The organism is Rahnella sp. CFA14(1/10), assembly GCF_004195095.1.
In the GTDB taxonomy this organism is placed as follows: domain Bacteria; phylum Pseudomonadota; class Gammaproteobacteria; order Enterobacterales; family Enterobacteriaceae; genus Rahnella; species Rahnella perminowiae.
On record NZ_SEWS01000006.1, the window covers coordinates 172,874 to 230,544 of the forward strand.

General features: G+C 53.2%; 44 protein-coding genes and 1 tRNA gene (2 of these 45 running past the window's edge). 20 read left to right on the forward strand and 25 right to left on the reverse strand.

The window, feature by feature from the left end; translation table 11 throughout:
* On the reverse strand, nt 1–785 hold the 5' portion of the coding sequence (locus EVX52_RS13760) for a hypothetical protein (RefSeq protein ID WP_129991499.1). Its footprint begins 148 nt before the window's first position; the window shows 785 of its 933 coding nt (coding positions 1–785); the start codon lies at nt 783–785; the stop codon falls past the left edge of the window.
* Nucleotides 786–978: 193 nt separating this feature from the next.
* On the opposite strand from EVX52_RS13760, the gene EVX52_RS13765 reads away from it, so the two are divergent.
* On the forward strand, nt 979–1,635 hold the full coding sequence (locus tag EVX52_RS13765; RefSeq protein ID WP_129991500.1) for a Qnr family pentapeptide repeat protein: 657 nt from the start codon (nt 979–981) through the stop codon (nt 1,633–1,635).
* A gap of 213 nt (nt 1,636–1,848) precedes the next feature.
* Entirely contained in the window at nt 1,849–3,102 is a 1,254-nt protein-coding gene (gene cytX / locus EVX52_RS13770; protein WP_129991501.1) for a putative hydroxymethylpyrimidine transporter CytX, read from the forward strand.
* A 71-nt stretch (nt 3,103–3,173) separates the two neighbouring features.
* On the opposite strand, the gene mqo is transcribed toward cytX, so the two are convergent.
* The 6 genes from mqo to EVX52_RS13800 all read right to left on the reverse strand — a co-directional run bounded on the left by mqo (nt 3,174) and on the right by EVX52_RS13800 (nt 9,602).
* Nucleotides 3,174–4,826 (reverse strand): malate dehydrogenase (quinone), encoded by a 1,653-nt coding sequence (gene mqo / locus EVX52_RS13775; protein WP_129991502.1) that lies wholly within the window; start codon nt 4,824–4,826, stop codon nt 3,174–3,176.
* A gap of 370 nt (nt 4,827–5,196) precedes the next feature.
* Nucleotides 5,197–6,837: a malate:quinone oxidoreductase gene (locus tag EVX52_RS13780; RefSeq protein ID WP_129953903.1), complete on the reverse strand. Its 1,641-nt coding sequence runs from the start codon at nt 6,835–6,837 to the stop codon at nt 5,197–5,199.
* Between the two features lie 303 nt (nt 6,838–7,140).
* Nucleotides 7,141–7,917 carry an anti-sigma factor gene (locus EVX52_RS13785; RefSeq protein ID WP_129953905.1) on the reverse strand — a complete coding sequence of 259 codons (777 nt, stop codon included), beginning with the start codon at nt 7,915–7,917 and terminating at the stop codon, nt 7,141–7,143.
* The gene (locus tag EVX52_RS13790; RefSeq protein WP_235173521.1) at nt 7,914–8,369 is read right to left on the reverse strand and encodes a sigma-70 family RNA polymerase sigma factor; all 456 of its coding nucleotides are present in this window, start codon (nt 8,367–8,369) and stop codon (nt 7,914–7,916) included. Before EVX52_RS13790 ends, EVX52_RS13785 begins: the two co-directional genes overlap by 4 nt.
* 80 nt (nt 8,370–8,449) lie before the next feature.
* Nucleotides 8,450–8,992: a M48 family metallopeptidase gene (locus tag EVX52_RS13795; RefSeq protein ID WP_129991503.1), complete on the reverse strand. Its 543-nt coding sequence runs from the start codon at nt 8,990–8,992 to the stop codon at nt 8,450–8,452.
* Between the two features lie 31 nt (nt 8,993–9,023).
* Entirely contained in the window at nt 9,024–9,602 is a 579-nt protein-coding gene (locus EVX52_RS13800; protein ID WP_129953910.1) for a cytochrome b, read from the reverse strand.
* Between the two features lie 331 nt (nt 9,603–9,933).
* Here EVX52_RS13800 and EVX52_RS13805 point away from each other — a divergent pair, with 331 nt between their 5' ends.
* Nucleotides 9,934–10,680: a flagellar brake protein gene (locus EVX52_RS13805; RefSeq protein ID WP_129953911.1), complete on the forward strand. Its 747-nt coding sequence runs from the start codon at nt 9,934–9,936 to the stop codon at nt 10,678–10,680.
* A 3-nt stretch (nt 10,681–10,683) separates the two neighbouring features.
* Here EVX52_RS13805 and EVX52_RS13810 read toward each other — a convergent pair whose 3' ends face one another.
* Nucleotides 10,684–11,442, reverse strand: coding sequence for an SDR family NAD(P)-dependent oxidoreductase (locus EVX52_RS13810; RefSeq protein ID WP_129953913.1), 759 nt, complete (start codon nt 11,440–11,442; stop codon nt 10,684–10,686).
* Between the two features lie 125 nt (nt 11,443–11,567).
* On the opposite strand from EVX52_RS13810, the gene EVX52_RS13815 reads away from it, so the two are divergent.
* The 4 genes from EVX52_RS13815 to EVX52_RS13830 all read left to right on the forward strand — a co-directional run bounded on the left by EVX52_RS13815 (nt 11,568) and on the right by EVX52_RS13830 (nt 16,131).
* Nucleotides 11,568–12,467 (forward strand): LysR family transcriptional regulator, encoded by a 900-nt coding sequence (locus EVX52_RS13815; RefSeq protein ID WP_205952661.1) that lies wholly within the window; start codon nt 11,568–11,570, stop codon nt 12,465–12,467.
* A gap of 84 nt (nt 12,468–12,551) precedes the next feature.
* Nucleotides 12,552–13,691, forward strand: coding sequence for an inner membrane protein YhjD (yhjD, locus tag EVX52_RS13820; RefSeq protein ID WP_129953917.1), 1,140 nt, complete (start codon nt 12,552–12,554; stop codon nt 13,689–13,691).
* Between the two features lie 287 nt (nt 13,692–13,978).
* On the forward strand, nt 13,979–15,301 hold the full coding sequence (locus EVX52_RS13825; RefSeq protein ID WP_129953919.1) for an MFS transporter: 1,323 nt from the start codon (nt 13,979–13,981) through the stop codon (nt 15,299–15,301).
* Between the two features lie 59 nt (nt 15,302–15,360).
* A complete protein-coding gene (locus EVX52_RS13830) occupies nt 15,361–16,131 on the forward strand; it encodes a CDP-diacylglycerol diphosphatase (RefSeq protein ID WP_129991505.1) in 771 nt (256 codons plus the stop codon).
* A gap of 50 nt (nt 16,132–16,181) precedes the next feature.
* Here EVX52_RS13830 and EVX52_RS13835 read toward each other — a convergent pair whose 3' ends face one another.
* Entirely contained in the window at nt 16,182–18,236 is a 2,055-nt protein-coding gene (locus EVX52_RS13835; protein ID WP_129991506.1) for an AsmA family protein, read from the reverse strand.
* Nucleotides 18,237–18,447: 211 nt separating this feature from the next.
* On the reverse strand, nt 18,448–19,224 hold the full coding sequence (pdeH, locus tag EVX52_RS13840; protein WP_129991507.1) for a cyclic-guanylate-specific phosphodiesterase: 777 nt from the start codon (nt 19,222–19,224) through the stop codon (nt 18,448–18,450).
* Nucleotides 19,225–19,542: 318 nt separating this feature from the next.
* On the opposite strand from pdeH, the gene EVX52_RS13845 reads away from it, so the two are divergent.
* Entirely contained in the window at nt 19,543–19,746 is a 204-nt protein-coding gene (locus EVX52_RS13845) for a 2-hydroxymuconate tautomerase family protein (RefSeq protein WP_129991508.1), read from the forward strand.
* A 193-nt stretch (nt 19,747–19,939) separates the two neighbouring features.
* The gene (locus tag EVX52_RS13850) at nt 19,940–20,878 is read left to right on the forward strand and encodes a sugar kinase (RefSeq protein WP_129953928.1); all 939 of its coding nucleotides are present in this window, start codon (nt 19,940–19,942) and stop codon (nt 20,876–20,878) included.
* Nucleotides 20,879–21,495: 617 nt separating this feature from the next.
* Here the strand turns inward: EVX52_RS13850 and EVX52_RS13855 are convergent.
* The 3 genes from EVX52_RS13855 to hmsP all read right to left on the reverse strand — a co-directional run bounded on the left by EVX52_RS13855 (nt 21,496) and on the right by hmsP (nt 26,835).
* Nucleotides 21,496–23,007: a pitrilysin family protein gene (locus EVX52_RS13855; protein ID WP_129953930.1), complete on the reverse strand. Its 1,512-nt coding sequence runs from the start codon at nt 23,005–23,007 to the stop codon at nt 21,496–21,498.
* Between the two features lie 326 nt (nt 23,008–23,333).
* Nucleotides 23,334–24,617: a dicarboxylate/amino acid:cation symporter gene (locus tag EVX52_RS13860; protein WP_129953932.1), complete on the reverse strand. Its 1,284-nt coding sequence runs from the start codon at nt 24,615–24,617 to the stop codon at nt 23,334–23,336.
* 235 nt (nt 24,618–24,852) lie between these two features.
* Nucleotides 24,853–26,835: a biofilm formation regulator HmsP gene (hmsP, locus tag EVX52_RS13865; protein WP_129953934.1), complete on the reverse strand. Its 1,983-nt coding sequence runs from the start codon at nt 26,833–26,835 to the stop codon at nt 24,853–24,855.
* 556 nt (nt 26,836–27,391) lie between these two features.
* Here hmsP and EVX52_RS13870 point away from each other — a divergent pair.
* The 7 genes from EVX52_RS13870 (at nt 27,392) to EVX52_RS13900 (ending at nt 39,150) form a co-directional block, all read left to right on the forward strand.
* Complete coding sequence (locus tag EVX52_RS13870; RefSeq protein WP_129953936.1) at nt 27,392–28,195, forward strand: cellulose biosynthesis protein BcsO; 804 nt, start codon at nt 27,392–27,394, stop codon at nt 28,193–28,195.
* Nucleotides 28,186–28,989 (forward strand): cellulose biosynthesis protein BcsQ, encoded by an 804-nt coding sequence (gene bcsQ, locus EVX52_RS13875; RefSeq protein WP_129953937.1) that lies wholly within the window; start codon nt 28,186–28,188, stop codon nt 28,987–28,989. Before EVX52_RS13870 ends, bcsQ begins: the two co-directional genes overlap by 10 nt.
* A gap of 30 nt (nt 28,990–29,019) precedes the next feature.
* On the forward strand, nt 29,020–31,119 hold the full coding sequence (gene bcsA / locus EVX52_RS13880) for a UDP-forming cellulose synthase catalytic subunit (RefSeq protein WP_129991509.1): 2,100 nt from the start codon (nt 29,020–29,022) through the stop codon (nt 31,117–31,119).
* Nucleotides 31,116–33,590 carry a cellulose biosynthesis cyclic di-GMP-binding regulatory protein BcsB gene (gene bcsB / locus EVX52_RS13885; RefSeq protein WP_129991510.1) on the forward strand — a complete coding sequence of 825 codons (2,475 nt, stop codon included), beginning with the start codon at nt 31,116–31,118 and terminating at the stop codon, nt 33,588–33,590. Before bcsA ends, bcsB begins: the two co-directional genes overlap by 4 nt.
* A gap of 82 nt (nt 33,591–33,672) precedes the next feature.
* Nucleotides 33,673–37,629: a cellulose biosynthesis protein BcsC gene (locus EVX52_RS13890; RefSeq protein ID WP_129991511.1), complete on the forward strand. Its 3,957-nt coding sequence runs from the start codon at nt 33,673–33,675 to the stop codon at nt 37,627–37,629.
* An 18-nt stretch (nt 37,630–37,647) separates the two neighbouring features.
* Nucleotides 37,648–38,127: a cellulose biosynthesis protein BcsD gene (gene bcsD / locus EVX52_RS13895; protein ID WP_129953944.1), complete on the forward strand. Its 480-nt coding sequence runs from the start codon at nt 37,648–37,650 to the stop codon at nt 38,125–38,127.
* 9 nt (nt 38,128–38,136) lie between these two features.
* Entirely contained in the window at nt 38,137–39,150 is a 1,014-nt protein-coding gene (locus tag EVX52_RS13900; protein ID WP_129953946.1) for a glycosyl hydrolase family 8, read from the forward strand.
* 69 nt (nt 39,151–39,219) lie between these two features.
* Here the strand turns inward: EVX52_RS13900 and EVX52_RS25760 are convergent, their stop codons facing one another.
* The 12 genes from EVX52_RS25760 to EVX52_RS13960 form a co-directional block, all read right to left on the reverse strand.
* On the reverse strand, nt 39,220–39,489 hold the full coding sequence (locus EVX52_RS25760; protein WP_129954178.1) for a DUF943 family protein: 270 nt from the start codon (nt 39,487–39,489) through the stop codon (nt 39,220–39,222).
* Between the two features lie 261 nt (nt 39,490–39,750).
* Nucleotides 39,751–40,773 (reverse strand): dipeptide ABC transporter ATP-binding subunit DppF, encoded by a 1,023-nt coding sequence (dppF, locus tag EVX52_RS13910; protein WP_129953948.1) that lies wholly within the window; start codon nt 40,771–40,773, stop codon nt 39,751–39,753.
* The gene (gene dppD, locus EVX52_RS13915; RefSeq protein ID WP_129953950.1) at nt 40,763–41,788 is read right to left on the reverse strand and encodes a dipeptide ABC transporter ATP-binding protein; all 1,026 of its coding nucleotides are present in this window, start codon (nt 41,786–41,788) and stop codon (nt 40,763–40,765) included. The genes dppF and dppD overlap by 11 nt, the downstream gene beginning before the upstream one ends.
* A 10-nt stretch (nt 41,789–41,798) precedes the next feature.
* Nucleotides 41,799–42,713, reverse strand: coding sequence for a dipeptide ABC transporter permease DppC (gene dppC / locus EVX52_RS13920; protein ID WP_129953952.1), 915 nt, complete (start codon nt 42,711–42,713; stop codon nt 41,799–41,801).
* Nucleotides 42,714–42,723: 10 nt separating this feature from the next.
* The gene (dppB, locus tag EVX52_RS13925; protein WP_129953953.1) at nt 42,724–43,743 is read right to left on the reverse strand and encodes a dipeptide ABC transporter permease DppB; all 1,020 of its coding nucleotides are present in this window, start codon (nt 43,741–43,743) and stop codon (nt 42,724–42,726) included.
* Between the two features lie 205 nt (nt 43,744–43,948).
* On the reverse strand, nt 43,949–45,556 hold the full coding sequence (gene dppA, locus EVX52_RS13930; RefSeq protein WP_129953955.1) for a dipeptide ABC transporter periplasmic-binding protein DppA: 1,608 nt from the start codon (nt 45,554–45,556) through the stop codon (nt 43,949–43,951).
* Between the two features lie 404 nt (nt 45,557–45,960).
* Complete coding sequence (locus EVX52_RS13935) at nt 45,961–46,293, reverse strand: hypothetical protein (RefSeq protein ID WP_129991512.1); 333 nt, start codon at nt 46,291–46,293, stop codon at nt 45,961–45,963.
* A gap of 59 nt (nt 46,294–46,352) precedes the next feature.
* Nucleotides 46,353–46,429, reverse strand: a tRNA-Pro gene (locus EVX52_RS13940).
* A 100-nt stretch (nt 46,430–46,529) separates the two neighbouring features.
* Nucleotides 46,530–48,209, reverse strand: a complete 1,680-nt coding sequence (eptB, locus tag EVX52_RS13945; RefSeq protein WP_129991513.1) for a kdo(2)-lipid A phosphoethanolamine 7''-transferase — start codon at nt 48,207–48,209, stop codon at nt 46,530–46,532.
* Nucleotides 48,210–48,480: 271 nt separating this feature from the next.
* Complete coding sequence (locus tag EVX52_RS13950; RefSeq protein WP_013573432.1) at nt 48,481–48,903, reverse strand: organic hydroperoxide resistance protein; 423 nt, start codon at nt 48,901–48,903, stop codon at nt 48,481–48,483.
* A 128-nt stretch (nt 48,904–49,031) separates the two neighbouring features.
* Nucleotides 49,032–49,490 (reverse strand): MarR family winged helix-turn-helix transcriptional regulator, encoded by a 459-nt coding sequence (locus EVX52_RS13955; RefSeq protein WP_129991514.1) that lies wholly within the window; start codon nt 49,488–49,490, stop codon nt 49,032–49,034.
* A gap of 73 nt (nt 49,491–49,563) precedes the next feature.
* The gene (locus EVX52_RS13960; RefSeq protein ID WP_129991515.1) at nt 49,564–51,009 is read right to left on the reverse strand and encodes a carboxylesterase; all 1,446 of its coding nucleotides are present in this window, start codon (nt 51,007–51,009) and stop codon (nt 49,564–49,566) included.
* 283 nt (nt 51,010–51,292) lie between these two features.
* Between EVX52_RS13960 and atzF the strand changes: the two genes are divergently transcribed.
* From atzF to urtA, 4 genes are all read left to right on the forward strand, one after another.
* The gene (gene atzF, locus EVX52_RS13965) at nt 51,293–53,143 is read left to right on the forward strand and encodes an allophanate hydrolase (protein WP_129991516.1); all 1,851 of its coding nucleotides are present in this window, start codon (nt 51,293–51,295) and stop codon (nt 53,141–53,143) included.
* A 9-nt stretch (nt 53,144–53,152) separates the two neighbouring features.
* Entirely contained in the window at nt 53,153–56,785 is a 3,633-nt protein-coding gene (gene uca, locus EVX52_RS13970; protein WP_129991517.1) for an urea carboxylase, read from the forward strand.
* Nucleotides 56,786–56,825: 40 nt separating this feature from the next.
* The gene (locus EVX52_RS13975) at nt 56,826–57,548 is read left to right on the forward strand and encodes a GntR family transcriptional regulator (protein WP_129991518.1); all 723 of its coding nucleotides are present in this window, start codon (nt 56,826–56,828) and stop codon (nt 57,546–57,548) included.
* A gap of 84 nt (nt 57,549–57,632) precedes the next feature.
* Nucleotides 57,633–57,671: the beginning of an urea ABC transporter substrate-binding protein gene (gene urtA / locus EVX52_RS13980; protein WP_129953968.1), read on the forward strand. The gene runs 1,230 nt beyond the window's last position; 39 of the gene's 1,269 nt are visible here — the first part of the coding sequence; the start codon lies at nt 57,633–57,635; its stop codon lies off the right edge, out of view.

The following is a 57,671-nucleotide window of genomic DNA, read 5'->3' on the forward strand; positions in this document are numbered from 1 at the left end:
TTCGGAACGCGAATTTCCGGCCGGTAAAAACTGTTAACGACGTTAGAAAGCTGGGCATCACTTCTGGCAGAAAGGATAATTTCCTGGTCAGCTGGCGGCAAAGTTCTGTTAGTGAGAATAATAGAATAAGCCAGCCCTAAAACAGAGAACATTTTCCCGTTAAAAATTATCGAAAGGCGGTTAAACTCACGGGCTTCTAATAATCTGATCGCTTCCCTGCTCAGAGCCGGAATATGACACCTCGGCTTCACCAGAGCCACCTGGTCAGTTAAAACCAGCGACGAATTCCGAAAAACAGGATGAGAATAGGCTATTTTATAAAAAATACTGCCAAAGCGGCTTGAAGATTTCAGTAAGGGTAATCCAACTTCTAAAGAAAAAAACACATAGCCATCATTTCCCAACATGGAAATATCGATAGGCTGAGTGTTGCTGTTATTAAACCTGATCCCCTTGCCCGTTAGTTCCTTCCTGGAATATAAAATCAGATCACCCGCCTTATTAACCACATCGGGGGAATTTGTACAGTGAACGGCATAGAAAGAGGACTGTGTAAGTACATTGAAAAAAATCTGCTCCTGAACGGTCAGTTTCCCCAGAGCAATACGTAATTCGTGGTAATTATGCAAGGAATAGCCATCGAGTGTTTTGTTACCTGACTTCCATAAAATGCCATTGCGCATCATGCTCTCACTCGTCTGAGAAGACCATCGGTTGCGTATATTATGTAAGAGCTTTTTGCCTGCGGCATTCTGAGTGAGAATTTTATTATCCGGCGTAAGCATATATTAACACTCCATGTTAAACAGAAAATAATAAACACTTTAAAATAAAAAAATATAATTAACCACTTATATAATCATTAACCACGCCGAAAATTCTATAGTAAACCTGAGCACAGCCGGAAAAATTATTATACGGAACTGAGTATTTCTGATAAATTATTCATAAACGAAATAAGAACTATAGGGATTGATAATGTTCACCAATCAACTATTTACTGACCAGCGTTTTAGCATGAAGCAATTTACCGGCGAAACGCTGGAGAACTGCCGTTTTTATCGCTGCCGTTTTGACAGCACCGATCTGTCGGAAACAGCGTTTGTCGATTGTCTGTTTTACGATGATGAAGAGCAAAAAGGCTGCTCTTTCCAGCATGCCAAATTGCAGGATGCCAGCTTCAAACGCTGTGATCTGACGATGGCTGATTTCAAAAACATTCAGGCTTTAGGCTGTGAAATCCGCGAATGCAAAGCTACCGGCGCAGATTTCAGCGGCGCGAGTTTTATGAATATGATCACTTCACGTACCTGGTTTTGCAGCGCGTTCATGACCAAAAATAACTTCAGCTACGCCAACTTCAGCAAAGTCATCCTGGAGAAATGCGAACTGTGGGAAAACCGCTGGACGGGCGCAAATGTGCAGGGCGCAAACTTCAGTGGCTCCGACCTTTCCGGTGGCGAATTCACCGAATTCGACTGGAACAATGTCAACATCACCCATTGCGACCTGACGAACTCCGATCTGGGCGAGCTGAACATCCGTAAGGTCGATCTGGATGGCGTGAAAATCGATGACTGGCAGCAGAGTCATCTGCTGGAGAAGTTGGGGATGATTGTGGTCTTTTCAAAGTGAGAGTATTCGAAATAAATATTGTTGACCGCGTTACGCCCGTTAATCTTTTTTCTTCTGTAAACGCTTTTCGAGTTGATCCGGTTGTTCCCGTTCAATCCGCTCGTTTTAAAATCGGCTGATCGTTGAAACTGATGCGCCTCTCCCCCGCCCTTCATCAGAATTTCACCGTAATATGCTATAACAGACATTCGCTTTAGCCACTAAATTAACCTCATGAAAAATAATGGCATTTATTCTCCTCAGGCGGCTGTCCCTGAGAAATCACGGGTGCTGGGCTGGTCAGATTTATTCTCGCTGTGGTTCTCACTCGGCATGGGCCTGATGGTGTTGCAGGCCGGTGCTATTCTGGCGCCGGGCCTCGGGCTGGCGGGCTCGCTGGCAGCTGTTGTGCTGGGGTCCGCCGTCGGCGTTGCCCTGCTGGCGCTGGCCGGGGTGATCGGCGGGCAGACAGGTATGTCATCAATGGCATCGCTGAAGCTAAGTCTGGGCAAGCGCGGTGTGGCGCTGCCGGTGCTGTTTAATCTGATCCAGCTGATCGGCTGGGGCGCATTCGAAATTGTGGTGATGCGCGATGCCGCCAGTCTGCTGGCGAAACGGGCATGGGGCGACGGCAGTTTTTGGGCGAATCCGACGCTGTGGACGTTTATCTTCGGCGCCGTTGCCACGCTGCTGGCGGCCAGCGGGCCGCTGGCGTTTATCCGTCTGGTGCTGCGCCGCTGGGGGATCTGGCTGCTGTTGGCCAGTTGTGCGTGGCTGACCGGTTATCTGTTCCTGCATGCGGATTTATCGTCGCTATGGCATAAAGCCGGAGACGGTTCGATGCCCTTCGCGCTGGCCTGCGATATCGTGGTATCGATGGCGTTTTCGTGGCTGCCGCTGGTGTCGGATTACACCCGCTTCGGCAAATCTGCGCGGCAAAATTTCTGGGGGACTGCCTGCGGGTATTTCCTCGGCAGCGTGTGGATGATGGCTCTTGGCGTCGCGTATACGCTGGCGTTTGTCAGCACATCGGCAGATGCCAATGCGCTGCTGCTGGCACTCTCAGGCGTTGCGCTGGGTATTCCGCTGCTGCTGATTCTGGTGGATGAACACGAGAACGCCTTTGCGGATATTCACTCGGCAGCGGTTTCTGCCGGTACTTCAGTACCCGTCAGCGTCGGTAAACTGACGCTGGGTATCGGTCTGCTGTGTACGCTGATCGCCTGGTCGGTGCCGCTGACGCAATACGAAAACTTCCTGCTGCTGATTGGCTCGGTATTTGCGCCGCTGTTCGGCGTGGTGCTGACACATCATTTTGTTCTGCGCAGGCAGAGCCACGAGAATCTGAATATCCGTTCTGTTGCGGCCTGGTTTATTGGCATTGCGGTTTATCATCTGATGGCAAACCTGCTGCCGGATATCGGCGCGACTATACCTTCACTGCTGGTGGCGGGGCTGGTGTGCTGGGGATTAGGGCGTAAAGCCTGAGTTAACACCAGAAAAAAACCGCTCACCTGAGCGGTTTGTATTTTCAGAAATCAGAACTTACAGCGCAGAACTTACAAAGCAATATCCGCAGGCTGTTTTGGCTCTTGTTTTGCCTGAACATCGAGCGGACGCAACTGAACCACCTCGGCCACCGGTGTCGTGTTCATCGACGGCGTTTCCAGTTGCAGAATACGGCTGGTTTCCAGCAGTTCTTTTTCGGTCGCTTCCACATTGCCGTTCAGTTTGGTGCCATAAGACGGGATAATTTCCCGGAATTTGGCCTGCCATTCTGCACTGGCTGCGCGCTCCTTAAAGACGGTTTCCAGCAATTTCATCATGATCGGTGCGGCGGTTGACGCGCCCGGTGATGCGCCCAGCAACGCGGCGATACTGCCATCTTTCGCGCTCACCACTTCGGTGCCCAGACGCAACACGCCGCCGTGCCTGCCATCTTTTTTGATGACCTGCACACGTTGTCCGGCGACCCAGCGTTTCCAGTCTTTCTGTTCGGCTTCGGGGAAAAATTCTTTCAGCGCGGCATGACGGTCTTCATCGCTGAGCATCACCTGCCCGACCAGATATTTCACCAGATCAAAGTTACCCATGCCGACATGCGTCATCGGTAACAGGTTCGAGCTGTTGACGCTGCCAAACAGGTCCCAAAGGGAACCATTTTTCAGGAATTTACTGGAAAAGGTAGCGAATGGCCCGAACAGCAGAACCTGTTTGCCATCGATAATACGGGTATCGAGATGCGGAACAGACATCGGCGGTGCGCCCACGGCCGCTTTGCCGTACACCTTCGCCAGATGACGTTTCACCACATCCTGATTCTCTGTCACCAGGAATTCCCCGCCGACCGGGAAGCCGCCGTATTCACGCGCTTCCGGAATACCGGATTTTTGCAGCAGCGTCAGAGACGCCCCGCCCGCGCCGATGAACACGAATTTCGCATTCACCACATGGTGTTTGTGGCTGTGTTTGAGATCGGTAATGGTGACGCGCCAGGTTTTGTCCGGATTGCGCTGGATATCACGCACTTCCTGACAGTTTGCCAGCGTGAAGTTGGATTGTTTCTGCAACGCCTCGACCAGCTGACGGGTCACCTCACCGAAGTTTACGTCGGTGCCTGCCGTGGTGCGGGTTGCTGCCACTTTTTGCGCCGGATCACGGCCTTCCATCACGGCCGGGATCCACTGTCTGATTTGTTCCGGGTCTTCTGAATATTCCATCCCGCGGAACAGCGTGCTTTCCTGCAGCGCAGCAAAACGTTTGCGCAGGAAATCGATGTTGTCATCGCCCCAGACAAAGCTCATATGCGGCACGCTGTTGATGAACGAGCGCGGATTATTCAGCACACCTTTCTTAACCTGATACGCCATAAACTGACGGGAAACCTGGAAGGCTTCGTTGATCGCCACGGCCTTGGTGATATCGACAGTACCGTCCGGCATCAGCGGGGTGTAGTTCATTTCGGCGAGCGCGGCGTGGCCGGTCCCCGCATTATTCCAGCCGTTGGAGCTTTCCTGCGCCACACTATCCATGCGTTCGATCATATGGACTGACCAGTCCGGCTCGAGTTCCTGGAGATAAGTCCCCAGGGTTGCACTCATAATTCCGCCGCCGACCAGCAATACATCAACGGATTTTTCGTCTTCTGCGGCCGCAGGCTCGCTGGCACCCAGTGAGTCACGGTTGAGAAGCATACCAAGTATCTTTCTCATGACGTCTGTTTCTCTAAATGTTCAGTTTTGTTATGAATCGTTGTTGTGACTATCGAACAAGAAATTAGCAAAAAAACACGCGGGATCGTTACTGAAACTTCATTTTTTCAAATCATGACTAAGAATATAACATTATCACTACAAAAATTAAAAAAGGATTTAACGTTTCAAAAAAACAGGCAAACGGGATGTCGGATAGCGCTTCAGGCCGCATCACAGCTGGATTTGAAGGGGATTGGCAAGGTCATTCCGGGGGCTTTCAGACGGTCAAAGAACGCGCTATTCGTGCTAAATCGGGTTTTGTGGGGAAAGCGAGATGTTAAAAAGGCGCGGTTGCCCGCGCCTTTGAAGGGTGGAGTGACGATACGGCTTAAAGCGCGACGTCAGCCACCACTTTTTGTTCTTTCTTCGGTGCAGAAGCATCCGCAGCCGGTGCCGGCTCTGCAGCTTTCGGTTGCGGATTGTCGAGCATCAGAACGCGGCTGGTGTCGCCCAGTTCTTTCTCGGTCGCCGCCACGTTGCCGTTCAGTTCGGTGCCATAAGACGGGATGATTTGCTTCAGCTTGGCCTGCCATTCCGGGGTGGCAACTTTGTCTTTAAACACTTTTTCCATCAGGTGCAACATGATCGGTGCTGCAGTAGATGCGCCCGGCGAAGCGCCCAGCAGCGCGGTAATGCTGCCGTCTTTCGAGCTGACCACTTCGGTGCCAAGACGCAGAACGCCGCCTTCTTTCTCATCTTTTTTGATGATCTGCACGCGCTGACCGGCTTCCCACAGACGCCAGTCTTCTTTCTTCGCATCCGGGAAATATTCACGCAATGCATCGAAACGGTCATCGTCGGAGAGCATCACCTGACTGACCAGATATTTCACCAGATCAAAGTTGTCGATGCCCACATGGGTCATCGGCATGATATTGGAGAAGTTCACGCTGCCGAACAGATCCCACAGGGAACCGTTTTTCAGGAACTTGCTGGAGAAGGTGGCGAAAGGCCCGAACAACAGAACCTGTTTGCCGTCCAGAATACGGGTATCAAGATGCGGAACGGACATCGGCGGGGAGCCGACTGACGCTTTACCGTACACTTTTGCCAGGTGGCGTTTCACCACGTCCGGGTTTTCGGTCACCAGGAACTCGCCGCCTACCGGGAAACCGCCGTAGTTATCCGCTTCAGGAATACCGGATTTTTGCAGCAGTGTCAGGGATGCGCCGCCTGCACCGATAAAGACAAACTTCGCTTTGATGACACTTTCTTTATCACCGTTTTTCAGATCGGCAACGGTTACGTTCCAGGTGTTATCCGGGTTACGTTTAATATCGCGGACTTCATGGCCGAGGCTCAGGGAGAAGTTAGGTTTCTTCTGTAATGAGGCCACCAGCTGACGGGTGATTTCACCGAAGTTCACGTCAGTGCCGATCGGGATACGGGTCGCCGCCACTTTCTGTGCCGGGTCACGTCCTTCCATTACCAGCGGGATCCACTGCTTGATTTGCGCCGGGTCTTCTGAATATTCCATACCACGGAACAGCGTGCTTTGTTGCAGCGCGGCAAAACGTTTACGCAGGAAGTTGATGTTGTCGTCGCCCCAGACAAAACTCATGTGCGGCGTGCTGTTGATGAAAGAACGCGGGTTGTGTAACACGCCGTTCTCAACCTGATAGGTCCAGAACTGACGGGAAATCTGGAAGGATTCGTTAATTTCAACCGCTTTGGAGATATCGATGCTGCCGTCAGCTTTTTCCGGCGTGTAGTTCATTTCTGCCAGTGCAGAGTGACCGGTACCGGCATTGTTCCAGCCATTCGAGCTTTCCAGCGCCACGCCGTCCAGGCGCTCCACCATGTCGACTGACCAGTCTGGTTCTAATTCCTGAAGGTATGTCCCCAGCGTCGCGCTCATAATGCCGCCGCCGATCAGTAACACATCAACGGGCTTTTCATCTTCTGCGAACGCTGACTGGCTGAAAGCAACCACGTTAAGGCAGAGGATCATGGCGAGTATCTTTCTCATGACGTCTGTTTCTCTGAATGTTTAGTTTTAATTTTGCAGGTGAAAGCTATCCAGATTTCCCCTGGATAAACGAAATCAACAACCCGTTGCGGTGGGAAATAAACGATTATTTCCACAAATGATGAAAGGACAATAATGGGGAGTAACGAAAACCGCGGCTAAAAACGACAAATCAACCACATAAATGTTGCCGAATACTCATATTATTGAGATTTCGTAAACAATTTAACATTGTCGTTACGTGCATTAAAAATAGTTTAATACTTTAAATAATTACATAAGTTAGTGACGTGACGAAATTACTCACACCAGATTCGCCTGTAAAGCTGCGGCATGCGCGGCCAGAGTCGTTGCCGGGCTGTGGCCGATCAGCATGAAGTTGTAACCGGCAGTACGCCAGTAAACCACGTTCATACCCCGGCGTATTTCACGCTGCAATGACGTATTTTCAACGCTTTTGCTGCGCGTAATACACAACGCCATCGGGCCGTAACGCGCGTCAAGATAGGTAATTTGCGCAATATCATCATCGTCATAATGCAGCATACGGGCATCTTTAAGATCCGCGCCCTGCACCGCCAGCGCCGCAGGGCTCAGCGGGATCCCTAAGGTGTTTTGCACCCGCGCGAGCTGTATTTTTTGTTGCCCGGCAGAATCATAAACATCGGCCAGCGTCTGCGCGGTATACAGCGACATATAATCCGCCACGCGCGCCCGCCAGTTATCCTCAGAAGTAAAAAGTGTGGAGTAGCGTCCGGCCAGCAGCCCGACAGCCAGAAAACTTAACGACGCCGCAAGCAATGCGCGGCGGCTTAATCCAGGCGAACCGGTACCCCGTGCGTCAGGGATCGCATCGAGTGCGGCCTGCAATTTCCCGACCGGCGCTTCCTGCAACATCGCGCCAAACGCATCGTGGAACGGTAAATTGCTGCGTGACATCTGTGCCAGCCGCCGCGTCAGCACGTCATCCTGGCTCAGCTGTGCGTCAAACTTCGCGCGCTGAGATTCACTGAGCTGGTTATCGAGATAGGCAACCAGAACTTCATCAGCATAAGGCGCAGGCGCGATTTCACGGGTCATTTTTTCTCTCCCTGCTGCGGTTGAGTGGCGAGGTCTGCGTCTTTTGCCAGCGTCAGCCGCGCGGTCGCCAGACGGCTCATGATAGTACCGGCGGGCACAGACAGCGTCATCGCCGCCTCCTGATAGGTGAAACCTTCGACATACACCAGAAATACCGCATTGCGCTGGGCTTCAGGCAGGCGGTTCACCCGCTGCATCACCTGCGTGTGCCAGTGACGCTCTTCGAAAGACAGCGTATCAGCGGGGGTTTCCGTTTCGCTGACATCGGCAAAACCCTGTCCCTGACGGACGTGCTGCGCCCTGAGTTCATTCACCCATATGGAGTGCAGTATAGAAAAGAGCCAGCGGTCCGTGCCGGTACTGTCCTTAACCTGCGCGCAGCGTTCCAGCGCCCGCACGCAGGTGGATTGCACCAGATCGTCTGCCACATCGTGCTTGCGCGACAACACCATCGCGTAGCGCCACAGACGTGACAGGCACTGGCTCAGTTCAGAACGTAAGTCTGCCGGTGAGATTTATCGTTTCTCCGTGATCAGGATTCCGGATGGCCGGCGATGGCTGCGCTCAGATCGCGATATTCTTCGCAGCCGGTTCCGCACAAGCCTTTGATGGTCGCCAGCTGGGCTTTGGCGAGATCAGGACGCCCTTTAATCATATAAGCCTCGCCGAGATATTCCCGGACTTTGGCGTAATGCGCGTCAAGGGCAATCGACTTATGATAGTAGCTGATGCCTTCGTCGGTACGCCCGAGTTTACGCGTGGCGTAACCACGATAGTTCCAGGCCTCTTTGGTGTTCTGATCTTTGAGCGTATCCAGCACCGTCAGCGCTTCCTGATAACGGCCGGTTTTCGCCAGATGATAGGCGTACTGGGTTTTATCCTGATCGGAGATCATGCTGCCTTTATCCACCATGCAGCTTTTGGTTTTGCTGTCGTAGATTTGCCCCTTCGGGCAATCCGGCGTTTTTTTAGCGTCGGAATCATCCCCCATTGCATTCGCTGCCGCGCTGAAAAACAGCAGATTGCCCGCCAGACACACAACTGACAACGCCTGCATTACCGTTTTTGTCTTCATAATGATGTCCTGTAGAGAATGAACTGATGACTTACGGGCGGCCCTGGCTGCCCGGTAACATGCGGCGCAGAATGCCGTCGCGAAGAACGTAATGATGGAAAAGTGCCGCCAGCGCATGCACGCCCGCAATAATAATCAGTGCCCAGGCCACATTGTTATGTAATGAGCCAAAGGTTCGGGTCATTATGCTGTCAAAATTAAATACGTCCGGGATCGGGAATAAACCGAAGAAATAGAAGGGTTCAGCCTGCGACCAGCGAAATAAAAAGCCCAGAATGATCTGCGTGATCAGCAATAAATAGAGCGCCAGATGGGTCAGATGTGCGGCGGCTTTCATCAGCGCGGGCATGGCGACGGGTTGCTGTTTACTGCGTCCGGTACTGACCGTGAATAACCGCCACAGCAGACGCCCGGTGATAATGGCCGCCAGCAGAATCCCCACCGAAATATGCACGGATTGCAGCCCTTTACGCAGCGGTGTCCCGTGATCGAGGACTTCCCAGATATGTGCGCTGGCAAACAGAAAAATCACGGCCAGTGCCGTCAGCCAGTGCAGCAAAATCGTCAGCCCGTCGTAACGGTTGCGGAGAACAGAAGATGGAGTTTGCATAAAAACCGTGCCCGTAAGTGTTCGATATAAAGTAAACACCTGAGCACCGGTTTCTATTCGGTTAGGCGGGAAAAATAATTTTCCCCTGTTATGTATTGAGTGATAAAAAAGCTAAGGAAAAAATACACGTCAGCACATGAAAAGATAGCCTATATAAAGTCAGGGGGGGAAAATGGCCTGCCCGGCGCTGTAATTTCACTTTTTGATCCATAAAAATATCCGTTATTAGCGGATAAAGTTTTGTTCTGAGCCGCCGATAATCCGTAGCAGGTGCCCTGTATGGCAACGGCTGCGCCATAATTTTGCATTTATTTCTTATGAGGTGTGTCAGGTGAGCGAAGTGTCGAAAGAATCGTTTGCGAAGCGGAACACGCTGGCAATCTTGTCCGTTCTGCGTGACTTAAAGAAGAACCAGACCCTGGTCATGGTCAGCCATTCACGCGGGCAATTTATCAGTAAGATTCTGGATGTTGATGCTGACAATCATCAGTTCCTGTTCGATCTGGGCAGCTCAGATTACGAGAACAATCTGGCCGCTGAGGCCGACACACTGACGTTTGTTGCGGAACCGGCCGGGGCCAAGGTTGAGTTTTCCTGCAGCAAAGCCCGCCAGGTCAGCTACGAAGGTTTACCGACATTTACCTGCGATATTCCCCCGGTGTTGTATTTTATTCAGCGTCGTGAATATTTCCGCGTGAGTGTGCCGTGGATACCGGATTACCGGTGCAGCGGAACACTGCCTGATACTTCTGAGTTTGCTTATCGCGTGCGTGATATTTCACTCGGCGGGCTGGGGCTGGAAATTGAAGGAGCAACGCCACCGGAAATCACCGAAGGGTCAATGTTGAAAGATTCGCTGATTCAGTTAGCGGAACTGGGAACCTTCACATTGGATTTGCAGTATCTCGGCGCGATGGTACGTAAGACAGTGAGCAACAAAGGCGAAACCGTGACATCGCAACGACTGAGTTTCAGGTTTCCGCATTTATCGCCCGCACAGGAACGCGACCTGCAACGGGCGATTTTCGAGCTGGAAAAACAGCAACATATGAAAGCAAAGCGTTTCCAGCACGATTAACGTTTAGATAAACATACCGCCTGAAGCCTCGACGCGCTGGGCGGTCATCCAGCCAGCTTCATCACTGAGCATCAGCGCCACCATATCACCAATATCGTCCGGCAATCCGGCCCGGCCCAGCGCAGTGTTGCTGGCAACCAGTTTGTTCACATCCGGATTGTCCCGCACCATACCATTACTGAAATCCGTTTCAATTGCGCCAGGCGCCAGCACATTAGCAGTGATGCCCCGCGCGCCGAGTTCTTTTGCCTGATAGCGGGTCAGCACTTCGATGGCACCTTTCATCATGGCGTAGGCCGATGAACCTGGCAGGGCAAAACGCGCCAGTCCGCTGGAAATATTCAGAATGCGCCCACCGTCGGCCATCAGCGGTAACAGCTTTTGGGTCAGGAAGAACGGCCCTTTAAGATGGACATTCATCATCAGATCAAATTGTGCTTCCGTGGTATCGGCAAACGCCTCATGTAAACCGACACCGGCATTGTTGACCAGAAAATCAAAAGTGTCGCGTTGCCAGACCTGTTGCAATTGGGTTTTGATTTCCGCAGCGAACGCATCAAAACTGCCGGACTCGCCGGTATTGAGCTGCAACGCCACAGCTTTTCCCCCCTGCGCTTCGACAGATGCCACCACTTCCCGGGCAGCACCGGCCTGATGGTGGTAAGTCAGAATCACGTCAATGCCCTTTTTTGTCAGTTTTTCAACGGCATTCTTACCTAAACCACGACTTGCGCCGGTCACTATAGCGATTTTACGGTTCATAACAGGCCTCATTCAATTTTGCTTCTGTTGCATCGGATGAAATACAGCCTATTGGATTACCGGAGAGTGATAAATGGTTCATAATGAATTTCACTGTCTCATTTTCAACAACAATCGGACAAGATGTGGATAAAATTCAATCAATGCAGGTTTTCGTGCGTGTCGCTGAGCTGAGTAATTTTACCCGCGCGGCAGAAAGTCTGGGATTGCCAAAGGGCAGCGTGTCGCGGCTGGTGCAGCAACTGGAAACGCGGATGTCTGCACGTTTGCTCCATCGTTCAACGCGCCGTGTGCAACTGACGCAGGACGGCCAGGTGTTTTATCAGCGCTGCAAAGAGTTGCTGGCCAGCATGGATGAACTGGAATCGATGTTTCAGTCGAATCCGGCCAGTGTCAGCGGACGGTTGCGGGTCGATATGACCACCGGAATGGCGACGCATCTGGTGTTACCGCGTCTGGCGGAGTTTCTTAACCGCTATCCGGCACTGGAAATTGAACTGAGCTGCACCGATCACCGCGTGGATGTGGTGCGTGAAGGGTTCGACTGTGTGATCCGCTCCGGCACCCTGAAGGATTCCGGGCTGATTGCGCGTCCGCTCGGACATCTCAGCATGATTAACTGCGCCAGCCCGGGTTATCTGCGCCGCTATGGTACGCCGGATCATCCTGACCAGCTGGCGCAGCACGCCATGGTGCATTATGAACAAATCCTCGGCAGCCATACGTCGGTCTTTGAATATCTCGACGGCAAACAGGTAAGAACGGTCAAAAGCGGCGGTGCCGTCACGGTTAACAGCACCGAAACCTACGCCAGCGCCTGTATTAACGGTTTGGGTATCATTCAGGTGCCGCTGATTAGCGTGCGAGACGCACTGGCAGGAGGGCAGCTGGTGAGCATTTTGCCGCAATTTCGCGCGCCGCCGATGCCAGTGACGCTGGTTTATCCGCACCGCCTGAATTTGTCACGCCGCGTCAAAGTGTTTATGGACTGGCTGACCGACATCACCCAAACGTTCATCGCCTGAGCGGTTAAACCACCGCCCCGCCCCCTGAGCCGCTCAGGCGTCTATACTTAAAGGCGGATGCACTTTTAAGGACAACATGGATCAATGCCCAATCTTTCCAAACAAAAAGTTTCCACGCAAAAAACCGAAACGCAGGCAAAACCGACCCCGCTGATCAACATCAAAACCGGTAATCAGGCGGTGGATAAAAACATTGGCCGTTTCTCGCGGCTGGTGGAACGCATTCAGTCCTGGGGATGGGTGGCGCATCTAGTGCGTGCCACGGAACGCTTTAATGATCGCCTTGGCAGCCAGTTTGGCGCGGCCATCACCTATTTCTCCTTTCTGTCACTGATCCCGATTCTGATGGTGTCCTTCGCCGCAGTCGGGTTTGTGCTGGCCTCCAATCCTGATTTACTGGCAGAACTGATCAACAAAATCGTCAACAGCATCAGCGACCCGAATCTGGCAAATACGCTGAAAAGCACAGTGAATACCGCCATCCAGCAGCGTACCGCCGTGGGATTATCCGGTTTACTGATTGCGCTTTACTCCGGCGTAAGCTGGATGGGCAATCTGCGCGAGGCGATCCGTGCCCAGTCGCGCGATGTCTGGGAACGTAACCCGCAGGATCAGGAGAAAATTTACCGCCGCTATCTGCGCGATTTTATTTCACTGACCGGACTGGTGCTGGCGCTGATTATCACGCTGTCGCTGACCTCAATCGCCGGGGCGGCGCAAAAAACCATTGTCGATGCGCTGGGGCTGGGGGGTATCGACTGGCTTCGTCCTGTCATGACCAGCATCACGCTGGTGATTTCCGTTGCTGCCAACTACCTGCTTTTTTTGTGGATTTTCTGGATGCTTCCGCGCCATAAACCCCGTAAAAAAGCCCTGCTGCGCGGAACATTGCTGGCGGCGATAGGTTTTGAGGTGATTAAATTTGTGATGACCATGACGCTGCCAAAGCTGGCAACCTCGCCTTCCGGTGCAGCCTTTGGTTCCGTAATCGGCCTGATGGCTTTCTTTTATTTCTTCGCCCGGCTGACGTTATTCGTCGCCGCGTGGATAGCGACGGCGAAATACAAGGATGACGCGCCGGTAGCGGATCGTAAGCCAAAAGCCGCAGACGCAAACCAAAAATCGACCGGAAACGACAGTGAATACACGCCAGACAACCTCATCATGCCAGACGAAATGCATATAACCGGAGTTAATGCTGATAACAAAGCAGAAAAGCAGTGAATAACACCAAACAATCCTGTGCACTGCCCTGAAAACCAGAATAACTGACTGAGGGCCGCACTTTTATTTCGCGGTTTTGCAGTCAGTTACTCTGACTTTTATCCATTCATCAAACTTATGACTGGCGAAATCCTGCCCGGATAAAATAATCCCCCGATCGCGCTTTAAACGCTTTATTTCCCTGCTTCCGCTGCGTTGAAATACCGCCACGCTCTGCATAAGATGCCTTTTCGATATACATTTTTTTACATTAGATCCCTCCCACTCATTACAAATAAGAAACACTTATGCAAGCCACTATCACTCCAGAATTAGAAGCTGACGCGCAATTGGTGAGTCAGAACTCCCGCAGCAAAGTCATCGTGGCATCGCTTATCGGTACGGCCATTGAATTCTTCGACTTTTATATCTATGCCACCGCTGCGGTGATTGTTTTTCCGCATATTTTCTTCCCGCAGGGTGACCCGACGGCCGCCACGCTACAGTCTCTTGCCACCTTCGCCATCGCCTTTATCGCCCGGCCAATCGGCTCTGCGCTGTTCGGCCACTTCGGCGACCGCGTCGGGCGTAAAGTCACGCTGGTGGCTTCTTTGCTGACAATGGGCGTTTCCACCGTGGTGATCGGCCTTCTGCCGACTTACGCCACAATTGGCGTATTTGCACCAATGCTGCTGGCGCTGGCGCGTTTTGGCCAGGGTCTGGGGCTGGGCGGTGAATGGGGCGGCGCGGCGCTGCTCGCGACTGAAAATGCACCGGCGAAGAAACGTGCGCTGTACGGTTCTTTCCCGCAGCTTGGCGCGCCGATTGGTTTCTTCTTCGCAAACGGCATGTTCCTGCTGCTGTCCTGGCTGCTGACTGACGAACAGTTTATTTCCTGGGGCTGGCGTGTGCCGTTCCTGCTTTCGGCAGTGCTGGTTATCGTCGGTCTGTATGTGCGTGTTTCCCTGCACGAAACGCCGGTGTTCGCCAAAATCGCCAAAGCCGGGAAACAGGTCAAGGTGCCGATCGGTACACTGTTTACCCGATACAAAAAAGCGACGATTCTCGGCACCTTTATCATGGTCGCCACTTACACGCTGTTTTACATCATGACCGTGTACTCACTGGGTTACGGCACAGCAGCCAAGCCGGTGGGTCTGGGTATTGCGCGTAATGAATTCCTGCTGATGCTGATGATCGGCGTGGTCGGTTTCGGTGTCATGGTGCCGGTTGCCGGTCAGCTGGCAGATAAGTTTGGCCGTCGCAAAACCATGATTTGTATTACGCTGCTGATGATTGTCTTCGCTCTGTGCTTCCCGACCATTCTGGGTGCGGGTTCTCAGGCGCTGGTGATGGTATTCCTGCTGTGTGGTTTCATGGTGATGGGGCTGACTTTCGGTCCGATGGGCGCGCTGCTGCCGGAACTGTTCCCGACAGAAGTTCGCTATACCGGCGCATCCTTCTCCTATAATGTGTCTTCGATACTGGGCGCGTCCGTTGCGCCGTACATCGCCACCTGGCTGGCAACCCATTACGGATTGTTCTATGTGGGCGTTTATCTGGCTTCAATGGCAACGCTGACGCTGATCGCACTGCTGTTGTCCAAAGAGACCGCCCATCAGTCATTGTAACTGACCCGGACACCGTGCCCGGTTTGCGCCCGGCACGGTGCCTTCTGCGAAGGTTTCTTATGCGCTTGCGTCGATTTATCCTGCCCGTCCTGATCCTGCTAATCGTTATTGCCGCGGCCTTCTGGTATTTCTGGCCTCACTCCTCCAATCCGAACGCCCTGTGGAACATCATCAGTACGAAATGCGTGCCTAATCAGCGCGGCAGCGGAAAGCCCGCTCCCTGCGCACAGGTGGATGAACAACAAGGGTTTGTGGTGCTCAAAGATCTGAACGGTCCGCTGCAATATTTGCTGATGCCCAGTGCGCGCATCACCGGTATGGAAAGCCCCGCACTGCTCGAACCGTCAACGCCGAACTTTTTCAGTCAGGCATGGAATGCGCGGCATTTTATGGCGGATAAATACGGTAAACCGATTGATGACAGCAATGTTTCGCTGGCGATTAACTCGCAATACGGACGTTCGCAGAACCAGCTGCACATCCATATTTCATGTCTTTTACCGCAGGTGAAAACCACGCTGAGTAAAGATGGCGGGCAGATGGGATATAACTGGCAGGAATTGCCCGATAAGCTGCTTGGCCACACCTATCTGGCGCGTAAAGTCACGCAGGCCGAACTGAATGAGAAAGGTGCATTCCGTCTTCTGGCGGAGGGCGTACCGGACGCACAGAAAAAAATGGGTCACTTCGGTATGGCGATGGTCAGTCTGCCGGGCGGCGATTTCCTGCTGCTGGCCAGTGAGCGTGACTTACTCAAACTCAATAATGCCTCCGCCGAAGAAATCCAGGACCACAAATGTGCAGTACTGGATCCGCTGCCTCAGCCTTAAAACCTCCTCCCGGCCTCCCCCTTCGCAGGGGAGGCGTTAATCCAACACGATTACTTCTGTTTCATCTGCTGCAAAATCGGACCGCAATGGTTTTCTTCATTGTCGCTTGGAGAAATCAGCGCCAGCAGAGCTGCGGCGGGCGCAACGACAGCACCGAGCGCCACCGCTGCAGCACCACGGGCGATCAGCGGCCCGGGTTTCACACCGGCATCCGGATTTTTATAGGTGCCGCGAACATACAGCGGCGAACGTAAGGTCAGGATACGCACCCCCTTACTTTCCGGGTTAACCGACAGATCCAGCCGTTCGGTCGCCATATTGGTATTGCCGGTAATGTTAATCACCGCATTTTCAGTATCAAACACAAACAGCCGTGGCGTGACCAGCCCGTTCTTCACATTGACGTTGGCAGCCGCGCAGTTGATCGCGACTTCATCATCGCCGAACAGTTTACTCACCACGTAATTACCGACATTCAGTCCCGCCAGTTCCATCAGACCCCGGCTGATCACGCCGTCGTTGATGAGGATTTTCATGTCGCCGTTGCTGGTGCCGAGAAGTGCCGCTACTGAATTACCGGTGCCGGTCAGCGTGACGTCACCGTTCAGGTCACCCAGGCTGCGTTCCATCGCCTGTACGTTTGGCAGCAGTTGTTTCAGCTTCAGCTTACGGGCATGGATATCGGCGCGCGCCTGCATCGGTGATTTGTCACCTTCGAGGCGGAGGGTGGAATTCAGATTGCCGCCTGCCATCCCGAAACGTAGCGGGTCAAGCAGGATCACACCGTCATTCAGTTTCAGATGGGTGCTTAAATCGCTCAGCGGCAGGGACTCACCGTGCTCGATGCGTTTGGCGCTGAATTTCACATCAGCGTCCATCACACGCCAGCTTTTGGTATCGAATTTCTCTACCGGCAACACTTTGTCGGCAGGCTGACGGGTGGTTTCACCACGCTTAGCTTTATCTGTGTTGGAATCGGCACCAATCAGCGGAGCCAGATCAGCAAAGCGCAGCTGTTTTGAAGCGACCTCACCGGTCAGTTCAGGCCGCGGTTTGCTGGCCTGATAAGTCAGTGAGCCGTGAATATCGCTGTCACCGATTTTGCCGTTAAAGTTCTGATAACGGTAAACTGCGCCGTCTTTATCATGCAACGTCGCCGATAAATGGCCGTCTGTAGAATACGGCGGTGTTTGCGGCAGCAGCACGCCGGTCAGACCATACAAATCAGACAGCGTCTGGCCGGAGAATTTCAGGCGTAAATCCAGGCCGCCAAGATTCATCGGATCCTGCAATGTCCCCGCGACAGCCACCCGCGTATTCCCGGAACGCACATCTGCCTGCAGCGGGAACAGCGCATCCGGGTCTTTCAATGCCAGCATGCCACCGATTTTACCGCTACCGGAAAGCGATTCGCCGTTATATTTACCGTCAACTTTCCAGCCAAACACGTAAGGCGGGGTTTTGGTTTTCGGTGCATCTTTCTTATCACCGACCACTTCCGTGAACGGCAGCGGTTTGCCCAGCGGGTCAATCACGGCCCGGAAATCGGCTTTCAGTTTTGCATCTTTGTAGTCGATTTGTCCGCGATCAAACACGATATCATTAAGCGTAAATGACCAGGCTGACGGCGGCTGTGCCGGATCCTGGGTATCACTGTTGTCGAGATTGAACGTCCAGTTATTTTTACCATTATCCAGACGCAGCAATGAAGCATCGGGCTGTTTCAGCCAGACTCGTGGGATCAGCACTTCTTTATGCAATAAGGCGAGTGGTGCAATGCTGGCATCAATGCGGGCGAGTTTCACCATCTGTGCATCTTTTCCGCCGGGTTGCACGTCGGAAGGGTTGCCGAGTACGATATCTTCAGCATGAATGTGCGGCCAGGGCACCCACGCGCGCCACCCCGCTTCGTCTTTCTGACGCGACCAGTCCACGCCTAAATCGCCGCGGATCGCGAATGTACGGTTCAGTTCAGTGCTGACTTTTTGATTGATGGTCGGTTTGAGGCGGTTCCAGTCGAATGTCGCAATGAAAATCACGATAGCAATCAACGCAATGATAATCACACCCGCAACCCAGGAAATCACTTTACCTGTGCGCGTCATAAACCTGTTCCTTTCAGACAGTTAACGAATCCCAGAGTTTAACCATAGTAGAATTCTTAACAGCTTGCCGGAAACGGCATCCGCGAAGGGGTGAACAACAGGCAGGAAGGTCGGAAATAATGCTTTAAAATCAGGCAAATGGAGATGTATCACACCACAACAACTCAGCGGCACCTTTGAGGGTTCGCCTCAGCAGGTCAGGTGTGATTCATTATCCTTTAAAATGTATAGGCAGATTATTCAGATTATCGAAAACGGTGGGACGTGCCAGATAATAACCTTGTGCAGCCAGCGCATCAGAATTGCAGACCATTGCCCATTCCGAAGCCGTTTCAACCCCTTCAATAATCACGCCTTTGCTGTAGCGGTTCATCAGCGTCACCAGCGTGTAAAATAGCCGGGATCCCTCCTCACTCTGCCCAAGCAAAATAAACAGATCACGGGCGATTTTGATGTATTCGTAATGCCATGTGGTGAAGGAGGAGAAGTTAGCGATACCCTGACCGAAGTCATCGAGCCATAGCCGGTCAGATTGCTCGATTTGCGACAGCGGAATACTCAGCGCATTTTCGGCGCTTTCAACCAGTTCAAAACGCACATACGGCATCGCGCGGATTTGTGTGCGCAGCGCCGAATCTGTTTGCAGCATTTCCAGGACCTGACCATCGACGTTAATCGACGCCAGTAATTCGTGTTCGATGAACAGATGCTGACAGCGCTGCAACAGATCAAGTTGTTCCTGCACGATTTGCAGGCGTTTACCCACCGCAATCGCGACAAAATATTCTTCCGGTGAAATAAATTTGTGCGGGTCCGCAGGGTGAAATACCCCAGTCAGTAATTCAATTCCTAACAGCTTTCCGGTCGTGCGATAAATGGGCTGAAAACGGTACACTCTCTGACACTGACGCCAGTAAGACTGTGCTTTTACGCGCTCTATCGCGGTAAAAGAAGGCGTAATCAGCCCTAACATCATCTTAGTTATCATATTTTTCTGCCGTCATGAATAAGAGTCAGATCATCAGGGACGTGCGGCAACCTATGTTGCGTGACTACAATGTAATTCATGTCAACAACGTGTGTTCGCAGCACACTGTGTTTCATGGAGGCAAAGTAGCCTGATTTCCTGGCTTTCTTTAGTAGGGTTATCTATCGGCGCTGCGCGGAGAAACTTTAATCACTCTGCGCTCCCCTGCAATCTGTGTGCTGAATGCGTCAAAAGCCTGACTGGAAGTTCTTTTACGCACGTTCTACAGTGGGAGCGCTGAAACATTTCATTAACGCTCATTCACAATCCGGAGAAACAATGCCTTACGTTAATATCAAAATCACCCGCGAGGGTGCGACGGCCGAACAGAAGAAAGCGCTGATCGCCGGAGTGACGCAATTACTGGTGGATACACTGGGCAAAAATCCTGCGACGACCACAGTCATCATTGACGAGGTCGATACCGATAACTGGGGCCTGGGTGGCCGTCCGGTGACCGAACTGCGTCTGGAAAATAAGTAACGGCTTCAGGTGGAAGTGCTGTCGCTTCCACTTTTCCCTTCGTTTTACTGCCTTTTTTTGCCCGCCGCTTACAAAAAATAAAACCTTGTTTTAATTTGTTTGACTGACCGCATTCTTATGAAGAGACTAGAGCGTAATAATGACCGTCTTTTCTTTCCTTTCGTTTTAATGCTTCAGACATAGGCCAGGTACAATGACCAGCAAAAACATTGCCGTTATCGGCGAATGCATGATCGAATTATCTCAGAAAGGCGATGCGCTACACCGCGGTTTTGGTGGCGACACGCTGAACACGTCTGTTTATATTTCCCGCCAGGTTTCCCCTGATGCGCTGAAAGTGCATTACGTCACGGCGCTCGGCAATGACAGTTTCAGCAATGAGATGTTACAGGCATGGCAGCAGGAAGGGGTACACACTGACCTGACCCAGCGCCTTGAAAACAAGTTACCTGGCTTGTATGTGATTGAAACGGACAGCACCGGCGAACGCACCTTCTATTACTGGCGCAATGATGCGGCTGCACGCTACTGGCTCGACAGCCCCCAATCCGAAGAGATTTGTCAGAAACTGGCAGAATTCGATTATCTGTATCTGAGCGGCATCAGCCTGGCGATCCTCAGCGATGAAAGCCGCGACCGTCTGATGACTTTGCTGAAAGCCTGCCGTTCACGCGGCGGTAAAGTGATTTTCGATAACAATTACCGTCCGCGCCTGTGGGCCAGCAAAGACCAAACGCAGGCCGCGTATAACGCCATGCTTTCCTGCACCGATATTGCCTTCCTGACCCTTGATGACGAAGATATGTTATGGGGCCAGAAGCCGTACGATGAGGTGATTGCGCGCACTCATGCGCTGGGCGTCAGCGAAGTGGTCGTCAAACGCGGTGCCGACAGTTGCATCGTCTCCAGCGCTGAAGGCGAACTGCATGATGTGCCAGCGGTGAAATTACCGAAAGAGAAAGTTATCGATACGACGGCAGCAGGCGATTCCTTTAGCGCCGGATATCTGGCGGTCAGACTCACCGGCGGCAGCGCGGCAGAAGCGGCAGTGCGCGGGCATGAGACTGCGAGTACAGTAATTCAGCATCGCGGGGCGATCATCCCGAGGGAGTTTATGCCAGACCGGGCATAAGGGTTTTTCACTTGCAGTGGGGCTGGGTCGTAAGACGGTGAAAGTTTCGGTTTCTTAAGTGCTGCGCTCACTTAACTCGCTGCGCCGAAACCGATAAAGAGAGGAAAGTGCTTTTCCTCTCTTTAATCTCTCCTCGCTTTTTTACTCCGCGCTACCGCTTGCTGGCTATGTTTCAGCAACCGCAGTGACAGGCTGGAAATCTTGCCGCTCTGCGGTTCCTTCTCTCGGTCTTCGAGCCATAGGTCTCGAAGCCGCTCCGTTCAGCAAGATTTCTGAATCGCCCGCACGATCTTAAATTCAATAGCAATCTGATGTTTATCTTTTAGAAAAGTGGATTGGCGTGCTCAAAAATGGCACCGAATGAACGGTTCGAGACCTATGGCTCGAAACCTGAAATTCGGGAATCGCGCAGCGATGACATTTTGCGCCACTCGCTTAAGTAACAGAACATGTTCGTCGTGCCTGCGATAGCGCGCAGTAAAAAGACGTGGGAGATCCAAGAGGGGCCCGTCATGGCCCCTTTTGGGCGGTTTCGGCGCAGCACGATAAGTGATCACTGCACTTAAGAAACCGAAACTTTCACCCATCCCAACCGGGAATAAATAAGGGATTCTCCCTTATTGCGCACTCGTCGCAGCGGATGCCGCCGGCACATCCGCAGCAGGTGCCTCCGCCGCCGGAGAGGTCTCCGCCGGGGCCATCACTTTGTCATACACAGCCCGCAGTTCAGCTGCATTCATCTCCGGTTCCCCTTTTGGCTGCGCCACTAATAACGCCGGGTCACGGGAAAGCTGTTGCTTCAGTTCCTGGTTCAGCACCGGCAGGGTTAGTGTGGAAAGGAACTGCTGACGCAACTGCTGATACTGTTCCGGGGCGATATCCACCACGCCGTTTTGCTGGGAGCGCAAACGCTGGCTCATCAGCACATCGGTATCGGTACGGGCGTAAGTCGCGAACAGTTTGCTCAGCTGATCGTTTTTCTGAGCAATCAGGGCGTCAAATTCAGCCTGAGAAATGCCTTTATCGCGAACGACCAGAAGTTCTTCTGCCAGACGTTTAAACAGCTCCGCCAGCTTAGCCTGCGGTGCGTCGATGCGGATGGCACACTGGGCGCGCTGGTATTGCACATTGCAGTCGAAACCCAGCCCCGCTGCCGGTACGTCTTTTTTGGTTTCAAACGCACTTTTCAGCTGCTGCTGCAAATGCCAGAACAGCGCTTCGCGGGCCAAATCACTGCGCCAGTAGGCGGCAATGGCCTGAGAATCCTGAATGGGCTGCCAGGCGTTATCCCACATTAATGAGACACGATCCTGAGTCAGATTTTCATCCATGACAGTCATAGATTTGGTTGTGACTTCAGACAGCGTCGGCAACGTCTGCGGAGTCTGGCGACTGCCTTTCAGTGATGAAAACGTCCGGTTAATTTGTTCACTCAGGCCACGGCTGTCAACATTACCGACCACAAATAAGGTCATCGCATCCGGTGTATACCACTGATGATAAAATTTGATTAATGCATCGATATTGACGGGTTTAGTGGGCAACTGGTGGGGATTGTGGCCGACCAGCGTCGAGCCGGCCATACGTGCACGCCACCAGGCATCCTGCGTATTTTGTGGCAGTGAACCTACCGGATCTTCCGATTGCTGCCGGGCTGCACTGATCAGCGCCGGTGTGACAGTCATTTTACCGGCCGTATTTGCCAGCCAGTTCAGCGCATCTTTAAGAAGATCAGGGCGGTTATTTGGCAGGCTCAGATTGTACATCGTGAAATCATAAGAACTGACAGCCGGCGGCAATGGCCGCTGCGGATTAATGCTTTGCTGCCACAGAGACTGGAGCTGAGCCGTGCTGAAACCTTCACTGTGCATCAGCGCAAGACGGGGAAGGAAATGGGCGTAGCCCGTTTGCTGGGCTGATTCAGCCAGCGAGCCGGTGCGAACCACCAGGCGTAATTCAATGCGATCGCTCGGGCGTTGCGGTGTAGTCAGCAACTGCCAGGTAAATCCATTGTCCAGTTTCCCCTGCTGCCAGGCCGGATCTGGTTGTAATGCTTCAGCTTGCACATGACTTGCGGCTGTTGCCAGCAACAATCCACCAATGAGTAAACGGATTTTGGTGCCCTGCATGTGAACCCCTACGTAATGACAATCCAATTTTCAATATACTGTCCTGCCGGTGTCAGTCGACTGGCCCACAGGAATTGAATGCGTAAGTTTAAGGACAGAAAATACAGCCCTTCGTTAGACCGCGCATTTTTCGCAATGTCACGCAGCCCGCAAAAATATTATGGGAAATAACGCCCTGTGAGGCGTTTGAGGGACATATTATGAAGATAATCCACCGGTTACATCAAGTAACCGGTGGATATTAGGCAGGATTGGGGCTAAATAAATGCGTTTTTACACAGCTTTCTCACTATTTTCTGCCATACAGCCATCATTTCTCAGAAATTTCAGGCGGACTTCTCGGCTTCTGTCAGACCTTTCTGGCCGTTTAACGTCGCTTTTAACTGCCCTTCGTCCAGCTGATCACACCATTTAGCCACCACGATGGTGGCCACGCCGTTACCGACCAGGTTGGTCAGCGCACGCGCTTCGGACATGAAACGGTCAATGCCGAGAATCAGTGCCAGTCCCGCCACCGGTAAATGCCCCACCGCAGACAGCGTGGCCGCGAGCACGATGAATCCGCTGCCTGTCACACCTGCCGCCCCTTTTGAAGACAACAGCAGTACCACAATCAGGGTGATCTGATGCCAGATATCCATATGTGTATTGGTTGCCTGCGCGATGAATACGGCGGCCATCGTCAGATAAATCGAAGTACCGTCCAGATTGAAGGAATAGCCGGTTGGGATCACCAGCCCGACCACTGATTTTTTACAACCCAGACGCTCCATTTTATCCAGCATGCGTGGCAGCGCGGATTCGGAAGATGAAGTGCCCAGCACGATCAACAGTTCTTCTTTAATGTAATTCACAAATTTAAAGATGCTGAAACCGTTGAAGCGCGCGATAAGACCGAGCACCACCACCACGAACAGAACACAGGTCAGGTAGAAACACAGGATCAGTTGCCCCAGTTGCACCAGCGAACCGACACCGTATTTACCGATGGTGAACGCCATGGCCCCGAATGCACCAATCGGTGCGAGACGCATGATCATATTGATGATGCCGAAAATAACCTGCGAGAAACTCTCGATCACATTGAAAATCAACTGCCCTTTGTGACCCAGACGGTGCAATGCAAAGCCAAACAAGACAGCAAACAACAGGACCTGAAGAATGTTCCCGCTGGCGAACGCGCCAATCACACTGGAAGGGATCACGTCGAGAAGGAACGGAATGATGCCCTGGCTTTGCGCCTGCTCGGCGTAAACCGCCACGGCTTTAGCATCCAGCGCAGCAGGATCTACGTTCATTCCGGCACCCGGCTGAACGATATTAACAATCACCAGCCCGATGATCAGCGCAAGCGTACTGACAATTTCAAAGTACAGCAGCGCAATCGCCCCGGTACGGCCGACCGCTTTCATGCTTTCCATGCCCGCAATACCCGTGACTACGGTACAGAAGATCACCGGTGCGATGATCATCTTGATTAATTTAACAAAACCATCACCAAGTGGTTTCATTTGAGCACCCAGCTCAGGGTAGAAATGCCCCAGAAGAACACCGACGGTAATGGCTAAAAGCACCTGAAAATACAGGCTTCTGAAGAGTGATTTTTTCATGAATACCCATCCTGAAGTGAATGCGCCGCCTTCTGTTTTTGTAAGGTCAAAGGTAATGAGCGGCAGCAGGGAAATAACACACGCACAACATGATGGAAATATTTCGTTTCCCTCTGCAATCACGGTTCATGAAAAACCGGAGCGGAAAGCATTCAGCAGGAACTAATGTAAGTAAAAAAATCATCAGGCGGGAGAAATGCCGGACAGAAAGAGATTTTCCTGTCCGTTGTACCGGTCAGGAAAGCGGGCAGAATTTCCGTTCAAAGTCAGTTTTGGAAAGTGGCGCTGAAAATAAATACCCTTGCCCGAGCCGGATATTTTCCTTAAGTAGCCACTGACGCTGCTCCTCAGTTTCTACGCCTTCAGCGACCAGTTGAATATTCATGGCCCGGCCAATCGAGGCCACTATATTCACCATTACCTCATCCTGCGGCAGAACGCTGACGAAGCTGCGATCAATTTTGATCACATCAATAGGCAACGTACGCAGCCTGCTAAGGTATTCAAGCCCGGAATAGCCCAGACCAAAATCATCAAGCTCTATGGAAACACCCACGGCGCGAAGTTCGCTGAGCAACACCAGCGCGCGGTCAAGATCGTCAATGCGGGCCGTTTCCGTGATTTCCAGCACCAGCTGTCCCGGGTTAATTTTGTAGCGGCTCAGCAGGCTGCGCAGCTCCGGCAGGAAGTTACGCTGCTGTACCTGAGCGCCGGAGAGATTCACTGACAGTGGCAGGAGAATACCCCGTTGCTGCCAGTCCGCCAGGATCTGGCAGCCCAGCTCAAGAATTTTGTACCCGAGCAAACTCATAACGCCAATTTCTTCGGCCAGCACAATAAAATCACTTTCCAGCCCGTAACTCCCGTCAGCCATTTTACGGCGCAGCAGGGCTTCCGCCCCGACCACCGCGCCGGTTTCCATATTCACCTGCGGCTGTATAAACAACGTGAAATCATTTTGTTCCATCGCATGCAGGATTTCGTTTTCCTGCAATAAGCGTTTCTGAATTTTTGCGGTCAGTTCCGGTTCGAAGAACAGGATTTGGTTTTTCCCCTGCTGATAGGCCGAGACTCTGGCCGCACGACCGTTCACCATCAGTTGCTGCGCACTGACCGGGAATTCGCCGGTGTATTGCACGATGCCAATGCTGCCGGTCGGGTGCAGCGACATATTGCCAGCATGACTTTCCTGGGGTGCATTGATGCGTTCCATGATTTTCCGCGCCAGGCGCATCGCCATAAAGGGCCGGGGAATATCTCCCGCCAGCAAGGCAAATTCGTTGTAACTCAGACGTGCCAGCAGGCTGTTCTCGGGCAACGCTTCCATGATGGAACAGACCAGCGGGCAATCAACATGGCCGTCGTCACGCAAGCTTTCAATGCCGATTAACAGCAAGTGAAACCCTTTTTCCGGCTCGGCAGAATGCAGGCGGTGTTGCAGGTGCTGCATAAACTGTTCTTCATTGATGAGCATATTTTGTGAAGGCAACCAGGCATTAGTGGCCTGGTCTTGAGGCTTCTCCCGCTGCTGTTGGTTGCGGTTGTAGCTGCGCACCAACATGCCGATTTCATCGTCTTCGTGGTGTTGCGGCAAGGTCAGCTGATGATATGGCACTTCACTTTCGGGCAGGGCTTCCAGCTCACTGGCAATTGCGCGAAGCGGTTTGACAATCAAACGGTTGATAACCCAGCTCAACGAAATGGTCAGGATCAGCGCCAGCAGCAGGTACGTCGTCAGCATGGTCGAAAGTGCGCTGACGATAAACTGATACATGCGATAGGAATCAGCCTGAAGCACCAGATAAGCCAGAGGCTTGGGAGCTTTAGGGCTGGCAGCCGCAGAATAGAGAGGAACGGAGATCGTCACTGGCAGATTGAAACCCCGGGTCACCCATTGTGGTACCGGCCGGCCGGGGGGGAAATGCGTATGCAGCGCGGCGATCTGGTTTGGCATCACGACGTCAGCGCGGCTCAGAATGCCCACGGGTTGCAGCGTATTCAGAATGTCCTGCGTTTCTTCCAGATCAACGTCCAGCACGGCTTGCGAAAGCGGAACACGGACAGAATGTGCAATATTTTCAAGTTGCTGGGCGTAATCATCCCTCCGCTGCTGTACAAAGTGGAACAGCTGGATGACGATAAAAATACAAATGGTGATGGCCGCAATGCTCGACACAGCCGCCATCTGTTTAATCGTTAATGAACGCCTGACCCGCAACTTTATTCTCCGTCAACCACTGACATGATTTTCCGCGCCCCCCGGGCTGAAACGGTACTTGTGCGCAGTATACCTTATAACGGGTTATTTCGAGGTTAAAGACGAAACTTTGACTATAAAAAACAACATGTTTGCTGCTACACATCTACACTGAATAGTGTTTATGTTATTTAACCAGAGAAAACATACATTACCCGGGTTAATCGAATAATGCGAAACGTAAGAACATCCTGGATACTGCGCGTCCGATGAAGTTTATGTGCTATTTATCACATTAAAAACCAAATTTTATACTATTTTAATGCAAACCTATGAAAAAATTTCATCAAAAAGCTTTTGCGACAGGCAGTTATGTTGGCGTTGTTTTTTATGGTGTAAATCCGATTTTTTGTAAAAACTGCTCTATGCTGTAAAAGACCTGATATATTAAGACCAGTCCTATTCCCCTATAAAACTTTAAAAATATTCATCTTTTTACACCCTGTGCTAACGGCCAATCATTGTCGTTTTGACGTCCAGAAAACACCGAAATATATAATCCTATCGGGCGGGATTTATGAATAAATATGATGACATTAAACGTTTTATGGATAAGGCGAAGTTGGAAAATATTGATTATAAAGAGCTTAATGAAAAATCAACGGGTGAATCCATTACTGGCTCAATGAATCAATGGACGTTGATTAAACAAGTCTCTGCCAGTGAAGAACCTGCCGGTCCGCTTGATAATGGCCGTACCACGCAGCCAACACCGCAATCCATTTCGGCGGATGAGTTTTCGCTTTCTGACGTTCACCCCGTCCATACGCAGCAGGAGCCGAACTCTTCTGCCGCACGACCTGTTACACACCAGCAAGCCACCCCCCTGTCTTCGGAGGTGCCTCATCCGCCAGCCGGTTTTGGCCTGCTTGATGCCCTGCGCGAAACGCTGCCACCGGTTCCGTCTCAGCCAGCACCGGTGACCATACAACCCGCGCAACCTCAGCCTGTTCACACGGCACCGGTATTGCATGCCCAGTCTGTCGTTCCTGACAGCGGGTCGGGTTTACTTGATTCATTGCGTAAAGCGATGCCCGCAGCGCCGTCGAAACCTGCCCCGGCGCAGGTTCAATCTGTGCCGCTTCAGGCATCTCAGTCAGTACCACAACCCGTCGCGCCGGTTTATCACCAGCCGCCGGTACACAATCCAACGCCCGTTCACAGTCCGGTGCCCGCGGTGTCCGCATCCCCGGCGTCTGCTGATGCTAACCAGCGCTTTAAACAAATGTTTAAACAACGGGCTCCGCAGCCTGCCAGCGCTTATTTACATCGCGACACACCGCTTCAACCCCTGTTAGAGATGATTGCCTCATGCCGTTAGTTTGCGTTTGTTCACCGAAAGGTGGGGTAGGAAAAACCACGGTGGCCTCCAACCTGGCCTATTCACTTGCCCGCAGTGGCAGTAAAGTGCTGGTCATCGATTTTGATGTACAGAACGCCCTTCGCCTTCATTTCGGGGTGCCTATTGCCGATACCCGCGGTTTTGTGGCCGGTTCGGGTAATGAATCCGACTGGAGCCAGTTTATCCTGAAAGCGGGCTCCAATACGTTTGTTTTACCGTACGGCGAAGTGACGGAAGATCAGCGGCTGGAGTTCGAACATCAGCTTGCCAGCGATCCGCTTTTTTTACAGCGCGGATTAAATACGGTCCTGAATTATCCTGGCCTAATTATTATTGCGGATTTTCCTCCGGGCCCGAGTCCGGCATTAAAAGCGGTTCAGGCGATTGCTGATTTACATGTTGTGGTGATGCTGGCCGATACCGCGTCATTATCTTTATTACCCTTAATGGAAAAAAACAAACTCATTGGCACACCTTTGAATAATAAGAAGGGTGAGTATTACGTGGTTAACCAAAGTGATACCCGCCGGACATTAAGCCGCGACGTCACCCACTTTTTCGAACAGCGTTTAAATGAAAGATTATTAGGCACCATCCACAGGGATGAGTGTGTGCCGGAGGCCAATGCCTCGCAGCGCTCTATTATTGATTTCAGTCCGGTATCAGCTTCGGCATTTGATATTGAACTGATCAGCAAAAAAGTCGCCGCCATTTTAGGAATTAAAGTCGGTGATGGTGAATTACACGCCGCACCTAAATCTGGCAGTTATTAACTATCACTGTTAACAGCGACCCCAAAAGCGATGAATAAATTTCTGTTTTCTTTCCTTGTGCTTCTGTTGCTGCCGGTGGCAGCAGTGATCATTATTACCCCGATGGACAGCCAGAAGCAGTACATTTTTGGCCTGATCAGCATCGGGCTTTTATTTTTGCTTGGCATCAGTAAAAGCCGCAGGATTAGCGTGGTGATGGTCATCATGTCCATCATGATGTCGACGCGTTATATTTACTGGCGTGCGACAGAAACGCTGCATTTCAATTCAACAATAGAAGCTATTTTAGGGATTGGATTATTCCTCGCCGAACTCTATGTCTGGCTAATTTTATTGCTGGGCTATCTGCAAACGACCTGGCCATTAAAACGCACCATCGAACCGTTGCCGGATGACACCACGCTGTGGCCAACCGTCGACGTGTATATTCCGTCTTATAACGAAAGCCTCGATGTAGTACGAGATACCGTTCTGGCGGCGCAGTGCATCGATTATCCGAAAGACAAAATCAAAATTTACGTGCTGGATGACGGTAAACGCGACGAATTTGCGGTGTTCTCTGCGGATGCAGGCGTGGGTTATATTACGCGTGATGACAACTCCCACGCCAAAGCCGGCAACCTGAACCATGCGATGAAACTCACCAAAGGCGAGCTGATTTGCGTATTCGACTGTGACCACGTGGCTACCCGCGCTTTCCTGCAGGCGACGGTCGGCAGCTTCCTGAAAGATCCGCGTCTGGCACTTATCCAGACGCCACACTATTTCTATTCGCCTGATCCGTTTGAACGTAACCTGTCCGCTGGCCGCACCATGCCGAATGAAGGTGCCCTGTTCTACGGCCCGGTTCAGCAAGGTAACGACAACTGGAATGCGACATTCTTCTGCGGTTCCTGTGCGGTTATCCGCCGTGTGGCCCTGGAAGAAGTCGGGGGTTTTGCGGTTGAAACGGTGACCGAAGATGCGCACTCGGCGCTGAAAATGCAGCGTCGTGGCTGGAATACCGCGTTTCTGGATATCCCGCTGGCAGCCGGTCTGGCAACTGAACGCCTGGGGCTGCACGTTATTCAGCGTACCCGCTGGGCGCGCGGCATGACGCAGATTTTCCGCGTGGATAATCCGTTGCTCGGCCGCGGCCTGAAATGGCAGCAACGCCTGTGCTACCTGAACGCCATGCTGCACTTCCAGTTTGGTTTGCCGCGCGTGGTGTTCCTGACTGCACCGCTGGCATTCCTGCTGTTTAATCTGAACATCATTTCCTCATCTGCCAGCCTGATTTTTGCTTACGCGCTGCCGCATCTGGTGATGTCGCTGTACATTAACTCCCGTATGAACGGCCGTTTCCGCTACACCTTCTGGGGTGAAATTTACGAAACTGTCATGGCCTTCCACCTGATCCTGCCCACGCTGGTGACGATGTTCGCGCCAAAACGCGGCAAGTTTAACGTGACGGATAAAGGCGGTTTGCTGGATGTCGGTTTCTTCGACTTCAACATCGTCAAACCTCACCTGATAGTCGCGCTCATGATGCTTGCAGGGATTGGATACGGCATCGTACGCGCCGTATTTCATGATTACTTTGCCATCGATCCCAGCGTTATTGCGCTGAATATCGCCTGGGGCAGTTTCAGTGTGCTGATTTTGCTGGCAGCGATTGCCGTGGCGAAAGAAACCCGTCAGGTACGCAAAACGATCCGTATTGATGTCGAGATCCCAGCGATTATTCACTACGCCAATGGTATTTCACTGCGCACAACCACTATCGATATGTCGATGGGCGGCGTGCAGCTGGTGACGCCGGACGTGCGCTATCTGGATGAAGAAATTGAAGAAGTGGAAATTCAGTTGTCTTCCGGTGCGGAAAGTTTCCCGGTGACACAAATCAGCGGAGACAAAGCGCGGTTACGTCTGCAATTTGAAAATCTGCCATTATCGAAACGTCGTGAACTGGTGCGCGTGGTCTTATGCCGTGCTGACGCCTGGATTGGTGAAGAATACCCGCCGGATAACCCGTTTAAATCCCTGCTAAGCATCATCCGTTGCGTGTTCGAGTTGTTCTACAACACGTGGAAGGAGCGCCGTGCTAAAAATAAACCCGCTGACGCCGCCAGCAAGAGTGAAGCAGCATGAACCGATCTTATAACCTGATGATTAAGTGCCGTTTATCTGCTGCGCGCAGTGTATCCCTGTTCAGAAAAATCACTGCCGGTTTGTTGCTGATGTTCAGCAGCCTGCCATTGTCGCAGGCGGAAGACGCGCCGGCACCGGCTGTTGATCCGGCCACCAGCCTGCCAGCCGCGCCGTCATGGCTACCGCCGGTCACGCCGGTACCGGGTGAAACGGCCCCCGCCAGTGATGCCACGCCAGCCCCTGCTGCGGATACGCCGCAGACTGATACCACACCGGTGAATAACAGCACGGCGATACCTGATGCCTCTGCCGCTGCGCCGGTGATGCCACTGGTTCAGCCGGTGACCAGCAATATCACCGTTGCCGAAATGGGCCAGCCAAACGGCCTGACGCTCAGCGGGGGTCAGTTGCAGTCCGGTATCATTTTCACCCTGCCCGCCGATGAAGTGGTGACCAACGCGCACCTGTCGCTGGCACTGAAAATTTCTCCGGCGCTGATTGCCCGCGATACCACGCTGGAACTGATGCTCAACGGCCAGCCGCTGGGTAACCTGCCACTGAACCAGAGCAGCAACGGCGGCGACGTTTACGATCTCGATATTCCGTCGGCAATGGTGGTATCCAACAACAACCTGAGCTTCCGCGTACATGACAGCAACACCATGACCTGCGAGAAAGATCAGTCAGATAAATACTGGGTCACTATTTTGCCGACCACCAGCATCGGGCTGGAAGGTCAGCAACTGAATATTGGCCGGAATCTGGGTAACTTCCCGCGTCCGTTCTTTGATGGTCTGCAGATGCAGGAATCCAAAATTACCCTGGGTTTCTCTGCGTCTATGAAACCTGGCGATGTCAGCGCTGCGGCGATAGTCTCTTCTTATCTCGGCATGTTGTCCGATTATCGCAGCATAGATTTTCCGGTCATTCTTAACGACCTGCCGGATCAGAACGGCATTTTGTTTGGCAAGCCGGGCGATAAAATAGGTTCGCTGACCTTGCCGGCGAGCAAGGGTGCCTCGCTTCAGATTATCGATAATCCGATCAATCCGGTCTACAAACTGCTGCTGGTGCTCGGCAACGATGATAACGAACTGCGTCAGTCCGCGTATCGCCTGATCAGCGGCGGTATGCCGAACAACGTCGATCATCTGGATGTGGCCCAGCAAACTATTCCAACCAGCAAACTGTATGACGCGCCGCGCTGGATTGACACTTCCCGCCCGGTGACGCTGGGCGAACTGGCGGGTAAAGATCCGGATTCGCTGATTTCTAACGGCATTTATCACGACGGCATTCAGGTAGCTTTCCGCGCTGCGCCGGATCTGTTCATGTGGGACGGACACAATATTCCGGTGCGCATTGATTACCGTTTCCCGACGGAAAACTGGATTGATGAAGATAACTCAAGACTCAACGTTTCCATTAACAGCAACTTCCTGCGCAGCCTGACCGTCAACAAAGTGGGTCTGGTGGAAAACATCTGGCGTCGCCTTGGCGGTGACAGCCGTCAGGAACGTTATACGCTGCAACTCGCGCCCTACCTGATTTATGGTGACAACCAGCTGCAATTCTATTTTGATATCAAGCCGAAAAAAGAGGCGCCGTGCGGCATCCTGACCAGCGATAATATCAAGAGCCGTATCGATCCAAAATCCTTCATCGATCTGAGCGGAAGCTACCATTTTGCCCAGTTACCAAACCTGTCGTATTTCGTCGGTGCATCTTATCCGTACTCCAAACTGGCTGACTTCTCCGATACCCTGATGTTGCTGCCGCCAGCGCCGACGGCAGATGAAGTCCATACGTTGCTCAACCTGGCCTCCCGCGCCGGTAAAGCCACAGGCATGCCGGTGAATCATGTACAGGTGGCCTTTGGTCTGAAAGGTGATGAACAAAATAATCCGCTGTTTGACCGCGATGTTTTGGCCGTCGCCACGCTGGGCGACACCTCGTTTACTCAACAGTTACTCGCGGATTCCCCTTTCAGCATCAACGGTGGTGCGATGGGCGTAAAAACGCCGACCGATATCCAGCGCGTTGTCGCCTGGCTGACCGGTGACTGGTACCGCCAGCCGGTCGATGCAGACCGTTATCTGTCCTCAACCGGCGCATGGCGTGGCTTCGTCAGCTACCGTTCGCGCTGGTCTGCCGATCATGTGGTCGTGCTGGCAACCGGTACGGACGATCAGCAGTTGCTGAAAATCCATAACGATTTGAAATCACCCAAAATCAACGCCAATGTGCGGGGTGACCTGGCAATTATTACCGATGAAAATGGCATCCGCAGCTTCTCAGTCGGCCAGCAATTTCCGACCGGGCAAATGCCGTGGTACATGATGGTGCTGTGGTACGCCAGCAACCACATCGTGATCCTGTCATTGATTGCGACCCTGCTTTCTCTGGTGATTGGCCTGAGCCTGTTCGTCGTCCTGCGTCGTCATGCGGCCAAACGACTGGGTCAGAAATGAAAAGCATCGGCTTTATAACAAAAACAATGAAGATCGCACCGATATCGGGCGGCGACTCTCTGGCGATTACCGGAGCTGGAAAATGAAAAAACATAAACTGTCCCTGGCGGTGATCAGGGCTATTTATCTGGTAGGGATCGCCGGAGTAGCAAGTTTTAGTGCTGCCACCTTGGCAGCGGATACCGCCAATCCTGCTATGAAAGCGTTGTTCGATCAGGCCGCTTACTGGCATGAGCGTGCTCATGATGATCTGGCAAAAAATGCCTTACAGAAAGTGCTGCTGGTTGAGCCAAACAACGTGCAGGCGCTGTACCTGATGTCGCTGTATTCCATGCAGGGCGGGGATAAAACCGCAGCCAATCAGTGGCGTGAAAAACTGGCCGCCGTCTCGCCCGACGATCCGCGTCTGGCATCGCTCAACAGCGCTAAAGCCATGCAGTCAATTCCGCCGGCTCAGTTAGCTTCTGCCCGTCAGATGGCTGCGCAGGGCAATGTCAGCGGTGCACTTTCGGCGTACCGTACCATTTTTAACGGCAACCAGCCGCCAGACAGTCTGGTGACTGAATATTATCTGACCATGGCGGGTGATAAGTCGCTCCAGCCGCAGGCAATTGCCGGGTTGCAACAGCGCGTTGCCTCGCGTCCTGACGACACGCAGGCGCGTCTCGGTCTGGGCAAGGTGCTCACTTATCAGGAATCAACCCGCCGCGACGGCATCAAACTGCTGAGCACCATGGCCGGTTCCAGCACCGAAGCGGACCGTTCACTGCGTCAGGCATTGCTGTGGATGACGCCGCAGGAAGACGACCGTGATTTATATCAGGGCTATCAGGCGCGTCACCCGAACGATACCAGCGTGATGGCATACTTCCAGAAAAACATTGGCGGCGCGGCAAAAGGTCAGGGCTTCACCGCACTCAACAGTGGCGATGTCACCAGCGCGAAAGCTAAGTTTGAAAGCGTGCTGGCCGATAACCCGAACGACGCCGATGCGCTGGCAGGTTTGGGTTATATCGCTCAGCGCAGCGGTAATTTTGAGCAGGCATCACAATACCTGAGCAAAGCCGCCGCACAAGGTGGCCCGAACAGCGCCCAGCTGAGCAACCAGGCCCAGGATTCCGCGTTTTATGCTCAGTTAGCGAAAGCCAAAGAGGCCGCAGGTTCCGGCAGTTACGATGCCGCACTGGCTGCCGTCACGCCTCTGACGCAGGTCGGCGGCGAAAAAGGTCAGTCAGCCAGCCTGCTGCGTGCTGATATTCTGCGCCGGAAAGGCGATCTGGCTGGCGCCGAGCAACAATACAGTGCACTGGGCGATAACGCCGATGCCCGCGCCGGATTGTATTACGTGCTGCGTCAGCAGAACAAAACCGCCGAAGCTAATCAGGTGCTGAAGACGCTGCCAGCGGCCATTCAGACCAAGATGAATCCGCCAACCGTGGCGGATGTTATCGAGCCAATGCGTCGTCAGGCTGCACAAGCCATGGCGAGCAACGATCCGCAGCGTGCACTGAATATTCTTCAGCAGGCCCTTGAACGTCAGCCGTCTAATGTCTGGGTGAAACTGGATATGGCGCGCATCCTGCAATCGCAGGGGCAGACCGCGCAGGCGCAGTCGCTCATGGCGCCTTCTTCGCGTCCGGGTGCATCTTCTGCCGATTTATACGCAGCAGCCTTATTCGCCTCAGAAACCAAAAACTGGTCCACCGCCAATGCCCTGCTCTCACGTATTCCACGTAGCAGCCAGAATCAGGGTATGCGTGAACTGGCACAACGCGCCAATTTCAATGCGCAAATGGCGGATGCGGAAAACTATCTGCAACAGGGTAATACTGCCGCTGCATCCAATACGTTGCGCGCACTGGCACAGAATCCTCCCGGAGCACCGGCGGATGTCGGTGCACTGGCGAAAAATCTCGCGGCGTCCGGTCAGCTTCCGTTGGCAGTGCAGCTGGTCCGCCAGAATATGCGTCAGGGCGTCAACGGCAATGCCGGGGATTACGCCGATCAGATCAGCGTGCTGAATCAGGCTGGCCTGAGCAACGAGGCGCAAGCCTTCCTGCAAAATCCGCAAATCCAGTCCGGCACCTCCCCGACCGCACTGGCGAGCCTGCGTGACGGTTTCGTGATCAATCAGGCTGACCAGTTGCGCGAACAGGGTCAGTACGCGGCAGCCTACGATAAGCTGGTCGTTGCGTTGCAGGCGGATCCGCAAAACCGTGACCTGATGCTGGCGATGGCGCGCCTGTATCAGTCAGGCAAACTCAATAAACAAGCCGGTCAGGTCTATAACTACCTGATGAGTAACGATACACCTACGCAGGATGCGCGTGTCGGTGCGATCAACGTTGCGCTGGGTGAAGGCGATAACCAGCGTGCGAAAACACTGATGGAAGGCCTGCACGGACCGCGTACGCCGGACCGTTTGTTACTCGAAGCGCGCGTCGCCGAAGCGCAGGGCGATCATCAGCAGGCGCTGGCGTTATTGCGGTCCGCGAAGGGGAAGATGATTGGTCTGGAAGGCACAGACAGTTCGGCACAGGTCGCGGGATTGCAGATCAGCGACAACCCGTTCATCAACCGCTCAACGCGTACCTCGGCCTCGCGTCCGGCGACACAATCCTCATACGGTACCGTGTTGCCATGGCAGGTATCGGACCAAGTCTCCACCCCGGGGAATATTCCGGTAGCAACCACCGCACCGACGGCGGTGACACAGCGTAATGCCACTGAAAAACAGATCGACGACATGCTTGACGATTTACAGGGCAAAACCGCGACCTGGGCACAAGGTGATATGTCGATTCGTGGCCGTGACGGTGAAAGCGGCCTCAGCCAGCTGACCGAAGCCAAAGCGCCGATGACCTTTGCTTTCGTGCCGTTTGATACCTCGCGTCTGAGTATCGGCGTCACGCCGGTTTCCCTCAGCGCAGGCAGCCCGTCCGGCACCGGCAATACCCGGTTTGGTCAGGGTGCGCTGTCACAGGCGCAATCAGCGCAGAAAGATGTGGCTGCCGCAGCCGCAGCGGCCGGTCTGGATCCTACATTAAGCCTGGCCGAATTGAGGAAAAGCATAACGCCTAACGACCTCAGCACAGCATGTGCTTCCACAGGTGATGCTGCGACATGCTCTGCTTACAGCACAATAAATAGCATTGATCCAACAACTTACAGTGCAGCAGAAGCCGGTAATCAAAGCGCGACAGGCGTGGAAGTTAACGCCGCACTGACCGGTGACAGCTATAAAGCCGATGTCGGCAGTACGCCACTCGGGCAGGATCTGAACTCGCTGGTCGGTGGCGTGCAATGGGCACCGAAACTGACTGACTTCACCACTCTGCGCGTGACCGCTGAACGTCGGGCCGTCACTGACAGTATTCTGTCCTACGTCGGCACTAAAGATAATTACAGCGGCAAAGAATGGGGCCAGGTCACTAAAAACGGCGGCAGTGTCAATCTGTCATACGATGACGGCGACGCCGGTTTTTACGCCGAAGCGGGTTATTACAGCTATCTGGGTAATAACGTGAAGAGCAACAAATCGGTGAACGCCAATGCCGGTCTGTATGTCCGTCCGTTCCGTTATGACGATCGTGAACTGAAAACCGGCATCAACGTCGGTTACATGGATTTCGACAAAAACCTCAGTTATTACAGCTTCGGTCAGGGCGGTTACTTCAGCCCGCAAAACTATGTCAGTGTCTCCTTCCCGGTGGAATACACCCAGAAGTATGACGACTGGGATCTTAAATTGTCCGGTGCGGTGGGTTATCAGTCTTATTCTCAGGATAAGAGCGCCTACTTCCCGAATAATCCGGACCTACAGAAACAGCTGGAAGATCTGGTGGCGGCAGGCTATGGCACTGAAGCCTACTACAGCGGCAAAACGCAAAACGGTATCGGCTGGAATGCCGGCGTGGGCGGCAATTATCACCTGAACAAAAGCATGCAGATTGGCGGACAGGTTGGCTACGATACTTTCGGTGATTACAACGAAAGTAAAGCGCAGGTCTACTTCCGTTATCTGATGGGTCAAAATTAATCGCGGTGAGATAAAACCATGCAAGAACATAGCTATTCACAGGTCGCGCAGGAATATTATCGACAGCGTCATACCACACCCGGCTGGCAAAGCCTGGTGCAGGTGCTATTTTCAGGTATTCTGGCGTCCGCCGATGACGAAGATGGGCGCCGTTTTCTGACCCTGATGGGCAACAATCTGGCACGTCAGCATCCGTTGCCGGGTTCTGCGACACTTGGCGAGCTGGAAGACAATATCAATCAACTCCTCAGGCATTTCGACTGGGGAGTGGTGAAGCTGGAAGCGACACAACAACAACTGGCGCTGGTGCACATTGCCTGGCCGGTCTCACCGCAGGGGCAGGATGATGAGTTGTGGTCCATCGCGCTCATCTCCTTGTTTGAAGGACTGTATGCTGAGTGGTTGTTATCACAAGGCGGGCAACCCTATGTTCCGCTGCGCTGGCAGGAAATCACGCCGGAAGGTGCGTTCGTTTTCCGTTATCAAAATGGTTTGTAAGGAATCTCTATGTTGTTATTTCGGCGCTACGGCCTGGTGCTGTGGCTCAGCCTTATTTTCGCGTTTTTCAGTTCCGCTGTAATGGCGCAGGAAGCCGGCTGGTCTGCTTATAAAAGTCGCTTTCTGATGCCAGACGGGCGAATCATTGATACAGCCAATAAAAACGTCAGTCACACCGAAGGTCAGGGTTTCAGTATGCTGCTCGCGGTATTTAATGACGATCAGGCTGCCTTCGACAAACTCTGGCAATGGGCAAACACCACCCTTTACCGTAAAGATATCGGCCTCTATTCGTGGCGTTATGACCCGAACAGCACCCCGCATGTGGCAGATATCAACAACGCCTCTGATGGCGATACGCTGATGGCGTGGGCGTTACTGCTGGCCGGCGACAAGTGGAACGATGCCCGTTACACCAAAGCCTCTGAAAAATTACAAGCCGCGCTGATCAAATACAATGTGATTGATTATGCAGGTTACAAAGTGATGCTGCCGGGCGTAAAAGGCTTCAATCAGACCAGCAACGTGACCGTCAATCCGTCCTATTTCATCTTCCCGGCCTGGCAGGCGTTTTATGCGCACAGTCATTTAAAGGTATGGAAAGATCTGGATGAAAGCAGCACGGCGATGCTCAGCAAAATGGCGTTCGGTGATTTCCGCTTGCCGACCGACTGGGTCGAGCTGCAGGCCGATGGCACCCTGAAACCCGCCAGCCGCTGGCCAACGCGTTTCAGTTACGACGCTGTGCGTATCCCGCTGTACCTCGGCTGGGCGCATCCGGGCAGCCCGCAGATGGCACCGTTCATTCTGTGGTGGCAGAAATCCCCACGCGACGCGACACCGGCCTGGATTGACGTGATGACCGGCACCAAAGCGGGCTACAACATGTCGCCGGGATTATTAGCCGTGCGCGATTTCACCATGGCCAACGCTGCCGCCATCAGCCCGAACCTGGCCCCGAAAGACGATTACTACTCTTCCTGCCTGCAATTGCTGAGCTGGTGGGCGAGTCATAAAGGGTAAATAATCCCCTTTGAAATATGAAGGCCAGTCAGGGAAATCTGACTGGCCTTTTTTATTATGTGTAGACCTTTAATTAATATATTCACCATCGAAAATATATCCTATTTTCCCATTTGTCCCAGCCGTTATTTCCATAAGAACATTTTTTTCTATGCATCTGCTTTCTGATTTTATCTCATCGAAACAAATGAGATCATCTCTGGAAAATGAATGCCAGGATGTATAATCTGCCTCAGAGAATTTTTTAAAACCATCATTTACATCTAAAATAGCGATATAGTAAACGCCATTTTTATCACAGCAGGTAATCTGATTTGCGACATCATAATTCCTTTTAATTGACGTGCTGAATGTATATTAATCATTAAACTGAACAAATCATTCACGAAATAAATATCATCTATCTATATATATTATTTTCCAAATAGTCAGATAATTAGTGCTATCAGGGAGGGTAATATTATTCGCGTTTTTTAATCTGTTGTTGATCTGAGTTGCATTAATAAGAGTTTTCATCGTGAAAATCCCCCACAAAAAAGCCCGCTTTTGGACTGCAGTCCATTTCGCGGGCTTGTATTTTTCAGTGAGATGTCAGCAAGGCTACTGATTTACGGCAACAGTCTGCGTTGTGCCGGTTTCATCCTGATCGACGGCAAAGCAGGCGACGAGCTGATCGCCGTACTGTTTCAGCTGTGGCTGGAACTGTTTGCAGGTGCCAAACGCACGGCGGCAGCGGGCATTAAACGCACAACCGGCTGGCGGATTCAGCGGACTTGGCAGTTCGCCGGTCAGTTTGATGCGTTCACGGCGATCATCAGGATTCAGGCGAGGCGTCGCAGACAGCAAGGCCTGGGTGTACGGATGGCGCGGATTACTGAAGATGGCGTCTTTCGGCCCCTTCTCCACGCAGCGGCCCAGATACATCACCATCACTTCATCAGCGATATGTTCCACCACGGACAAATCATGCGAGATGAAAACGTAAGACAGCCCTAAATCCTGCTGCAAGTCCATCATCAGGTTCAGCACCTGCGCACGCACGGAAACATCCAGTGCGGAAACCGGTTCATCGGCGATCACCACATCCGGATCCAGCATCAGACCGCGGGCAATAGCAATACGCTGACGCTGACCGCCGGAGAACATATGCGGATACCGGTCGTAATGCTCGGTTTTCAAGCCCACTTTCGCCATCATTGCCAGCGCTTTTTCGCGACGTTCTTCGCGGCTAAGTTTGGTGTTGATCAGCAAGGGTTCTTCGAGGATCTGTCCGACTTTCTTACGCGGGTTGAGCGATCCGTACGGATTCTGAAACACGATTTGGATCTTCTGACGACGCAGCTTTTCTGCCGTGGCGTCAGGTTTCAGTAAATCCTGCCCGCGGTAATACAGCTCACCGCCGGTCGGCACTTCAATCATAGTCAGCAGGCGGCCCAGCGTGGATTTCCCGCAGCCGGACTCTCCCACTACCGCCAGCGTTTTACCGCGTTCGAGAGTGAAAGAAACGCCGTCAAGCGCCTTCACGGTACGTTCCTGGCCGAAGATGCCTTTCTTCACCGGGTAATGTTTTTTCAGGTCAATCGCATACAACAGCGGCTGAGGTTGGGTGTTATCAGGACTCATAAGTAGGTCTCCCGGCATCATCCAGCGGATAATGGCACTTCGACTGACGCCCGTTTGCGAGGTCACGCAGCGCAGGTTCTTCTTTACGACAACGGTCGGTTGCATACGGGCAACGCGGATTCAGCAGACAGCCGTTCGGACGGTCATACTTGCCCGGCACCACACCCGGCAAGGATTGCAGACGGGCTTTATCCACCGCAAATTCCGGCAGGGATCGTAGCAGCGCCTGCGTATACGGATGGCGTGGCGCACGGAAAATTTCCGTGGCTTTTGCCGACTCCACCACCTGCCCGGCATACATCACGATAATATGCTGCGCGGCTTCGGCCACCAGCGCCAGATCATGGGTGATCAACATCAGCGCCATGTTTTCGCGTTGTTGCAGGTCGAGCAGCAACTCGATGATTTGCGCCTGAATGGTCACATCGAGCGCGGTGGTCGGCTCATCGGCAATCAGTAATTTTGGCCGACAGGCAATCGCCATCGCGATCATCACACGCTGACTCATGCCGCCGGAAAGCTGGTGCGGATAGACATCAAGTCGTGAAGCCGGATCCGGAATGCCCACCAGATTCAGCAAATCAATGGTGCGCTGGCGACGGGTCTTTTTATTGCCGCCCTGGTGTACTTTAATGGCCTCCATAATCTGAAAACCAACCGTGTAACACGGATTGAGGCTGGTCATCGGATCCTGAAAAATCATCGCGACTTCGGCACCGACAATCTGACGGCGCTCTTTTTCGCTCATGCCTTGCAGGTCACGACCACCGAACTCCAGTTTTTCCGCCATCACTTTACCGGGGAAGTCGATCAGCCCCATCAGCGCCAGTGAACTGACCGATTTACCGGAGCCGGATTCGCCGACAATCCCGACCACCTCGCCCTGTTTTACGCTGTAACTGATACGGTCTACGGCGCGGAACGGCGTCCCTTCGTCACCAAAGTGCACGGAGAGTTTATCTACGGTCAGCAACGTTTTACCGACCTGAATATCATTCGTTAATGTTGTTTCCATCTCCAACCCCTTACTGCTTAAGTTTAGGGTCGAGGGCATCACGCAGGCCATCACCCATCAGGTTAAATGCCAGCACCGTCAGCAGAATGATCACGCCGGGGAAGGTCACAACCCACCAGGCACTTTGAGCAAACTGTAAGACGTCCGACAGCATGGTGCCCCACTCCGGCGTTGGCGGCTGTGCGCCCATACCGAGGAAGCCCAACGCTGCCATATCAAGGATGGCGTTGGAGAAGCCGAGCGATGCCTGAACGATCAGCGGCGCTAAGCAGTTAGGTAAAATATTGACGAACATCTGGCGCGCAGAACCGGCACCGGCCACGCGCGAAGCGGTGACGTAATCGCGGTTGACTTCCACCAGCACCGCCGCGCGGGTTAAGCGGACATAATGCGGTAAGGCGACGAACGTCAGTGCCAGCGAGGCGTTGATAATCGACGGGCCGAAAATCGCCACCAGTACCAGAGCCAGCAACAGGCTTGGCAAGGCCAGCATGATATCGACCACACGCATGATGATGGCGTCAACCACACCGCCGTAGTAGCCGGCAAACAAACCGAACACTACGCCGAGGATCAGAGAAAGCACCACCACCAGACACCCGACCAGCAGCGATAAACGTGCGCCGTACATCAGCCGCGACAGAATATCGCGGCCCACGTCGTCAGTGCCCAGCAGGAATTTCCAGCTGCCACCTTCCATCCAGACCGGCGGACGCAGCAGCGCGTCACGGAACTGTTCAGCAGGCAGATGCGGAGCGATCACGTTTGCACCAATCGCGATCACCAGCATGATAATGATGTAAACCAGGCCAACAACGGCCCCTTTGTTACGCTTGAAGTAATGCCAGAATTCGCGCATCGGCGGCATCGGCACTGGCGCAGCCGTCACTAATTCATTAGCGACCGGCTCAGTGGTTTGAGACATTGTGCGCCCCTTATTTCTTGTGGCGAATACGCGGGTTGACCACGCCGTAGAGCACATCTACCAGCAGGTTAACCACAATGATCAGAGTAGCGACCAGCAACACCCCGCCCTGCACGACCGGATAGTCGCGGCGCTGGAGTGCGTCGATCAGCCACCGGCCGAGTCCCGGCCAGGAGAAGATAGTTTCGGTCAGGATCGCGCCGCCCAGCAGCGTACCGACCTGCAAACCAATGATGGTCACCACCGGCAACAACGCATTGCGCAGAGCGTGGACGACAATCACCCGCATGCGGCTGACGCCTTTGGCGCGCGCGGTACGGATGTAATCCTCACCCAACACTTCCAGCATGGAAGAACGGGTCATACGCACAATCACGGCCAGCGGAATGGTACCCAGTACAATGGCCGGTAAAATCATGTGCATCACGGCATCAACGAAATCACCCGGTTCGCCCCAGAACAGCGTATCGATCAGCATAAAACCGGTCAGCGGCAGGCTGTCATCCAGGAAGACGGTGTCGCTTATTCGACCTGAGACGGGCGTCAGATTAAGCTGCACCGAGACCAGCATGACCAGCATGATCCCCCACCAGAATATCGGCATCGAATAGCCGGTCAGCGAGATCCCCACGGCCGTGTGGTCGAATATCGATCCCCGTTTTACCGCCGCCAGCACACCCACCGGAATACCGACAATGATCGCGAAAATCATCGCGCAAATGCCCAGTTCCAGTGTCGCTTTAAAGCGCGGTACGAATTCCTGCCAGACAGGGGTGCGGCTTTTTAAGGACGTGCCCAGGTCGCCATGCAGCACCCCGTTCACGTAGTGGAAATATTGTTGATAAAGAGGCTTATCAAGCCCCATTTCTGCCATCAGCTGGGCATGACGCTCGGGGGAAACACCGCGCTCGCCTGCCATGATGGTGACCGGGTCGCCTGGTATCATATGTACGAAGGCAAAAGTCAGCAAAGTAATGCCGATAAACGTTGGGATAACTAACCCCAGACGTCGGAGTATGAACTGCAACATATCCCGTACTCTCTGTATAAAATGCCCGGCGAACCGTAGCTCGCCGGGCTTATTGATAGCTCACAAAACTTTATATCGCTGAACTAAAAGACGTAGTGAGCGCTCAGCGAGCAAGGCGGAGGAGCAGAGCAATTGAGACATACCATTAGGTAGGCGAAAATTGCGAGCACCGCACAACGCAGCTCCCTGTGCGCTCAGTAGTCAATTATTCCATTGAGACGTTTTCGAAGTGGTGTTTGCCGAGCGGATCTACGACATACCCTTTAACTTCTTTACGAACAGGTTCATACACGGTGGAGTGAGCGATGATCAGCGCAGGTGCCTGGTCATGCATCACAACCTGAGCCTGTTGGTACAGCGCAGCACGTTTGGCGTGATCAGATTCAGCACGGGCTGGCTGGATCAAATCTTCAAACGGCTTGTAGCACCAGCGGGAATAGTTGGAACCGTCTTTGGCAGCAGTACAGCTGAACAGGGTAGCGAAGAAGTTATCCGGATCCCCATTGTCGCCGGTCCAGCCCATCATCACAGACTGATGCTCACCGTTTTTCGCACGCTTGAGGTATTCGCCCCACTCGTAGGTCACGATGTTGGCTTTCACGCCAATTTTCGCCCAGTCAGCCTGGATCATTTCAGCCATACGACGTGCGTTCGGGTTATACGGACGCTGTACAGGCATCGCCCACAGATCGATAGTGAAGCCATCTGGGTGACCTGCTTCTTTCAGCAATTCTTTGGCTTTAGCCGGATCATAGGGGTAATCAACGATATCTTTGTTGTAGCCCCACATTGTCGGTGGGATCAGGTTTTTAGCAGGCTGGCCAGCCCCCTGATAAACCGCATCGATGATGGCTTTTTTGTTCACAGCCATGGTCAGTGCCTGACGCACTTTCACTTCATCCAGTGGTTTCTTCTCAACGTTGAAGGACAGATAACCCACGTTCAGACCCGGTTGTTGCATCAGGTTGATGGATTTATCTTTCTTCATTGCCGCGATGTCAGCCGGGTTCGGGTATGGCATCACCTGGCATTCATTTTTCTGCAGTTTCGCGTAACGCACGGAAGCATCAGGCGTGATGGAGAAGACTAAACGGTCGATCTGCGGCTTGGTGCCCCAGAAGCCCGGGAAGGCTTTGTAGAGGATGCGTGAATCTTTCTGATATTGCACAAGCTGGAACGGACCGGTACCGATCGGATCCAGGTCGACTTTTTCAGGCGTTTTCGCTTTCAGCATGTTGTCAGCGTATTCCGCAGACAGGATAGAAGCGAAGTCCATCGCCAGATCGGCCAGGAACGGAGACTCAGGGCGGTTCAGTACGAACTGCACGGTATTGTCATCCACTTTGACGATCTTGTTGATCAGATCACCCATGCCCATACCTTCGAAGTATTCGTAGCTGCCGCCAGAAACGCCGTGGTATGGGTTATTTTTGTCCAGCTGACGTTCGAAGGAATAAATCACGTCATCCGCATTGAAATCACGGGTCGGTTTGAATTCCTTGTTGTCCTGCCACTTCACGCCTTTGCGCAGATGGAAGGTGTAAGTTTTACCATCAGCAGAGATGTCCCACTTCTCAGCCAGACCCGGCTGGATTTCCGTGGTGCCGATCTTGAATTCAACCAGACGGTTGTAGATAGGTACGGAGCTTGCGTCATACGTAGTGCCTGAGGTGAACAGCTGAGGGTTGAAGCCTTCAGGTGAACCTTCGGAGCAATACACTAATGTTTTTGCCTGGACACTGGCCGCAACGGTCAGCGCAATCAGGCCCATACTGAATTTCAGTAGCCCCGACTTACCTAAAGAGATTGTCATCGCTTCTGCTCCATCGATTAATGGTGATGTGGATGTGTGTGTTGTGTATACAGCTCACGTCACCCTTTGTTTTTATTTGCGGGTGACTGTGTTTGCTCGTGCGCTGCAATAGTCCAACCAGAGCATGGTGAACTGCCATTTTTTTCCTTCGAAGTGTAAAGATTACTTTACAAAATCTTACCGGAAATAATCACTGGTCTTCCTTGGGGCTATCAATTTGGCAACTCCTTTCCTTGACGTCAATATAACCATCAGGCATTTACACAGACTGTGAGTTACAACAAACAAACATAAAAAAACATTTTGTTAACCAAATCAGGATGAATGTTCAGTCTGAGCACGGAATAACCACACATTCCCCTTTATAAAAGAATATTCACGGGGGTTTCACCCATTTTAAAACCCTAAAAATTTCTGGCTAAATGATGAATATATGAACGGTTATTTTTGAGATAGGGGTGGAAACCAGCGGAAAATGCTGAGAAGTGCAGCAAACGGCGTCGACCCGTCAGTGAAAGCCGTTGAGCCAGCACCCTTAAAAAACCCCAAAATAGCGCAATTGCACGATGATGGTGCAGATGATTTTGCGTACTGCTTTTGGTTGTTTTTCCGGCATGAAGCCGGTGGCGGGTGGACAGGAATTGAAACCAATATGTTATAGGGTTTTTAAACTCTGGCTCATAAATTGCAGGCGGAAAAAGGCGAAAAAAAACCTGCTTTAAAAGCAGGTTCTTCAAACTCATCCTCTTTACTACAGGCGAAAAAAAACCTGCTTTAAAAGCAGGTTTTTCAAAAATGGTCGGCGAGAGAGGATTCGAACCTCCGACCCACTGGTCCCAAACCAGTTGCGCTACCAAGCTGCGCTACTCGCCGAATGGGGCGCATCTTACTGCGACCCCCTGGGAGCGTCAATGGCTTTTTGAAACATCCGAACTGACTGGCCAGAAATTATCCGATACGCCGCCAAAATGACCTACAACTTCTGTTCTGCCTGAGGTTTGGCACACCAGTTATTCGCCGGATTGATACCACCGTCTGGCGAGGTGTAGCCCAGGCAGCCCAAAATTGAATCGAATAACTCCACATGGCGTTTCTTTGCGCCCACACGTTGCTGCGCCTGTAACTGCTCAAATGCCAGTTTATGGTCCGGTTGTTCAAGGAAGCTATCCGAAGCCCATACCATCATCGGCACGCGGAACTGCTCCGGCGGTGCCATCTCGCGTGGTGTACCGTGCAGATGCGAATTCTCATCGATAGATTCACCGTGGTCCGAGGCGTAAAACACCAGCGCTTTCTTATCACGCAACTGATCAATCACGTTGTCGATAAAGGTATCGGTATACAACACGCTATTGTCGAAGGCATTAATCAGTTCCGCTTTGGTGCAGGTATTGCTCTTACACTCCGGTGTGTACCGTGCGTAACTGCGCGGATAGCGCTGGGAATACAGATAGTGCGAGCCTTTGGTATGCAGGATCACCAGATGCTTGCCTTTAGGATGCGTTGCCAGTGATTGCTGTAACTCATTGACCAGCAACATGTCATCCACCGGTTTGCCATCGTTGCGCTTTTCCGAGGCGATGATTTCGCGGAAGGAGAAATTATTGGTGTCAGCATTATTATAGAACCACAGCTCGCTTTGCATCGCGAACAGCTCAGAGGTGAAGCCCAGCGACTTCATCACTGCAAATATGTTCTGCTCTTTCAGTGTACGCTGCGGGTTATCCGCCGTACCGCCTTCACGCACGAACATACAGCGCAGTGACAACTTAGTGGCCGTATCGCAGGATGTCCCGCGAAACGCGACCAGATTCTTCTCTTTGGACAGGCGCGGCGTGGTATCGCGCTCATACCCTAAAATCCCCATGTGATCCCAGCGGGTGGTTTCACCGATGATAAACACCACATAGGTGTCATCAATACCGGCGGGTGGCACATAAGTAAATTCTTTTGCAGGATCAAAATAATGGCTGGCATCCTGACTTTCATCCACCTGCGTATAGGCGTACAAACCCAGTGCAGCCAGCCAGTTAGAGGGCAGATAGGAGTGCGCGACCACGCCGCCATAACTCGGCAGATCCACGTTAGTTTTCTTCTCATTGACGCTCTGGGCGTGATCCAGAGAACGCAGCGGCAACCAGACCAGCAATGCCGCCGCCAGCAGCACAGTTAAAGGCAACGCTCGCTGTCCCGGCGTTTTCATCTGCTCAATCAGTGTAAAGCGCAGATTGTTTTTCCAGATGAGGAACAGGGGGATTGCGCTGACCAGCGCCATCCAGATAAACAGGTGATAACCGATGATCTCTTTGCTCAGATCGATATCAGTGGTCATCACCGACACCACGATGCCGTAACCGATCACCACATTGAACATCACCATGTAATAACTGGCAGCAACGGAAATCAGCACCAGCAAGCTGGCGATAACGCGGAAGAACAGCCGCCCGCCCAGTGAGAGGAGACGCAGAACAAAGAAGGTGAATAAGACGATGGCGCAGACTTCAGTGACGGCCTGCACCAGTTCAGCTGATGTGAAATGATTGACCAATGCAGCAAAGCGGCGCTGGAACACAGAGACATTCAAAAAAATGCCAATGTAAATCGCTAACAATAAAGAGATATTTTGCTGCGATAGAGTCTTCACTCTATTCATGAAAAGTAACTTTCCTAACGTATTTTGAAAGATTTGGAATCATTGTGACATGTTTATAGCGGACTGGTTCACAGATTATGCTGAGAATGAGGTGTATATGGCGTTCAGAAGGGTTATGCCTGTCCGGCGACATCAATTTTTTTTGAATGTTTTCTGTTTGTCAGGGAATACACACGGAAAAAGCAAAAAGGAGGCCGGAGCCTCCTGAGATTTTTGTTTTGATACATCACAACATTCCCCTGGTGAAGGCGTTGTGGAGTGGATCAGAACACTATTTAACGTTCAGCGTGACGTCGATATTGCCACGGGTCGCGTTGGAGTACGGGCACACCTGATGTGCTTTAGCCACCAGCGCTTCGGCTTCGCTGCGCTCAAAGCCCGGCAGGGTAATATCAAGCTGCACTTCAATACCATAGCCGCCAGGGATGGCTCCAATCCCTACCGCACCTTCAATTTTAGCGTCAGCCGGGATCTTAATTTTTTCCTGCGCGGCCACGGCTTTCAGTGCACCAAGGAAACAGGCGGAATAACCGGCAGCAAAAAGTTGCTCAGGGTTAGTACCGCCCCCCATGCCGCCCATCTCTTTTGGCACACCCAGTTTGACGTCAAGAACGCCGTCATCGGAAGTCGCACGGCCATCACGGCCACCGGTCGCGGATGCATGAGCACGATACACAACTTTTTCAATAGACATATTTCGTTCCTTATCGGTGATAAACACTTATTAGTTTTAAACTATTTAATCGCGCACTACTTTATTAATACTATCCGACAGTCCGAAGAAGCACTTGCGGAATCGTCTGTTTCATACGGCACTCAGACTTACGCTTTATCCTGAAGCTTAGCCCGTAATACTTCGAGCTGCTGTTTCAGCGCCACGATTTCGCCGACATCGCATTCTGTCGCACACAGAATGGCTTCGGGGATACCCTGCGCTTTTTCGCGCAACATCTTACCCGCAGCGGTGAGAGAAATAATCACCTGACGTTCGTCGGCTTTGGCGCGCTGACGCACCAGCAGCTCTGCCGCCTCGAGGCGCTTTAACAGCGGCGTTAAGGTCGCTGAATCCAGAAACAGTTTTTCGCCAATTTCCGACACCGTGACTTCATCACGTTGCCACAGCACCAGCATCACCAGATACTGCGGATAAGTGAGCCCGAGCTGCCCGAGCAACTTACGGTAAACCTTATGCAGTGCCAGATTCGCAGAATAAAGCGCGAAACACATCTGTTGATCCAGATGCAGCATGCGGTTTTGTGTCGGGTCGGTATCTGTTTTCATGTTCATGTCGCCAATATATATAGCGCACGATATTATCGCAAGCATATTTTATTGTTCATCTGCTTTGCCTGCATCAAAAACCTTCAATACGCTGCAACATGTACGGATAAAACGGATTGGATGAAACCCGCATCAGTTGATCCATACTCACCACCAGTGCGCCATTTTCCCCGCGGGCCGCCAGTGTTCCCAGCCTGATGCCAAATTGCGCCGAGCCTTGAGGACTGCGCCCGTACAACGAATCGTCAGTCGGGAAAGGCAGCGAGACATGCGATAACGAATAGAACTCCGAGGGATAATCCAGCCCCAGCGGGCTGACCGTCGCAGCACTCTCCCCCGCTGCGGTAGTTTTTGCGACAGCGGCGGCATCATCCGGTGAGGCATTGGTGACAACCGTCGTCTGATACGTGCGCGGTGGCGCAGGTAACAGGCGCTCTGCTGCAGCTTCAGAGGAAGGACGCAACAGCGGGCCGACATAAGCACTGCGGTTGATATCAAACAGCACCAGCTGGCTGCCGTTGGCGGGAAGCTGATTAAACAACGCCGTCACCACCGCACGGGAACTGACGGTGGAATCGACAACTGACTGAAACGCCAGCAACGGCGGTAACTGCGCCAGCTTGCCAGTTTGCGCATCCTTGCTGATCTGCTGCTGCAAAACATGAGTAAGCAGATAGGACTGACGGGCGGCTTTTACAGGGAAGGAATTGTATTTAAAAGGATTAAATTCCGGCATCAGGTTCAGCCAGGCCGTTTTGGCAAAGGCCGGGAAAATAGCCGGCCAGCCCGCATAGCCTGCAAAGCGCGCAAAACTCGTCACACCTATCATCGGGGAAATCAGCACCACGCGCGTAGGCCTCGCCAGTGCAGGGTCATCAAGGGCATCCAGCGTGTATTTCATCGCCAGCGCTCCCCCGTTTGAAAAACCCACCAGTTGCAGTGGCACATCTGTGCCAGCTGCGCGACGCGCCTCACGCACCGCCAGCCGGGTGGCCGCCAGCCACTGCTCCCAGTCTACCCGCGTCAGCCCGCCGGGCACGGTGCCGTGGCCGGGCAGACGGATACCGACAGCCACAAATCCACGGCGGCGATAATCCTGCGCAATATGCCTCAGGCTGTAAGGGGAATCCGTCAGGCCGTGTAACAACACCACAGCGCCGACCGGCTTACCGTCGGGCATCAGTTCATAAGAACGGTTCCAGTCCTGTGCAAAACGTTCCGGATAAATCGGGCTGCGGTCATAATAGCGGTTGAGCGGGATACGGTCCCCGCTGTCCAGCTTATCCGTCACCTGCTGCTTCACTTCAACAAAAGCCTGTTGCTCGGCACGTAAATAGGCAGGCCAGTCGCTTTTATCAAGCTGTTCAGCGCTCAGCTCGTCCGGCACCAGTTTATGCCATGGCTCAAGCGGCGGCCCCTGTAAGGCGTCATAAGTACGCGCCCCGAAAAGCGTAATAACCACCAGAATCAGTGCCAGTAACAGTTTTTTCAGGCGTTCAGAGAGACGACGAAGTTGCATTAAGCAGGGGTTTCCTAAAAAAGTTTTGCAGAAAGACAGCCTCTTAAAGATATGTCCTTCTGGAGCATTATTGGGAAAATAATAATGCAATTACCTGGAACGGTGGCTGCACAAAGCGCAAATTTTCGCCCCATTTTTGTTCAGTTGCATTCCGTCCATGGTGCAACAAATATACAGCCTGGTTATATAACGACCCCTAAACCTATTAATATCAATAGCTAATGATTTGGCACAGGCTTTGCTTAGATGAATTCAATCTTGTATACCAGATGGGATTCAGAAAATGGCCTCAGTTTCAGACACCGTTGCGTCACCCTTTCGCGGCTTTACCTTACGGGAATGGCAGCAACATTATCGCAGCGCGCCGGACAGCCTGCGCACCACGCTTTCCCTGGTTTTGGCAAGCCTGAGTGAAACAGACACCGCCTGGATTTATCTCGCCACGGCAGAGCAGCTTGAAGCACAAATCACCCGTCTTGAAACCCTGCGCGATCAGGCTGAAGGTTCCCTGAGCGCCCTGCCGTTGTTTGGCGTGCCGTTCGCCGTCAAAGACAATATGGATATCGCTGGCTGGCCGACCACGGCAGCCTGTCCGGCATTTGCTTATACCGCAGATGCGGATGCCACCGTTATCGCCAACCTGAAAGCCAAAGGCGCGGTGGTGATCGGTAAAACCAATCTGGATCAGTTTGCCACCGGTCTGGTGGGCACCCGCTCACCGTATGGCGCCGTACGTAATACATTCAATCCGGAGTACGTCAGTGGTGGTTCCAGTTCCGGTTCTGCATCGGTGCTGGCCCGCGGTCTGGTGGCATTTTCGCTGGGTACCGACACCGCCGGCTCCGGACGCGTTCCGGCTGGCTTTAATAATATTGTCGGGCTGAAACCGACCAAAGGCTGGCTGTCGAATACCGGTGTGGTGCCGGCCTGTCGCCTGAATGATACCGTCTCGATTTTCGCCCTGACCGTCGCCGATGCCCAAATCGTTGCCCACGCCGCTGGCGGATATGATGCCGCCGATGCCTATTCCCGTAAAAATCCACATACCGCGCCGGTGGCCTTACCGGCACAGCCGCGCATTGCCGTGCCCGATCGTCTGGAATTCTTTGGCGATACACAGGCAGAAGCGGCGTTTAACCAGGCCCTCGATCACCTGCGCCACCATGGGGTGACACTGGAACCCATTGATTTCACGCCGTTCCGCGAACTGGCTGAACAGTTGTATTACGGTGCGTGGGTGGCAGAACGTACCGTGGCGGTTGGCGAAATATTTGAGGAAAGTCCGGAAGCGATGGATCCGGTCGTGCGCGGGATAGTGGCTAATGGCGTGAACTATACCGCCTGTGACGCCTGGCGCGCCGAGTATTTACGGGCGGAACTGGCGCGCAAAATTCATCTGGCGCTGGAAGGATTTGACGCGCTGGTCGTGCCGACATCGCCAACCATCCGCACACAGGAAGAGTTGGTACAGGAGCCGGTGCTCTACAACTCGCAGTTCGGCATTTACACCAACTTCACCAATCTGGCGGATTTGTCAGCGCTGGCGCTACCTGCCGGTCTGCGTGCGGACGGCCTGCCCGCCGGTATCACCCTTATCGCTCCCGCCTGGCACGATGATGCGCTGGCGGGTTTTGGCCGTCAGTGGCAGCGCAGCCTGAGCCTGCCGCTCGGTGCGACCGGGCTTACGATGAAACCTGAAGAATTCATGACTGCCACGCCGGTGAATGCTGCCTGCGTGCGCGTCGCCGTAGTCGGCGCTCACCTGACCGGTATGCCACTCAATTTCCAGCTCACCAGCCGCCATGCGGTGCGCGTCGAACAAACCACTACCGCGGCTACCTACAAGCTCTACGCCCTCGCCAACACCACACCGCCCAAACCGGGGCTGGTGCGGGCGGAAGGCGGCAGCACCATCATCGTCGAACTCTGGGATATCCCGCTGGCGCGCTTTGGTGAATTTGTCGCTGAAATCCCGGCACCGCTGGGTATCGGCTCTCTCGAACTGGCAGATGGCCGCATCGTAAAAGGGTTTATTTGTGAACCGTGGGCGATCAGCGGAGCCACGGATATCACGGCGTTTGGCGGCTGGAGAAGTTACCTCCACAGCCTCAATTCATCACCGGTAAAAAGCTGAGGAACGCACATGTTCAATATCGTATTGATTGCTAACCGTGGCGAAATCGCCTGCCGTGCGATCCGCACGCTGAAACGTCTGGGCATTACCAGCGTGGCCGTTTATTCCGATGCCGACCGCAATGCACCGCATGTCACACAGGCGGATATCGCCATCGCGCTGGGCGGCGAAAAGGCCAGTGATAGCTACCTGATGATCGACAAAATTCTGGCCGCCGCCAAAGAAACCGGCGCGCAGGCAATTTATCCGGGATACGGCTTTTTATCCGAAAGCGCAGAATTCGCCGATGCCTGCGAAGCCGCCGGGATTGCCTTTATCGGCCCGACCGCCGGACAAATCCGCGAGTTTGGCCTCAAGCATCGCGCCCGCGAATTAGCCGGAGCCGCAAATGTGCCGATGACGCCGGGCACCGGTTTGCTCGACAGCATTGATGACGCGGTGAAAGCTGCCGCTGAAATCGGCTATCCGGTGATGCTGAAAAGTACCGCGGGCGGCGGGGGGATTGGCCTGACGCGCTGCGACGATGAAGAGGCATTACGCGCCGCGTGGGACAGCGTGAAACGTCTCGGCGAGCAGTTTTTCCGTGATGCCGGTGTGTTTCTGGAACGCTTTGTCGATCGTGCCCGCCATGTCGAAGTGCAAATTTTTGGCGACGGCAAAGGCCGCGTGGTGGCCCTCGGCGAACGGGACTGTTCATTGCAGCGCCGCAATCAGAAAGTCGTGGAGGAAACGCCTGCACCGAATCTGCCGCAGGCCAGCCGCGAAGCGTTACATCGCGCCGCCGTGCAGCTGGGTGAATCGGTCAGTTACCGCAGCGCCGGTACCGTTGAATTTATCTATGACGCCGCGCGTGACGAATTTTATTTTCTCGAAGTGAATACCCGTTTACAGGTTGAACATCCGGTCACCGAAATGGTCACCGGTCTGGATTTGATCGAATGCATGCTGAATGTTGCCGCCGGTATCCCGCTGAACTGGTCTGCCATGGAAAAAGCCCCGCAGGGCGCGTCCATGGAAGTGCGTATTTACGCTGAAGATCCGCTGAAGAATTTCCAGCCAAGTCCCGGCGTGCTGACTGAAGTATTTTTCCCCGGCGATGTGCGTGTCGACGGCTGGGTCTCTACCGGCAGCGAAGTGTCAGCATTTTATGACCCGATGATCGCCAAGCTGATTGTTCACGGCACCGATCGTCAGGATGCACTGGTGAAAATGTCCGCCGCGCTGGCCGCCACCCGCCTGCACGGTATCGCCACCAATATCGATTATTTGCGACAGGTGGTTGCCACGCCGGTATTCCGCGAAGGTCAGATGTGGACACGCATGCTCGACAGTTTTGCTTACGCGCCAAACGCCATCGAAGTGATTGCCCCCGGCACCTACAGCAGCGTGCAGGATTATCCGGGACGTCTCGGTTACTGGGATATCGGCGTGCCGCCTTCCGGCCCGATGGATGATTTCGCCTTCCGTCTCGCCAACCGCATTGTCGGTAATCATCCGGATGCCGCTGGCCTGGAATTCACGTTGCAGGGGCCGGTGCTGCGTTTTCATTGCGACACCGTTATCGCACTGACCGGTGCACGTTGCCCGGCAACGCTTGACGGCGAACCCGTGTCTTACTGGCAGCCGGTGGAGGTGAAAGCCGGTCAGACGCTGACGCTTGGCCGCGCCACGCAGGGTTGCCGCACTTATCTTGCCGTGCGTAACGGTTTCGACGTGCCGGTGTATCTCGGCAGCCGCTCAACCTTTGCGCTCGGGCAGTTTGGCGGTCACGCCGGCCGCACGCTGCGCGTCGCCGATATGCTGACCGTCTCGCAGCCGGCACTCGCGGCCTGCACTACGCCTGCGCCGGTCAGTTTACCGCAGGCAGCAGCGGAAAATATCGTGCCGCCTTACGGTGAACTCTGGAATATCGGGGTGCTTTACGGGCCACACGGCGCACCGGATTTCTTCACGAAAGAATCCATCGATGCCTTTTTTGCTGCCGAATGGCAGGTGCATTACAACTCCAACCGCCTCGGTGTGCGGCTGGTCGGTCCGAAACCACAATGGGCGCGACAGGACGGCGGCGAAGCCGGTCTGCATCCCTCGAATGTTCATGACTGTGAATACGCCATTGGCGCGATCAACTTTACCGGCGACTTTCCGGTGATTCTGACCCGCGACGGGCCAAGCCTCGGCGGTTTCGTTTGCCCGGTGACCATCGCCAAAGCCGAACTGTGGAAAGTCGGACAGGTAAAACCGGGCGATAAAATCCGTTTCCATCCGATCAGTTTTGAGCAGGCGCAGGCGCTGGAACAGGCACAACAAGTCACGCTCGATTCACTGATGCCGGTCAACGCGGTAGCGCTGCCCGTGCCGTCCCTGCTGCCGGACAACACCGCTTCCGCCACGGTTCTTGCGGCTTTACCGGCGACGGCGGAACGCCCGTCGGTGGAATACCGTCAGGCGGGTGACTGCTACGTGCTGATTGAGTACGGCGATAACGTGCTGGATCTGGCGGTGCGCATGCGCATTTATCTGCTGATGAACGCCATCAGGGCCGCCGGTCAGCAAGGTATAGAAGAACTGTCGCCGGGCGTGCGCTCGCTGCAAATCCGCTACGACAGCCGCGTGCTGCATCAGACCGCGCTGCTGCAACATTTACTGACGCTGGAACACAATCTGGCCGATGTCAGCCAGCTGAAAATCCCGACCCGCATCGTGCATATGCCGATGGCGTTTGAAGATTCAGCGACGCTTGGCGCGGTCGAACGCTATCAGCAAACCGTGCGGGCCGATGCGCCGTGGCTGCCCAATAACGTTGATTTCATCCAGCGCACCAACGGGCTGGCAAACCGCGACGATGTGAAAAACATCATTTTCGACGCCAGCTATCTGATCCTCGGCCTGGGTGATGTCTATCTCGGCGCACCCTGCGCGGTGCCGGTCGATCCGCGCCATCGCCTGCTCAGTTCCAAATACAACCCGGCGCGGACCTTCACCGCCGAAGGCACGGTCGGCATCGGCGGCATGTACATGTGCATTTATGGCATGGATTCGCCGGGCGGCTATCAGCTGGTCGGCCGCACGCTGCCGATCTGGAATAAGTTCCTGAAAAATGAGCAGTTCAGGAATGGTGAGCCGTGGCTGCTGCACTTCTTCGACCAGGTGCGGTTCTACGAAGTTACTGAAGCCGAACTGGAGGTTCAGCGCGAAGCTTTCCGTGAAGGGCGCGCACAAATCCGTATCGAAGAGACGGAGTTCGATTTTGCGCGATATACGCAATTCCTTGCGGATAACGCCGCCGATATTGCTGATTTTCGCACCCGGCAAACTGAAGCTTTTACCCGCGAAGTGGCGCACTGGCACGAAGCGGAAAGCGCCGCCGTGGAAGCGGCTGCCAACGCCGTGCAGTTAGTGGAAGACGATGCGGATCAGGACGGTCATTTGGTCAGCGCCGACCTCAACGGCAATGTCTGGAAAATTCTGGTGCAGCCGGGGCAGCAGGTCGAAGAAGGCCAGCCGCTGATCGTGGTGGAGGCCATGAAAATGGAGCTGTCAGTGAACGCACCCTGCGCCGGCACTGTCCTGAAAATCAGTTGCCAGCAAGGCCGTCCGGTCGGGCCAGGTGATGCATTGTTGTGGCTGGACACCGCCGTCTGAAGCCGTTCAACACTGTTTTAAAAACCTAAGGGAATATTTTATGCAACTGACTGGCCCGAAATCTTCACGCAGTAAAAGCCGTCCGGAAGGGCTGGCGGAACGCATTTATCAGCAACTGAAAGACGACATTTTCAGTTTTCGCCTGCTGCCGGGTGACCGGTTCAGTGAAAACGACATTGCCGACCGGATGGACGTCAGCCGCACACCGGTACGTCAGGCGCTGTTCTGGCTGGAGCACGAAGGCTACGTCGAAGTGTTTTTCCGCAGCGGCTGGCAGGTGCGCCCGTTCGATTTCGACTTTTTCGAGCAATTGTACGACCTGCGCATCGTGCTGGAACTGGAAGCGGTAAAACGGCTGTGCGCATTGCCGCCTGCCGCCCAGCCCTTGCAGCTGGCCGAACTGAAAGCGTTCTGGGTTGTTCAGCCTCAGCTGGCAGATGGCCAGGTGGTATCGCGTTATGACGAAGCGTTTCACATGACGCTGGTGGCTGCAGCCGGTAACGCCGAAATGGCGCGTATCCACCGCGAGCTGACGGAGAAAATCCGCATCATCCGGCGTCTGGATTTCACCAAAGGTGAGCGGGTTAACGCCACCTATAAAGAGCATGCGGGCATTTTGCTCGCCATCATTCAACAACAAACCGGGGAGGCACAACGCCTGTTACACGACCACATTGCCGTCAGTAAAGCCGAGGTGCGAAAAATTACTTTGCATATGTTGCACCGGGCGCGGGCGGAGAGTGACGAGGGCAACCCGTCATGACTTTTTTAAATGTTGTTTCGACTTTCATCATACCCGCGTTCTCTTAACGTATTTAAATCACAGCATTTTACAGAGGATTCATCTATGCAACGTCGACGTTTTATTAAAGCCTTTGCTCTTTCC

Bases quoted from the DNA above. Each gene is read 5' to 3' on its own strand.
- EVX52_RS13790 (WP_235173521.1), bottom strand. From the start codon at position 8,369: ATGGTGTTGTCGCGCAAGCACGATGTGGCAGACGATCTGGTGCAATCC.
- atzF (WP_129991516.1), top strand. From the start codon at position 51,293: ATGGCCTCAGTTTCAGACACCGTTGCGTCACCCTTTCGCGGCTTTACC.
- cytX (WP_129991501.1), top strand. From the start codon at position 1,849: ATGAAAAATAATGGCATTTATTCTCCTCAGGCGGCTGTCCCTGAGAAA.
- EVX52_RS13855 (WP_129953930.1), bottom strand. From the start codon at position 23,007: ATGCAGGGCACCAAAATCCGTTTACTCATTGGTGGATTGTTGCTGGCA.
- pdeH (WP_129991507.1), bottom strand. From the start codon at position 19,224: ATGATAACTAAGATGATGTTAGGGCTGATTACGCCTTCTTTTACCGCG.
- mqo (WP_129991502.1), bottom strand. From the start codon at position 4,826: ATGAGAAAGATACTTGGTATGCTTCTCAACCGTGACTCACTGGGTGCC.
- dppD (WP_129953950.1), bottom strand. From the start codon at position 41,788: ATGGAAACAACATTAACGAATGATATTCAGGTCGGTAAAACGTTGCTG.
- EVX52_RS13800 (WP_129953910.1), bottom strand. From the start codon at position 9,602: ATGCAAACTCCATCTTCTGTTCTCCGCAACCGTTACGACGGGCTGACG.
- EVX52_RS13765 (WP_129991500.1), top strand. From the start codon at position 979: ATGTTCACCAATCAACTATTTACTGACCAGCGTTTTAGCATGAAGCAA.
- EVX52_RS13955 (WP_129991514.1), bottom strand. From the start codon at position 49,490: ATGAAAACAGATACCGACCCGACACAAAACCGCATGCTGCATCTGGAT.
- dppF (WP_129953948.1), bottom strand. From the start codon at position 40,773: ATGAGTCCTGATAACACCCAACCTCAGCCGCTGTTGTATGCGATTGAC.
- bcsQ (WP_129953937.1), top strand. From the start codon at position 28,186: ATGCCGTTAGTTTGCGTTTGTTCACCGAAAGGTGGGGTAGGAAAAACC.
- dppB (WP_129953953.1), bottom strand. From the start codon at position 43,743: ATGTTGCAGTTCATACTCCGACGTCTGGGGTTAGTTATCCCAACGTTT.
- EVX52_RS13900 (WP_129953946.1), top strand. From the start codon at position 38,137: ATGTTGTTATTTCGGCGCTACGGCCTGGTGCTGTGGCTCAGCCTTATT.
- EVX52_RS13835 (WP_129991506.1), bottom strand. From the start codon at position 18,236: ATGACGCGCACAGGTAAAGTGATTTCCTGGGTTGCGGGTGTGATTATC.
- EVX52_RS13830 (WP_129991505.1), top strand. From the start codon at position 15,361: ATGCGCTTGCGTCGATTTATCCTGCCCGTCCTGATCCTGCTAATCGTT.
- EVX52_RS13975 (WP_129991518.1), top strand. From the start codon at position 56,826: ATGCAACTGACTGGCCCGAAATCTTCACGCAGTAAAAGCCGTCCGGAA.
- EVX52_RS13795 (WP_129991503.1), bottom strand. From the start codon at position 8,992: ATGAAGACAAAAACGGTAATGCAGGCGTTGTCAGTTGTGTGTCTGGCG.
- EVX52_RS13960 (WP_129991515.1), bottom strand. From the start codon at position 51,009: ATGCAACTTCGTCGTCTCTCTGAACGCCTGAAAAAACTGTTACTGGCA.
- dppC (WP_129953952.1), bottom strand. From the start codon at position 42,713: ATGTCTCAAACCACTGAGCCGGTCGCTAATGAATTAGTGACGGCTGCG.
- EVX52_RS13780 (WP_129953903.1), bottom strand. From the start codon at position 6,837: ATGAGAAAGATACTCGCCATGATCCTCTGCCTTAACGTGGTTGCTTTC.
- EVX52_RS13870 (WP_129953936.1), top strand. From the start codon at position 27,392: ATGAATAAATATGATGACATTAAACGTTTTATGGATAAGGCGAAGTTG.
- bcsD (WP_129953944.1), top strand. From the start codon at position 37,648: ATGCAAGAACATAGCTATTCACAGGTCGCGCAGGAATATTATCGACAG.
- EVX52_RS13810 (WP_129953913.1), bottom strand. From the start codon at position 11,442: ATGAACCGTAAAATCGCTATAGTGACCGGCGCAAGTCGTGGTTTAGGT.
- EVX52_RS13850 (WP_129953928.1), top strand. From the start codon at position 19,940: ATGACCAGCAAAAACATTGCCGTTATCGGCGAATGCATGATCGAATTA.
- yhjD (WP_129953917.1), top strand. From the start codon at position 12,552: ATGCCCAATCTTTCCAAACAAAAAGTTTCCACGCAAAAAACCGAAACG.
- EVX52_RS13845 (WP_129991508.1), top strand. From the start codon at position 19,543: ATGCCTTACGTTAATATCAAAATCACCCGCGAGGGTGCGACGGCCGAA.
- EVX52_RS13890 (WP_129991511.1), top strand. From the start codon at position 33,673: ATGAAAAAACATAAACTGTCCCTGGCGGTGATCAGGGCTATTTATCTG.
- EVX52_RS13950 (WP_013573432.1), bottom strand. From the start codon at position 48,903: ATGTCTATTGAAAAAGTTGTGTATCGTGCTCATGCATCCGCGACCGGT.
- eptB (WP_129991513.1), bottom strand. From the start codon at position 48,209: ATGAATAGAGTGAAGACTCTATCGCAGCAAAATATCTCTTTATTGTTA.
- EVX52_RS13825 (WP_129953919.1), top strand. From the start codon at position 13,979: ATGCAAGCCACTATCACTCCAGAATTAGAAGCTGACGCGCAATTGGTG.
- bcsB (WP_129991510.1), top strand. From the start codon at position 31,116: ATGAACCGATCTTATAACCTGATGATTAAGTGCCGTTTATCTGCTGCG.
- uca (WP_129991517.1), top strand. From the start codon at position 53,153: ATGTTCAATATCGTATTGATTGCTAACCGTGGCGAAATCGCCTGCCGT.
- EVX52_RS13785 (WP_129953905.1), bottom strand. From the start codon at position 7,917: ATGACCCGTGAAATCGCGCCTGCGCCTTATGCTGATGAAGTTCTGGTT.
- EVX52_RS13860 (WP_129953932.1), bottom strand. From the start codon at position 24,617: ATGAAAAAATCACTCTTCAGAAGCCTGTATTTTCAGGTGCTTTTAGCC.
- dppA (WP_129953955.1), bottom strand. From the start codon at position 45,556: ATGACAATCTCTTTAGGTAAGTCGGGGCTACTGAAATTCAGTATGGGC.
- bcsA (WP_129991509.1), top strand. From the start codon at position 29,020: ATGAATAAATTTCTGTTTTCTTTCCTTGTGCTTCTGTTGCTGCCGGTG.